The 55,727-nt window shown below is 65.6% G+C and carries 53 protein-coding genes and 1 tRNA gene (2 of these 54 running past the window's edge); 19 read left to right on the top strand and 35 right to left on the bottom strand.

Annotated elements, in window-relative coordinates:
• From ACX12L_RS13255 to ACX12L_RS13235, 5 genes are all read right to left on the bottom strand, one after another.
• A protein-coding gene (locus tag ACX12L_RS13255; RefSeq protein ID WP_459263014.1) for a nitrite/sulfite reductase crosses the window boundary here: on the bottom strand, positions 1–330 show its start. It extends 1,458 nt beyond the left edge of the window; 330 of the gene's 1,788 nt are visible here — the first part of the coding sequence; the start codon lies at positions 328–330; its stop codon lies off the left edge, out of view.
• Between the two features lie 26 nt (positions 331–356).
• Positions 357–1,160, bottom strand: coding sequence for a sulfite exporter TauE/SafE family protein (locus ACX12L_RS13250; protein WP_459263013.1), 804 nt, complete (start codon positions 1,158–1,160; stop codon positions 357–359).
• Between the two features lie 119 nt (positions 1,161–1,279).
• A complete protein-coding gene (gene mnmC / locus ACX12L_RS13245; protein ID WP_459263012.1) occupies positions 1,280–3,148 on the bottom strand; it encodes an FAD-dependent 5-carboxymethylaminomethyl-2-thiouridine(34) oxidoreductase MnmC in 1,869 nt (622 codons plus the stop codon).
• A 12-nt stretch (positions 3,149–3,160) separates the two neighbouring features.
• Positions 3,161–3,826, bottom strand: a complete 666-nt coding sequence (locus tag ACX12L_RS13240; protein ID WP_459263011.1) for a trimeric intracellular cation channel family protein — start codon at positions 3,824–3,826, stop codon at positions 3,161–3,163.
• A 94-nt stretch (positions 3,827–3,920) separates the two neighbouring features.
• Positions 3,921–4,193: an oxidative damage protection protein gene (locus ACX12L_RS13235; RefSeq protein ID WP_013518656.1), complete on the bottom strand. Its 273-nt coding sequence runs from the start codon at positions 4,191–4,193 to the stop codon at positions 3,921–3,923.
• A gap of 125 nt (positions 4,194–4,318) precedes the next feature.
• Between ACX12L_RS13235 and ACX12L_RS13230 the strand changes: the two genes are divergently transcribed.
• The 7 genes from ACX12L_RS13230 (at position 4,319) to ACX12L_RS13200 (ending at position 10,414) form a co-directional block, all read left to right on the top strand.
• Positions 4,319–5,344, top strand: a complete 1,026-nt coding sequence (locus tag ACX12L_RS13230) for a sulfate ABC transporter substrate-binding protein (protein WP_459263010.1) — start codon at positions 4,319–4,321, stop codon at positions 5,342–5,344.
• A gap of 65 nt (positions 5,345–5,409) precedes the next feature.
• Positions 5,410–6,003 carry an NADPH-dependent FMN reductase gene (gene ssuE, locus ACX12L_RS13225; RefSeq protein ID WP_459263009.1) on the top strand — a complete coding sequence of 198 codons (594 nt, stop codon included), beginning with the start codon at positions 5,410–5,412 and terminating at the stop codon, positions 6,001–6,003.
• Between the two features lie 128 nt (positions 6,004–6,131).
• Entirely contained in the window at positions 6,132–7,115 is a 984-nt protein-coding gene (locus ACX12L_RS13220; protein ID WP_459263008.1) for a sulfonate ABC transporter substrate-binding protein, read from the top strand.
• A gap of 145 nt (positions 7,116–7,260) precedes the next feature.
• Positions 7,261–8,412, top strand: a complete 1,152-nt coding sequence (gene ssuD / locus ACX12L_RS13215) for an FMNH2-dependent alkanesulfonate monooxygenase (protein WP_459263007.1) — start codon at positions 7,261–7,263, stop codon at positions 8,410–8,412.
• Positions 8,413–8,424: 12 nt separating this feature from the next.
• Positions 8,425–9,270, top strand: a complete 846-nt coding sequence (ssuC, locus tag ACX12L_RS13210) for an aliphatic sulfonate ABC transporter permease SsuC (RefSeq protein WP_459263006.1) — start codon at positions 8,425–8,427, stop codon at positions 9,268–9,270.
• An 82-nt stretch (positions 9,271–9,352) separates the two neighbouring features.
• The gene (locus ACX12L_RS13205; RefSeq protein WP_459263005.1) at positions 9,353–10,162 is read left to right on the top strand and encodes an ATP-binding cassette domain-containing protein; all 810 of its coding nucleotides are present in this window, start codon (positions 9,353–9,355) and stop codon (positions 10,160–10,162) included.
• A 36-nt stretch (positions 10,163–10,198) separates the two neighbouring features.
• Complete coding sequence (locus ACX12L_RS13200; RefSeq protein WP_094437412.1) at positions 10,199–10,414, top strand: TOBE domain-containing protein; 216 nt, start codon at positions 10,199–10,201, stop codon at positions 10,412–10,414.
• Between the two features lie 152 nt (positions 10,415–10,566).
• Here the strand turns inward: ACX12L_RS13200 and ACX12L_RS13195 are convergent, their stop codons facing one another.
• The gene (locus ACX12L_RS13195) at positions 10,567–11,109 is read right to left on the bottom strand and encodes a low molecular weight protein-tyrosine-phosphatase (protein WP_459263004.1); all 543 of its coding nucleotides are present in this window, start codon (positions 11,107–11,109) and stop codon (positions 10,567–10,569) included.
• A gap of 288 nt (positions 11,110–11,397) precedes the next feature.
• Between ACX12L_RS13195 and ACX12L_RS13190 the strand changes: the two genes are divergently transcribed.
• Positions 11,398–12,039, top strand: coding sequence for an RBBP9/YdeN family alpha/beta hydrolase (locus ACX12L_RS13190; protein WP_459263003.1), 642 nt, complete (start codon positions 11,398–11,400; stop codon positions 12,037–12,039).
• Between the two features lie 380 nt (positions 12,040–12,419).
• Here ACX12L_RS13190 and ACX12L_RS13185 read toward each other — a convergent pair whose 3' ends face one another.
• Positions 12,420–13,328, bottom strand: coding sequence for a lytic transglycosylase domain-containing protein (locus ACX12L_RS13185; RefSeq protein ID WP_459263002.1), 909 nt, complete (start codon positions 13,326–13,328; stop codon positions 12,420–12,422).
• 583 nt (positions 13,329–13,911) lie between these two features.
• Here ACX12L_RS13185 and ACX12L_RS13180 point away from each other — a divergent pair.
• Positions 13,912–14,466, top strand: a complete 555-nt coding sequence (locus ACX12L_RS13180; protein ID WP_168727847.1) for a hypothetical protein — start codon at positions 13,912–13,914, stop codon at positions 14,464–14,466.
• Positions 14,467–14,470: 4 nt separating this feature from the next.
• On the opposite strand, the gene ACX12L_RS13175 is transcribed toward ACX12L_RS13180, so the two are convergent.
• Positions 14,471–14,731: a helix-turn-helix domain-containing protein gene (locus ACX12L_RS13175; protein WP_011805070.1), complete on the bottom strand. Its 261-nt coding sequence runs from the start codon at positions 14,729–14,731 to the stop codon at positions 14,471–14,473.
• A 794-nt stretch (positions 14,732–15,525) separates the two neighbouring features.
• Between ACX12L_RS13175 and ACX12L_RS13170 the strand changes: the two genes are divergently transcribed.
• A complete protein-coding gene (locus ACX12L_RS13170; protein ID WP_168727848.1) occupies positions 15,526–16,665 on the top strand; it encodes a hypothetical protein in 1,140 nt (379 codons plus the stop codon).
• A 1,215-nt stretch (positions 16,666–17,880) separates the two neighbouring features.
• Here ACX12L_RS13170 and ACX12L_RS13165 read toward each other — a convergent pair.
• Positions 17,881–18,462, bottom strand: coding sequence for a recombinase family protein (locus ACX12L_RS13165; RefSeq protein WP_168727849.1), 582 nt, complete (start codon positions 18,460–18,462; stop codon positions 17,881–17,883).
• 607 nt (positions 18,463–19,069) lie between these two features.
• On the opposite strand from ACX12L_RS13165, the gene ACX12L_RS13160 reads away from it, so the two are divergent.
• Positions 19,070–21,832: a DNA methyltransferase gene (locus ACX12L_RS13160; protein ID WP_168727850.1), complete on the top strand. Its 2,763-nt coding sequence runs from the start codon at positions 19,070–19,072 to the stop codon at positions 21,830–21,832.
• A gap of 258 nt (positions 21,833–22,090) precedes the next feature.
• On the opposite strand, the gene ACX12L_RS13155 is transcribed toward ACX12L_RS13160, so the two are convergent.
• The 14 genes from ACX12L_RS13155 to ACX12L_RS13090 form a co-directional block, all read right to left on the bottom strand.
• On the bottom strand, positions 22,091–22,675 hold the full coding sequence (locus ACX12L_RS13155; protein ID WP_168727851.1) for a type II toxin-antitoxin system VapC family toxin: 585 nt from the start codon (positions 22,673–22,675) through the stop codon (positions 22,091–22,093).
• The gene (locus ACX12L_RS13150) at positions 22,675–23,409 is read right to left on the bottom strand and encodes a hypothetical protein (protein ID WP_168727852.1); all 735 of its coding nucleotides are present in this window, start codon (positions 23,407–23,409) and stop codon (positions 22,675–22,677) included. The genes ACX12L_RS13155 and ACX12L_RS13150 overlap by 1 nt, the downstream gene beginning before the upstream one ends.
• A gap of 62 nt (positions 23,410–23,471) precedes the next feature.
• Positions 23,472–25,088: a phage integrase gene (locus ACX12L_RS13145; protein ID WP_459263001.1), complete on the bottom strand. Its 1,617-nt coding sequence runs from the start codon at positions 25,086–25,088 to the stop codon at positions 23,472–23,474.
• A 128-nt stretch (positions 25,089–25,216) separates the two neighbouring features.
• Positions 25,217–25,307 (bottom strand) — tRNA-Ser (locus ACX12L_RS13140).
• 95 nt (positions 25,308–25,402) lie between these two features.
• Positions 25,403–27,085, bottom strand: a complete 1,683-nt coding sequence (locus tag ACX12L_RS13135; protein WP_459263000.1) for a thiamine pyrophosphate-binding protein — start codon at positions 27,083–27,085, stop codon at positions 25,403–25,405.
• Between the two features lie 214 nt (positions 27,086–27,299).
• A complete protein-coding gene (locus ACX12L_RS13130; RefSeq protein ID WP_459262999.1) occupies positions 27,300–28,400 on the bottom strand; it encodes a mandelate racemase/muconate lactonizing enzyme family protein in 1,101 nt (366 codons plus the stop codon).
• A 14-nt stretch (positions 28,401–28,414) separates the two neighbouring features.
• Positions 28,415–29,188: an ABC transporter ATP-binding protein gene (locus tag ACX12L_RS13125; RefSeq protein WP_459262998.1), complete on the bottom strand. Its 774-nt coding sequence runs from the start codon at positions 29,186–29,188 to the stop codon at positions 28,415–28,417.
• Positions 29,189–29,191: 3 nt separating this feature from the next.
• Positions 29,192–30,010: an ABC transporter ATP-binding protein gene (locus tag ACX12L_RS13120; protein WP_459262997.1), complete on the bottom strand. Its 819-nt coding sequence runs from the start codon at positions 30,008–30,010 to the stop codon at positions 29,192–29,194.
• Entirely contained in the window at positions 30,007–31,083 is a 1,077-nt protein-coding gene (locus tag ACX12L_RS13115; RefSeq protein ID WP_459262996.1) for a branched-chain amino acid ABC transporter permease, read from the bottom strand. Before ACX12L_RS13115 ends, ACX12L_RS13120 begins: the two co-directional genes overlap by 4 nt.
• On the bottom strand, positions 31,080–31,940 hold the full coding sequence (locus tag ACX12L_RS13110; protein WP_459262995.1) for a branched-chain amino acid ABC transporter permease: 861 nt from the start codon (positions 31,938–31,940) through the stop codon (positions 31,080–31,082). Before ACX12L_RS13110 ends, ACX12L_RS13115 begins: the two co-directional genes overlap by 4 nt.
• 29 nt (positions 31,941–31,969) lie before the next feature.
• Positions 31,970–33,169 carry an ABC transporter substrate-binding protein gene (locus ACX12L_RS13105; RefSeq protein ID WP_459262994.1) on the bottom strand — a complete coding sequence of 400 codons (1,200 nt, stop codon included), beginning with the start codon at positions 33,167–33,169 and terminating at the stop codon, positions 31,970–31,972.
• A 113-nt stretch (positions 33,170–33,282) separates the two neighbouring features.
• A complete protein-coding gene (locus ACX12L_RS13100) occupies positions 33,283–33,507 on the bottom strand; it encodes a 2-hydroxymuconate tautomerase (protein ID WP_459262993.1) in 225 nt (74 codons plus the stop codon).
• Positions 33,508–33,523: 16 nt separating this feature from the next.
• A complete protein-coding gene (locus ACX12L_RS13095; RefSeq protein WP_459262992.1) occupies positions 33,524–34,630 on the bottom strand; it encodes a mandelate racemase/muconate lactonizing enzyme family protein in 1,107 nt (368 codons plus the stop codon).
• Positions 34,627–34,899 carry a hypothetical protein gene (locus tag ACX12L_RS13090; protein ID WP_459262991.1) on the bottom strand — a complete coding sequence of 91 codons (273 nt, stop codon included), beginning with the start codon at positions 34,897–34,899 and terminating at the stop codon, positions 34,627–34,629. The genes ACX12L_RS13095 and ACX12L_RS13090 overlap by 4 nt, the downstream gene beginning before the upstream one ends.
• Before the next feature lie 217 nt (positions 34,900–35,116).
• On the opposite strand from ACX12L_RS13090, the gene ACX12L_RS13085 reads away from it, so the two are divergent.
• A complete protein-coding gene (locus tag ACX12L_RS13085; protein ID WP_459262990.1) occupies positions 35,117–36,025 on the top strand; it encodes a LysR family transcriptional regulator in 909 nt (302 codons plus the stop codon).
• Here the strand turns inward: ACX12L_RS13085 and ACX12L_RS13080 are convergent.
• Together ACX12L_RS13080 and ACX12L_RS13075 are read right to left on the bottom strand one after the other, a co-directional pair.
• The gene (locus tag ACX12L_RS13080) at positions 36,022–36,939 is read right to left on the bottom strand and encodes an SPFH domain-containing protein (RefSeq protein ID WP_013519510.1); all 918 of its coding nucleotides are present in this window, start codon (positions 36,937–36,939) and stop codon (positions 36,022–36,024) included. The genes ACX12L_RS13085 and ACX12L_RS13080 overlap by 4 nt on opposite strands.
• Positions 36,940–37,010: 71 nt before the next feature.
• Positions 37,011–37,442 carry an NfeD family protein gene (locus ACX12L_RS13075; protein ID WP_459262989.1) on the bottom strand — a complete coding sequence of 144 codons (432 nt, stop codon included), beginning with the start codon at positions 37,440–37,442 and terminating at the stop codon, positions 37,011–37,013.
• Between the two features lie 148 nt (positions 37,443–37,590).
• Here ACX12L_RS13075 and ACX12L_RS13070 point away from each other — a divergent pair, with 148 nt between their 5' ends.
• The gene (locus ACX12L_RS13070) at positions 37,591–39,951 is read left to right on the top strand and encodes an Orn/Lys/Arg family decarboxylase (RefSeq protein WP_459262988.1); all 2,361 of its coding nucleotides are present in this window, start codon (positions 37,591–37,593) and stop codon (positions 39,949–39,951) included.
• Positions 39,952–40,011: 60 nt separating this feature from the next.
• Here ACX12L_RS13070 and ACX12L_RS13065 read toward each other — a convergent pair whose 3' ends face one another.
• Positions 40,012–40,761 carry a TerC family protein gene (locus ACX12L_RS13065; RefSeq protein ID WP_459262987.1) on the bottom strand — a complete coding sequence of 250 codons (750 nt, stop codon included), beginning with the start codon at positions 40,759–40,761 and terminating at the stop codon, positions 40,012–40,014.
• Between the two features lie 614 nt (positions 40,762–41,375).
• Here ACX12L_RS13065 and ACX12L_RS13060 point away from each other — a divergent pair.
• Entirely contained in the window at positions 41,376–41,600 is a 225-nt protein-coding gene (locus ACX12L_RS13060) for a YdcH family protein (RefSeq protein WP_459263032.1), read from the top strand.
• A gap of 56 nt (positions 41,601–41,656) precedes the next feature.
• Here the strand turns inward: ACX12L_RS13060 and yddG are convergent, their stop codons facing one another.
• Both yddG and fabI read right to left on the bottom strand, forming a co-directional pair.
• Positions 41,657–42,553, bottom strand: coding sequence for an aromatic amino acid DMT transporter YddG (yddG, locus tag ACX12L_RS13055; RefSeq protein ID WP_459262986.1), 897 nt, complete (start codon positions 42,551–42,553; stop codon positions 41,657–41,659).
• A gap of 96 nt (positions 42,554–42,649) precedes the next feature.
• Positions 42,650–43,450, bottom strand: a complete 801-nt coding sequence (fabI, locus tag ACX12L_RS13050) for an enoyl-ACP reductase FabI (protein WP_459262985.1) — start codon at positions 43,448–43,450, stop codon at positions 42,650–42,652.
• Between the two features lie 45 nt (positions 43,451–43,495).
• Here fabI and ACX12L_RS13045 point away from each other — a divergent pair, with 45 nt between their 5' ends.
• From ACX12L_RS13045 to ACX12L_RS13025, 5 genes are read left to right on the top strand one after another with little or no spacing between them, the layout of a single operon-like run.
• Complete coding sequence (locus tag ACX12L_RS13045; protein ID WP_459262984.1) at positions 43,496–45,319, top strand: extracellular solute-binding protein; 1,824 nt, start codon at positions 43,496–43,498, stop codon at positions 45,317–45,319.
• Positions 45,320–45,364: 45 nt separating this feature from the next.
• Positions 45,365–45,826, top strand: coding sequence for a methyltransferase family protein (locus tag ACX12L_RS13040; protein ID WP_459262983.1), 462 nt, complete (start codon positions 45,365–45,367; stop codon positions 45,824–45,826).
• Between the two features lie 17 nt (positions 45,827–45,843).
• Complete coding sequence (locus ACX12L_RS13035) at positions 45,844–46,881, top strand: microcin C ABC transporter permease YejB (protein WP_459262982.1); 1,038 nt, start codon at positions 45,844–45,846, stop codon at positions 46,879–46,881.
• Complete coding sequence (locus tag ACX12L_RS13030; protein ID WP_459262981.1) at positions 46,847–47,905, top strand: ABC transporter permease; 1,059 nt, start codon at positions 46,847–46,849, stop codon at positions 47,903–47,905. Before ACX12L_RS13035 ends, ACX12L_RS13030 begins: the two co-directional genes overlap by 35 nt.
• A 1-nt stretch (position 47,906) precedes the next feature.
• Positions 47,907–49,544, top strand: coding sequence for an ABC transporter ATP-binding protein (locus ACX12L_RS13025; protein WP_459262980.1), 1,638 nt, complete (start codon positions 47,907–47,909; stop codon positions 49,542–49,544).
• Here ACX12L_RS13025 and ACX12L_RS13020 read toward each other — a convergent pair whose 3' ends face one another.
• The 7 genes from ACX12L_RS13020 to ACX12L_RS12990 form a co-directional block, all read right to left on the bottom strand.
• The gene (locus ACX12L_RS13020; protein WP_459262979.1) at positions 49,545–50,651 is read right to left on the bottom strand and encodes a YeeE/YedE family protein; all 1,107 of its coding nucleotides are present in this window, start codon (positions 50,649–50,651) and stop codon (positions 49,545–49,547) included. It lies immediately after the preceding gene.
• Between the two features lie 113 nt (positions 50,652–50,764).
• Positions 50,765–52,492 (bottom strand): thiosulfohydrolase SoxB, encoded by a 1,728-nt coding sequence (soxB, locus tag ACX12L_RS13015; RefSeq protein WP_459262978.1) that lies wholly within the window; start codon positions 52,490–52,492, stop codon positions 50,765–50,767.
• Positions 52,493–52,509: 17 nt separating this feature from the next.
• The gene (soxX, locus tag ACX12L_RS13010) at positions 52,510–53,190 is read right to left on the bottom strand and encodes a sulfur oxidation c-type cytochrome SoxX (RefSeq protein WP_459262977.1); all 681 of its coding nucleotides are present in this window, start codon (positions 53,188–53,190) and stop codon (positions 52,510–52,512) included.
• Between the two features lie 17 nt (positions 53,191–53,207).
• Positions 53,208–54,011, bottom strand: coding sequence for a sulfur oxidation c-type cytochrome SoxA (gene soxA, locus ACX12L_RS13005; RefSeq protein ID WP_459262976.1), 804 nt, complete (start codon positions 54,009–54,011; stop codon positions 53,208–53,210).
• Between the two features lie 67 nt (positions 54,012–54,078).
• Positions 54,079–54,390: a thiosulfate oxidation carrier complex protein SoxZ gene (gene soxZ / locus ACX12L_RS13000; protein WP_459262975.1), complete on the bottom strand. Its 312-nt coding sequence runs from the start codon at positions 54,388–54,390 to the stop codon at positions 54,079–54,081.
• A 30-nt stretch (positions 54,391–54,420) separates the two neighbouring features.
• The gene (gene soxY / locus ACX12L_RS12995) at positions 54,421–54,888 is read right to left on the bottom strand and encodes a thiosulfate oxidation carrier protein SoxY (RefSeq protein WP_459262974.1); all 468 of its coding nucleotides are present in this window, start codon (positions 54,886–54,888) and stop codon (positions 54,421–54,423) included.
• A 46-nt stretch (positions 54,889–54,934) separates the two neighbouring features.
• Positions 54,935–55,727: the 3' portion of a c-type cytochrome gene (locus ACX12L_RS12990; protein WP_459262973.1), read on the bottom strand. The gene runs 275 nt beyond the window's last position; the window shows 793 of its 1,068 coding nt (coding positions 276–1,068); its start codon lies beyond the right edge, outside the window; the stop codon is at positions 54,935–54,937.

Raw genomic sequence — 55,727 nt, 5'->3', positions numbered from 1 at the left:
GAGCGGCGGCGCGGGCAGGGTCTGGCCGGGCTGCGAGGCTTCGAGCTGGTCCTGCGTGGCCTGGGCGTGGGCCAGCAGCTCGGGGTCGGGCTTGTCGTACTCGCGGGCGATGCGGCCCAGCGTGCGCAGCTGCAGGCTGCTGATCTCGCCATAGGGCACGGCGATGCGCGCCATGGGCGCGTAGCGCTGGATGTACCAGCCGTTCTGCAGGCGCAGGGGCAGGAGCTGCTCGTCGGTCAGCTCGCCGCGCTGCCAGCGCTCCAGCTGGTCGCGGAACTGCTGCGCGCGCAGCTTCACGAATTGGCGGTCGAAGTCGGTGTATTGGTACATGGCGTGGGGAGAGAAAAATCAGGGATTCAGATCAAAACCAGCTTGGCCCCGGCCCAGGCCAGCAGCACGGACAGGACGGAGCGGATCAGGCGCTCGGGCGTGCGCGCGACCAGGCGCGAGCCCAGCCAGATGCCCGGCAGCGAGCCGGCGAGCAGCAGGCCCAGGAGCGGCCAGTTCACCGAGCCCAGCGAGGCATGGCCCAGCCCCGCCACCAGCGTCAGCGGCACGGCGTAGGCGATGTCGGCGGCGATGATGCGCGGCAGCGGCAGGTGCGGGAACACCAGCAGCAGCACCGACACGCCGATGGCGCCCGCGCCCACCGAGGTGAAGGTGACCAGGACGCCGATCACCGCGCCCAGCAGCACCGGCAGGCTCCAGTGGCGCGGCCGGGTGGCGTCGGCGGACTGGGCGCGGCGGCGTGCCGCCTCGGCGGCGGCGCGCTCGGGCGAGAACACCAGCACCTTGTAGAAGGTGGCGGCCGCCGTGAGCAGCAGGGCCGCGCCCAGCGTGGTGGTCATGAGGCGCTGGGCGGCGGCGCTGTCCGGCCCCAGGTGGCGCAGCGCCCACAGCGCCAGCAGGGCGGCGGGGATGCTGCCCGCGCACAGCTGGGCCACCACGCGCCAGGGCACCAGGCGCTGGTGTGCCAGGCCGAGCGTGCCGCCCAGCTTGGTGAAGGCGGCGAACAGCAGGTCCGTGCCTACGGCCAGGTTGGGCTTGACGCCGAAGACGAAGATCAGCACCGGCGTCATCAGCGAGCCGCCGCCCACGCCGGTCAGGCCCACGATGAGGCCGACGGCGAAACCAGCGAGGATGAACGCGAAATCAGGCATGGCCGCGACTGTAGAAGCACGGCTTATGGGCTCAAACTACTGTTTTGTGCTTCCCTTATGCGGATAAGCTTATGCGCCAGTGGCGGCGCGGCCCGGCGCGATCCGGCGATGGCTGCCGGCTACAGCCGTTCGCAGCCCATGGCCTGGGCCAGCCGGGCCTCCACCGGCAGGGGCTCGCCCATCAGGCGGGCGGCCAGCAGCTCGGCGCACAGCACGGCGCGCGTCAGGCCGCGCGCGCCCATGGCGGTGCTGACCCACAGGCCCGGCAGGGCGGCGGGCGCCACCGGGCCGACGATGGGCATGCGGTCGTGCGCCGTGCAGCGCACGCCGGCCCAGGCGCGCAGGCCCTGGCCGTCCTCGAAGGCCGCGCGCAGCGCTGGTACCGCCGCCGGCACCAGCGCCTGCAGGCGCCGCCAGTTGCTGGCGTGGGCGGCGGCCTGTTCCTCGGCGGTCATCGGCAGGCGGTCCACGTCGCGCTCGAAGGTGGCGCCCATGTGCCAAGCCGGGCCGCCGCCGCAGGGCACGTGGGCGGCCAGTGCGCCGCCGCCGTTGACGGCGAAGGGCGGCAGGCCCTGCGCCTGCGCGGGCTGCGGGCCCCAGGACATCAGGCCGCGCACCGGCTGCAGCGGCAGCGGCGGTGCCTGCAGCGGCGCCAGCAGGGTGTTGCAGGCCGGGCCGGCGGCCAGCAGCAGCAGCTCGGCCTCGGCCAGCGGGTTGCCGGCATCGTCCAGCGCCTGCCAGGTGCCGGTGCCGCGCGCCAGGCGGGCCACGGCGCTGCGCGGCCGCCAGGCGATGCCGGGCTGCTCCAGCAGCCGCGCGACGAAGCGCGATGGGCGCACCCAGCCGGCGCGCGCGTGCCAGCAGGCGCTGGCGTCCGGCGGCAGGCCGGCCGCGGCCAGCCGCCCGGCGTCGGCCGTGTGGCTCCAGTCGGCGCCGGGGCCGTCGTGCCAGCCGGCGGGCAGGCCCGGCTGGCCCGCGGGGCGGCGCTCCAGCACGCCGGCCGGGCTCCAGTCGATGCCCGCCTGCAAAAGCGCCTGCGACTGCTGCAGCATGGCGCGCACGCCGGCGCGCGAGAGGCGGGCGAACAGGTTGTCGTCGGGCGAGAGGTGGGGCGCGAACAGCCCCGCCGGCAGGCCCGAGGCGCCGGCGGCGGGCGCGTCCCCCGCGTCCAGCACCGTCACCCGCCAGCCGCGGCGCGCCAGGCTGGCGGCGGCAGTGGCGCCGGCCAGGCCCGCGCCCAGCACCAGGCAGCGCGCGGGCCGTGCGAACGCGGGTGCCTGGCGGCTGGTGCGCGGCTGCCAGTGCGGGTCGAACCGGGCCTGCAGGTTGTCGCGCTTGGGCGGCAGGCCGGGCACCTTGTCGACCACGAAGCCGCATTGCGCGAGCGCCTCGCGCACGCTGCGCGCCACCGTCCAGGTGGCCAGGCGCGTGCCGCGGCGGCAGTGGCGCGCCATGGCCTTGAGGGTCTCCAGGCTCCAGATGTCGGGGTTGCGCTCGGGGCTGAAGCCGTCCAGGTACACGGAATCCACCTCCCACAGCTGCTGGCGCAGCAGCGCCTGGGCGTCGCCCACGCACAGGGTCAGCAGCACGCGCCCGTCCTCGAACCACAGGCGGTGCACGCCGGGCAGCAGGCCCCAGTACTGGGCGTGCAGCTCCCGGGCCAGGGGCAGCAGTTCGGGGTGGCGCCCGGCCGCGCGCAGGAGCGCGTCCGCCGGCACCGGCCAGGCCTCCAGCGAGACGAAGTGCAGCAGCCGCGGGCGGCCGGGGTCGGCGCGCCAGGCGGCCCAGGTGGCCAGGAAGTTCAGCCCGAAGCCGAAGCCCGTCTCCAGGATGCGCCACTGCTGCGCGCCGGCCCAGGCCTGGGGCAGGCCGCAGCCGTGCAGGAACACGTCGCGCGCCTGGGCCAGGCCCTGCTCGCCGTGGTAGCGGTCGCCGAAGCGCGTGCTGAAGGGGGTGCCGTCGGGCAGCCAGGAGAGGGATTCAGGCATGGTGCGGGGCTGTCATTCCCAGCGCTGCTGGTAGGAGAAAACGGGCAGCCGCCAGTGAAAGCGCATGGCCGCCAGCCGCAGCGCCAGGCCGCCGGCGAAGCACACGGCGGTGCCGGTGTCGTGGTCCACGTCCCAGGCGCGCAGCGCCAGGAACAGCAGGCACACCGCCAGGGACACGCTGGCGTAGAGCTCGCGCCGGAACACCACGGGCACCTGGTTGCACAGCACGTCGCGCAGGATGCCGCCGCTGATGCCGGTGATCATGCCGGCCATGACCACCACCACGCCGGGGTAGCCCAGCTCCAGCGCCACGCTGCAGCCGATCAGCGAGAACGCGACCAGCCCCAGGGCGTCGAGCAGCAGGAACACCCGCTTGAGGCGGATCATGTAGCGCGCCACCACGGTGGTCAGCAGGCCGGCCGCGATCACGAGGTACACGTACTCGGGGTGCTGCGTCCAGCCCAGCGGGTAGTGGCCCAGGACCATGTCGCGTAGCGTGCCGCCGCCCAGGGCGGTGACGAAGGCGATCACCGTGACGCCGAAGATGTCCATGTTGCGCCGCCCGGCCGCCAGGGCCCCGGACATGGCCTCGGCCGTGATGGCCAGCAGGTAGATCGCCAGCATGAAGCTCATCTGCGAGGCCTGGAACGACTCCAGCAGGGAGACCGATGGGAGCACGGGAAACCTCCGGGAAGGATCGGGCGCACGCCGTCCGGGGGGCACGCGCCATGGCGCCGCCCCGCGCCGGCGGTGCGTGGATGGGCGTGGGCGGTCAGGCGCTGGGCGGCACGTAGCCCGCCGCGGCGTCCGCGCCGCCGCCGAAGAAATGGTTTTCCATCTGGCGCGCCAGGTACTGGCGGGCGCGGGCGTCGGCCAGGTTCAGGCGGTTCTCGTTGACCAGCATCGTCTGGTGCTTGAGCCAGTCGGCCCAGGCCTGCTTGCTCACGTTCTCGTAGATGCGCTTGCCCAGCTCGCCGGGGTAGGGCGGGAAGTCGAGGCCCTCGGCTTCCTTGCCGAGCTTGATGCAGTGGACGGTGCGTGCCATGTCAGGGGTTCCTTGGGGAGTTTCAGATGTTTTGGATATAACAAACTGAAATCTTATTAGTTCCAGTTTTGAAGAGTGACTTCCAGAATGCGTTGCATCGACATTCACCGCAACGAAGGCACTCCATGAAAAATCGCCGCCACTTTATCAAGTTTCCCCTCGCCGCCGTCCTGGCGGCCACGCTCGGGTGGGGCCTTTCCCTGCCGGCGCCCGCGCAGCAGGGCGTGCAGTTCCTCAACGTCTCCTACGACCCGACGCGCGAGCTGTACGCCGAGTACAACCAGGCGTTCGCCAGGCACTGGAAGGCCAGGACGGGCCAGGACGTGCAGCTGCGCCAGTCGCACGGCGGCTCGGGCAAGCAGGCGCGCTCGATCATCGACGGCATCGACGCCGACGTGGCCACGCTGGCCCTGGGCGGCGACGTGGACGCGCTGGCCAGGCACGGCCTGCTGGCCGCCGACTGGCAGAAGCGCCTGCCGCACAACTCGGCGCCCTACACCTCGACCATCGTGTTCCTGGTGAAGAAGGGCAACCCCAAGGGCCTGAAGGACTGGGACGACCTGGCCAGGCCCGGCGTGCAGGTGATCACGCCCAACCCCAGGACCAGCGGCGGCGCGCGCTGGAACTACCTGGCGGCGTGGGAGTTCGCCAAGCGCAGGTACGGCGGCGACGCACAGGCCAGGGACTTCGTGGCCAGGCTCTACAAGAACGTGCCCGTGCTCGACACCGGCGCGCGCGGCTCTACCATCACCTTCGTGCAGCGCGGCGTGGGCGACGTGCTGCTGGCCTGGGAGAACGAGGCGTTCCTGGCGCTCAAGGAGTTCGGCAAGGACAAGTTCGAGATCGTCGTGCCGTCGCTGTCCATCCTGGCCGAGCCCACGGTGGCCGTGGTGGACAAGGTGGTGGACAAGAAGGGCACGCGCGCGCTGGCCGAGGAATACCTGAAATACCTGTACTCCGACGAAGGGCAGGACATCGCGGGCCGCAACTACTACCGCCCCACGAGCGAGAAGGCCAGGGCCAAGTTCGACGCGCAGTTCCCCAAGCTCACGCTCGTGACCATCGACCAGGCGTTCGGCGGCTGGGCCAAGGCGGACAAGGACCACTTCGCCGACGGCGCTAGCTTCGACCAGATCTACACCAAGAAATAACAGTCGAATAGGCCTGCAGCGCTTTCCCAAAAAGCGCTGGCAGCTATGAAAAGGAAAGCAAAACCATGTCCGTCCTGCTGATCGCCGGAAGCCCCTCGCCGCGTTCGCGCTCCGCCGCGCTGCTCGATGCCGTGGGCCTGCGCCTTGCGCGGCGCGCAGCGCCGCCCGAGCACCTGCACATCCGCGACCTGAACCCGCAGGCCCTGCTGCTGGCCGACACCGGCCACCGCAGCGTGGCCCAGGCCGTGCAGCGGGTGCTGGACGCGCGCGTGCTCGTCATCGCCACGCCCGTCTACAAGGCTGCCTACAGCGGCGTGCTCAAGGTCTTCCTGGACCTGCTGCCGCAGACGGCGCTCAAGGGCAAGACGGTGCTGCCACTGGCCACGGGCGGCAGCCCGCACCACATGCTGGCGCTCGATTACGCGCTGCGGCCCGTGCTGCAGTCGCTGGGCGCACGGCACATCCTGCCGGGCATCTACGCGACCGACGCGCAGGTGGTGCTCACGCCCGAGGGCTCGCACGAGGTGGCCGGCGACGTGGCCGGCCGCATCGACGACGCGGTGCACCTGCTCGTCACCGAGACGCTGCGGCCCGCAGCGCCCGCGCCGGCCACGCAGTTCGCGCCGGTGCCTTTCTCGCAGGTGCGATGTAGCGTCTGACGGCGGGGGCCGCCGCCGCCCGCCCTTGTCCTTACCCCTCCAACGCTTGCCGCTCCCGCGCGCCTCGCCGGCGCATGGGCGGGATGGCTGTCGTCCCTTCATCGCCGGATTTCCCAAGGAATGCATCCATGACACACACACCATCGTTTTCCACTGCGCGCCGCCGCCTGCTGCTGCAGGGTGCGGCCTCGGCCGCCGCGCTGGCCGGCGCGGGCACGGGCCTGGCGCAGACCGCCGCCGCGCCGCGGCGCCTGCGCATAGGCCGCCAGAAAGGCCTGCTCACGCTGCTGCAAAGCCGCGGCACCCTGGAGCGGCGCCTGGCGCCGCTGGGCGTGCAGGTGAGCTGGACCGAGTTCACCGCCGGGCCCGTGCAGCTGGAGGCGCTGAACGTCGGCTCCATCGACTTCGGCGACGTGGGCGAGGCGCCGCCCATCTTCGCGCAGGCCGCCGGCGCGCCGCTGGCCTACGTGGCGGCCACCGTGCAGCGCCCGCGCGCCGAAGGGGTGCTGGTGCCGCAGGGCTCGCCCATACGCAGCGTGGCGCATCTCAAGGGCCGCAAGGTCGCGCTCAACAAGGGCAGCAACGTGCACTACTTCCTGGTGAAGCTGCTGGAGAAGCACGGCCTGCGCTACGCCGACGTGAACGTGGCCTTCCTGCCGCCGGCCGACGCGCGCGCGGCGTTCGAGAAAGGCTCGGTGGACGCCTGGGTGGTCTGGGACCCCTTCCTCGCCTCGGCCGAGAAGGCGCTGGGCGCCACCGTGCTGGCCGACGCCACGGGCGTGGTGGGCAACCGGGGGTACTTCTTCTCGTCGCTGCCCTACGCCGAGCGCAACGCGGACGTGCTGCGCATCGCCGTCGAGGAGATCGACAAGGTGGATGTCTGGGCCCGGGCCAACCGCGGCCTGCTGGCGGCCGAGCTGGCGCCGCTGTACGGCATACCTCGGCCCGTGGTGGAGCTGGCCGTGGGGCGCGCGGAGTACGGCACGGGCCCCGTCACGCCCGCGATCCTGGCCGAGCAGCAGCACATCGCCGACACGTTCTTCGACCTGAAGCTCATCCCGCGCCGCATCCAGGTGCGCGACGTGGCGCGCTCGCCCTGGGCGGCCGCCTGAAGGGGGGCCCGCCATGACCCGCCGCTCCGCCATCGACCAGCAGCGCCAGCGCGTGCTGCGCACCACCGCCATCGCCTGGGGCCTGGCCGCCGCCTGCTGACCCCGCAACCCCTTGCAGACACACCGTAGAGAAAGAGACCACGCCATGCAAATCTTCTGGTTCATCCCCACCCACGGCGACAGCCGCTACCTGGGCACCGCGCGCGGTGCCCGCCCGCTGGACCACGACTACGTCCAGCAGATCGCCATCGCCGCCGACAGCCTGGGCTACGAGGGCGTGCTGATCCCCACGGGCCGCTCGTGCGAGGACCCGTGGGTGGTGGCCTCCAGCCTGATCGCCGTGACGCGGCGCCTGAAGTTCCTCGTGGCCGTGCGCCCCGGCCTGCATCAGCCGAGCCTGGCCGCGCGCATGGCGGCCACGTTCGACCGGCTCTCGGGCGGGCGGCTGCTCATCAACCTCGTGACCGGCGGCGACCGCGCCGAGCTGGAGGGCGACGGCGTGTTCCTGGACCACGCGGCGCGCTACGGGCAGTCGGCCGAGTTCATCCGCGTGTGGCGCGAGATCCTCGCGCGCAGCCACGACGGGCAGCCTTTCGACTACGAGGGCGAGCACCTCCAGGTGAAGGGCGCCAGGCTGCTCTTTCCGCCGCTGCAGCGGCCCCACCCGCCGGTGTACTTCGGCGGCTCGTCCGAGGCCGCGCACGAGCTGGCCGCCGAACAGGTGGATGCCTACCTCACCTGGGGCGAGCCGCCCGCCGAGGTGGCCCGCAAGATCGCCGACGTGCGCGGGCGCGCCGCGCGGCATGGGCGCACGGTGCGCTTCGGCATCCGGCTGCACGCGATCGTGCGCGAGACGGACGAGGCCGCCTGGGCCGCAGCCGAGGAGCTCATCGGCCACGTGAGGGACGAGACCGTGGTGCAGGCCCAGGCCGCCTTTGCGCGCATGGATTCCGAGGGCCAGCGCCGCATGGCCGCGCTGCACGCCGGCGGCGCCAGGCGCACGCGCGCCGAGCTGGAGATCAGCCCCAACCTCTGGGCCGGCGTGGGCCTGGTGCGCGGCGGCGCGGGCACGGCGCTGGTGGGCGATCCGCAGACGGTGGCCGCGCGCATCGAGGAGTACGCGGCCCTGGGGATCGACACCTTCGTGCTCTCGGGCTACCCGCACCTGGAGGAGGCCTACCGCTTCGCGGAGCTGGTGTTCCCGCTGCTGCCGCTGGACGTGCGCCGCCGCCTGGGCCCGCAGCCCGCAGGCGAGGCGGTGGCCAACCTGTACGTGCCGCGCGCGGCGCAGAGCTGAAGGGGGCAGGGAATGACACAGGCCATCCGTGAACTCGATGCCGGCGCGGCCGCCGCCGCTACGCCCCGGGAGCCGGGCGCCCTAGCGTCCTTCGCCGCCGGCGTGGGCCGGCGCCTCGTGCCGTGGCTCGTGCCGCTGGCGCTCATCGCCGCGTGGCAGGCCGCCTCGTCGCTGGGGTGGCTCTCCACGCGTGTGCTGCCCGCGCCGCTGGCCGTGGTGCGCGCCGCGTGGGAGCTCGCCGCCTCGGGCGAGCTGTGGACGCACGTGAAGGTGAGCGCGGGCCGGGCCCTGGCGGGCTTGGGCGTGGGCGGCGGCCTGGGGCTGCTGCTGGGCCTGCTCACCGGCTCGCTGCGCTGGGCCGAGACGCTGCTGGACTCCACCATCCAGATGGTGCGCAACATCCCGGCGCTGGCGCTGATCCCGCTGGTGATCCTGTGGTTCGGCATCGACGAATCGGCCAAGCTGTTCCTCATCAGCGTGTCGGTGTTCTTCCCGATCTACCTGAACACCTTCCACGGCATCCGCAGCGTGGACCCGGCGCTCATCGAGATGGGGCGCACCTACGGCCTCGCGCGCTGGCAGCTGTACCGCGACATCATCCTGCCCGGCGCGCTCTCGTCCATCCTCGTGGGCCTGCGCTTCTCTCTGGGCCTGATGTGGGTGATCCTGATCGTGGCCGAGACCATCTCCGCGCAGTCGGGCATCGGCTACCTGACCATGAACGCGCGCGAATTCCTGCAGACCGACATCGTGCTCGTGGGCATCCTGCTCTACGCGCTGCTGGGCAAGCTGGCCGACGTGTTCGCGCGCGCCCTCGAGCAATGGTGGCTGCGCTGGCACCCCGGCTACCAGGCATGAAGCGATCACCTGATCGGCCGTGCCCAATGAATTCCTGTTTTGATAGCTGCTTGCGCTTGATGCGAAAGCGTTGGAGCCTGATTTGACTGATAAACCCACCGAATCCCCCCCGGGCGGCGTGCGCCTGGACATCCGCGGCCTGACCAAGCGCTACGGCGCGCGCGAGGTGCTGCGCCGCGCGCGGCTTTCCATCGAGCCTGGCGAATTCATCGCCATCGTGGGCCGCAGCGGCTGCGGCAAGAGCACGCTGCTGCGCCTCGTCGCGGGCCTGGAGGCGGCGAGCGAGGGCAGCCTCGCCGTCGATGGCCGGCCCGTGCACGGCCTGCACGGCGGCACGCGCATCATGTTCCAGGACGCGCGCCTGCTGCCCTGGCGCCGCGTGCTGGACAACGTGACGCTCGGCCTGCCCCCGGAGCGGCGCGCGCGTGGCCTGGAGGTGCTGGCCCAGGTGGGCCTGGCCGACCGCGCGCAGGAATGGCCCGCGCGCCTGTCGGGCGGCCAGCGCCAGCGCGTGGCCCTGGCGCGCGCGCTGGTGCACCGGCCGCGCCTCTTGCTGCTCGACGAACCGCTGGGCGCGCTCGATGCCCTCACGCGCATCGAGATGCACCGCCTTGTCGAAGGGCTGTGGCAGCGCCACCGCTTCACGGCGCTGCTGGTCACGCACGACGTGCAGGAGGCCGTGGCCCTGGCCGACCGCGTGGTGCTCATCGAGGACGGGCGCATCGCGCTGGACGAGCGCATCGCCCTGGCGCGCCCGCGCTCGCAGGGCGACCCGGCGTTCGCCGCCCTCGAAAAACGCATCCTCGACCGCGTGCTGCAAAAGCCCGGCGCCGAAGAGGCAGCCGGCGACTGGCCCGGCGTTCCGGCCCACGGCCTGCGCTGGGCGATCTGATTTCCCTCACCCCCGGACTTTTTCAAGGAGAAAACCATGTCCATCCAAGCCATCAACGTGCGCAACCAGTTCAAGGGCAAGGTGCGCGAAATCATCCGCGGCGACGTCGTCTCCGAGGTCGACGTGGAGACGCCCTGGGGCATCGTCACCTCGGTCATCACCACGCGCTCGGTGGACGACCTGGGCCTCGCCGTGGGCTCGGACGTCGTGGCGCTCGTCAAGTCCACGGAAGTGTCGATCGCCAAGCTCTGACAGCCACCGAATGCATGGCCGATGCGCCATGAACTTCCAGCCGCTGCGGTCGGTGCGCGAGGCCGGGCGCAGCCGGAGAACGGCTTCGTATGCCGCTCCGCGCCGGGTGCCTCCCAGCCCTTCGCGCGCATTGGCGGACGGGCAGAGCATCCTTAGTGCGCAGCGGCTTTCCCCATTGATGCCTGCGCGATGCAGTCCAGCAGCCCCGCGCAGGCATCCTCCACGAGATCCAGCACCTGCTCGAAGCCCTGCGCGCCGCCGTAGTACGGGTCGGGCACCTCGCTTGCCGCATGCGTGCGGCAGAAGTCCGTCAGGCGCCGCAGGCGGTGGCGCTCGGCGGGCGGGCACAGCGCGCTGGCGGCGGCCTCGTTGGCCTCATCCATTACCAGCACGAGGTCGAACGCGGCGAAGTCCTGCACGCGCAGGTGGCGCGCGCGCTGCGCCGACAGGTCGTAACCCCGCCGCGCGGCATGGGCCTGGGCGCGCGCGTCGGGCGGCTCGCCCACGTGGTAGCCGTGGGTGCCCGCAGAATCCACGGCGACGACGCGGGCCGCGCCGGCGGCCATGCGTGCCAGCACGCCATGCGCCGTGGGGCTGCGGCAGATGTTGCCCATGCAGACCATGAGCACGCGCACGGGCTCGTGCGGCGCCTTGCCGGCCAGATGGGGCAGGGTGGAAAAAGTGCGTTTACTCATCTTTTAATAGCTAATTACGCTTTACTAGAAGGCGCTGGAAGCCGATTTGATTATGAATTTGCGGGACGCTGTGCGAAGTCCTGCCAGAAGGCGACGCGTCTTCCTTCACTGGCGCGGCGCGGCTGCGTGCCGATCATGCCTGCAAGCCGCACATGGCATATATATCTCGCGGCGGAGGCTGTCGTCGGCGGTGCGCGACGCCTTGCCTCTACATAGATGATTTGCCTATAAATTCAAAACGATATATTCGTTTGGGTTTGAAGGTCTGGCTCGCACAATCCGCCCATCATGCAAGCAAGCGATGGCGTGGCGGCAGCCCAGGACAGCACGGACACCGGCGGCGACGGCGCGCGCTGCTCCGTCGTCATCGTGCCCGGCTGGCGCGACTCCGGGCCGGCCCACTGGCAGAGCCTCTGGGCCCAGCGCCTGCCCGGCGTGGTGCGCGTCGTGCAGGACGACTGGGAATCGCCCTCGCGCGTGGCCTGGGTGGGCACGCTGGAAGCCACCGTGCTCGCCGCGCCGCACCCGGTGGTGATCGCCGCGCACAGCCTGGGCTGCATCGCCACCGCGCACCTGGGTGCCCAGGCGGCGGCGTGCATCCGGGGGGCGCTGCTGGTGGCGCCCGCCGACCCGGAGCGCCGCGCCGTGCTCAGCGACTTCGCGCCCGTGCCCCATGCGCGGCTGCCCTACCGCAGCGTGCTCGTGGCCAGCGGCAACGACCCCTTCTGCCCAATCCGCCTGGCGGGCGCCTATGCCCGGGCCTGGGGCAGCGAGTTCGTGCGCCTGCAGCAGGCGGGCCACATCAACGTGGACTCGGGCCACGGCGAGTGGCCGCTGGGCTGGGCGCTGCTGCACTCGCTGCTGGGCGACGCGGAGCCCGCGCCCGTCGCGGGCGGGCGCTCCAAGGCGCCCCGGCTCGCGCTGGCCTGATCCGCTTTTGCTCTTTTGTTCATAGCTGCTTGCGGTTTATGGATAAGCGGCAGATGCCGTTTGGGCTTGAAATCCCCTTCGGCCCCTTTTCGCCGCCCCGGTCCTGACCGCAGGCGCCCAGGCATCGGGTCAACACCCCGCCGGGATCGTCGCGCCCTCGTTGCCCATACTGGCAGAGCCTATGGTGACCGTGATGGACAAGTTGACCTGCACATCCGCGATCTGCCCCCCAGGCCCTGCTGCTGGCCGACACCGGCCACCGTAGCGTGGCCCGGGCCGTGCAGCGGATGCTGGATGCGCGCGTGGACGAGACAGTGCGGGCCGAGCAGCAGCGCGTTTTCGCCCCCGCCGCTTGAAATGAAGATTCCAGGGACGGCCAATCAGTTGCCGGCGCGCAGCGTCAGCCGGATGCGTTCGAGCACCGGCGAGGGCTGCGTCACGGTGCGGTCGAACGGATGCACGCCAGCGCCGACGGCCTTCAGGATGCGCTGCACGTAGGCGCGCGTTTCCAGGTAGGGCGGCACGCCGCGGTAGCGTTCGACCTTGCCCTCCCCGGCGTTGTAGGCGGCGGCCACCAGCGCCACGTCGCCCTCGAAGTAGGCCAGCAGCCAGCGCAGATAGGACAGGCCGCCGCGGATGTTCTGCGCCGGGTCGTAGGGGTTCCTGACCCGGAAGCGCTCGCTGGTTTCGGGAATCAGCTGCATCAGGCCCTGCGCGTTCTTGGGCGACAGCGCCTGGGGGTTGAAGTTGGACTCGGCGGCAATGATGGCCAGCGCCAGTTGCGGCTCGACCTGGTACTGCGGCGCCATCTTCTGCACCAGTTGCACGATCTTGGGTGGCGCTATCGCCTCGTAGTCCACGCCCGGCTGGGCCGCTGCCGCTGCTGCCGGCGCGGGTGGCGGGCGCATGCATTCGGGCACCTTGCCGATGTTGCCGCCGACGACCTGCAGCATGCGCACGGCCACGGCCAGTCCCTGCTCCGCCGCGGCCTGGAAGAAGAAGGCCGCCGTCTCATCGTCGCGCGCCACGCCGCGCCCATTGGCGTACATCCATCCCAGGTTGTACTGCGCCACCATGTCCCCAAGCCGCGCGCTGGCGCAGTACAGCGCCGCGGCCCGCTGCGTATCGCGCGCCACGCCCTCGGCATGCTCGTAGGCGATGGCCTGCTCGCGCAGGCTCGCCGCCAGCGCGCTGTCGTTTCCCTCCGGCTGCGCCCACACCGTGCCCCCGGCGAAGGCGCTGGACAACGCCACCGACAGCGGCGCAAGAAGCGACAGGTTCGGACGCATGGGTTTGAGTATGCGCGACTTCGCGGCGCCCGTCATGTCTCCGCGCAGGTCACGCGGATGAACGCGTGCCTTGCCAAATGCAATTGTCAGCAGCGCGGGTCGTTCAAGCGCCGGCACCAATAAACGCACCGCTTCATCCCCGCATCGGCTTGCAATCAAGCGCAGGTCTTCCGAAGCTCTGCCGCGCGAACTCCAGGCGGACGATCGTGTGCCCATGAAAAAAGCCCTTGACGAATCAAGGGCTTAGCTCATTTTGGCGGAGAGGGCGGGACAGCCCGAAATCCACCAATCTCCAGAGGAGAAACCCCGAACTTACAGTGCAGTGTTACACGGTCGAGTTCACGGAGTTGAGATGGGTGGATGGTAGCAGAGGATGGCCTGATCGCCACCATACACAGCCGCCGCACTGCTAGCAGGCTCTCGCAGCCTATGCAATCCCCTGTGTAGTTTTCACTCGACGTTCCCCGTTGACCACTGCAAGCGAAATTGCGAACCTGAGCGCTCGTTGATCGCACCCTCCGTCCCGGTTTTGGCTGGGTACGCGGTGCGATCTTTCTTTTGGTGAATCGAAAGGCAGCGCAAGATGATTGAACATCTAGAAGACGAGGTACGCGACGAACTGGCATCCAGCAAGCACGGCCAAACGCGGGCTGTCGCCGTCATGCACGTTAACGGGGACCGGCTGGAAGTGCTGGGGCGCATCGGCCCAGGTGGAACCATCCGGCTGGGCTACAGCTATTGCGGCGTCAGGATGGAACGCAAGACGCTGCTGACGCTGGTCTGTCCAGAGCAATCCTGCCCTTGCCGGGTGGCATCGCGGGCGAACTGGCATCGGCATCAGGGAATAGTCATCCCTGCCACGCCCCCGCGCTTTCAGCCCGTGGCCCGCCCGCTGATTGAAGAAGTGGAAATCCGCGCCAATGGCCGCTGCTGCCAAGCCCGCCCGGCATTGTTCCGGTGCCTTACGCCGTGCCCGCATGCTGTCCATTCTGCGATCCCCATGCAAAAGACGGGCTGGGACTTGTTCGAGGCCGGGCGCTGCATCGCCGGGGGCGTGCTCAAAAATCCCGAAACCGGCCTATGGGTGCCGCTACTGCCCACGCTGGAAGCGGCCCAAACATGGCTTGCTGCGCAGTAGCCGCCTACGGTTGCTGACGCTTATCCAGCGGGCGAAGTAGCGCGGATACCTCCATGTCCAGCGCATACGCCAGCCGAACGATGTTGTGCAGCGACAGATTGCGCTCCCCGCGCTCCACCGAACTGACGTAGTTCGTATGCAGGTCGGCCCTCTCTGCCAGGGCCTCCTGCGTCAATGCCTGAGCCTCACGAAAGCCGCGCAGCGTGGCCCCAAAGACCACCTGCGCTTTTTCCTTGGAGGGGGCCTTGGGGTGGCGGCTGGGCATGCCGGGAGTCTTCCGGCTCTCACACTATGAGTACACACACTATAAGTTTGATACGTGGCAAAATTGAGTGACTGAAGCTGCACCGAAAAAGGCAACGAACCCACCTATGGGGCATCGCTTCCTACTTTTCAACTATCTTGATGGATACCGTTGCCAATGAAATACCAAGAGCTAATGACTGAAGTCGAAATCACTACCGAAGAGGGCATCTTGGTTGTTTGTAGATTTAGGAATCTATGTGATAAAAAATGGGGAGATTTAAGAGAAATCGCAGGGGAGAGGCAAGTGCGCTACTGCAATGAATGTATGCAGCCAGTCTTCTTATGCCGCACGCGTGATGAACTAACCAAGCATGCAAGGGCATCGCATTGCATTAGCATCCATTGCGACTCATCTGATGGAGTCACTACTGGATTTATCGTAGTTTAGGTCTTGGCGCTATGGCCGTTTTTGGATTTTTTGCGGTTATCGCATTTGGCATTGCTCAATTTATCGCCGCCTACGCAGGGATTGCGGAGCACCTTAGCATCTTTTGGGTGGTAGGTATTCTGGTGGCATCGCTGCTCTTTAGGTTTACATTTCCATAATTATAGGAGCCTTCTTTGGAAAAATGGATGTTTGGGGGTTTCATTGGACTGTCGTCTCGTTATTGAAGTCGGCAAAGTAATAAGGAGCAACATGTCTACTCTTGCAATCCTGGCAGCTATGAGTATAAATATATTAGCTGTACATGGTCAAGGAATAATAATTGCAACACCTATGCCGGTGTCAATGAGGAGTTAAGTATGGGTCTAATGAATTGGTTCCTTCCCTCCCGTCGATTCCTCGCACGCGCACATATTGAAGGAGGGCTGCAAGCTTGGAAGAGGCGCGGCCTCTTTGATGGAGATCCAGCTGCAAGCGCGAAAGCAGTCGAGAATTTTTCTGCCCCCCGACTGCCAAAAGCCATGATGGACAGCATAAATCCCTCGTTGCTGGCAGGCATCTGGTTGGTGTCGTTTATCAGTGGCTCCCGTGCGGAACGAGATCAACTTCTGCCATTTGCTAATGTGGGATTGGTTCTCCTGCGTATGGCGACTACGCCAGACTCGAAGCTCACCCCCTGGGAAGAGAGTACCATTCAGCGAGCTACAGAAGAGCTAATAGATTTCATCGATTCTAGCCCAATCAATCTTAATCCTCCTGCGAGCAGTTCGCAGCGCGAGGTTGTTCCTATTGATGGGCCTAGTTCGATGTTCTGCATCATCGCAGAGCGTAATTACCTAGACGCTAGATATGGAGTGGGAGGCTGGCAGTTGGTCAGTCAAGCGTCTATCGAGGAAGACGGGCGCTTTTATGACAAACTCACCATTACCCTCATGCAAGGAAAGGAGGCAGTTGTCTGGTTTGATCTGACAGAGTCGAGGAAACAATGGACGACTGAGGGCAACTTGCAAGCCTTGCAGGGTTTTCAGCAAATGGCATCCGAGACAATTGGTAAACACAAGCTTGATACTGCAAAACAGGTCATCACAGAATGCCTGAACAACTTAAAATACCGAGAAGTGCATCGTGAGCTTACTTCCTATCTCCCTATTGAGGAAACCGTGGCACGGCTCAATGACCATGCAGTTAAAGAAAAACTGAATGCAGAGGAGTTGGCCTTGTTGCTGGTGGATGCCGGAATGGCAGATCGCAGTGCTGCCACAGCCAGCGCCACAGGTATGTTTAGCACGACATTCCATCCAGCGCTGGGGGAGGGCTCCAAGGATATGGCCCAATCTCTGGCGGCTGCTGGATTGGCCCGCCATGATCGACTACTGACAGAAGTTTTCAAACGTGCTGCCGAGAAGGGAACGCTCCTTGTTCCTCAATATGGATCAGCCGGAACTGCCATGAAGAATACACTTGGAGCGCTGATAGAGCCGTCTATCTCGCCTGAGAAGAAAGTCTAATGGCGAGACACCAAGAGATCGTGATAGTGCAATGATCGAGTTTATCAATAGAATGAAGTTTTAAAACCTATAGAGAGCTATTAAGCTCTACAAAAGCACAATGGCATTGTATGGCTCAAGTGCTGCCGATATATTGCCAGTAGGAAACATGAATTCTTATAGTTCTTATGGCTAATTTGTACTTATTGACCATAGAATTATAGGATATTTCTTATGGCTCTCCTCGCCCTCGCTTCGCTCGGGCTCGGATAGGACGTTTCTATCCTATGGCGAGCAAGCCAGCGGCGTGCAAGGAATAAGCCGATGAAAGTTTGTGAGCAAACTAGCGATCATTCGGTTTAGTGGCCGGGTTCCTACGCCCTTAGCCTACAATCAAAGCCTAAGCAGCTACGCTTAAGCTCTGGCCCATGCTATCCGGTAAATCCTTGCACCATAGCCGCAAACTTCGCAGGGCATATGACCCTATAGGTGAGTGTGATTTATCTACGTGAAACGCGGACTAACCATCGTGCTATCCTAGCCCGAAAGGCTTAAGAATAGGGGATGTGGCGGCCGCTTGCTTTGCATGAACATAACCGATGATGCCCTATAGGTTGGCCGGTGAAGGCTTGCCGATAGTTCATTATTCTCTGTGGTGACAAGAAGGGGCATTCGGCAATGCGAGTGCTCACCGAAATCAGGCGCAGATTGTCGGCGTTTCGCAATCCCCAGCAAGCCCCTCAAATGCCCCAGAAAGGCCGCCAAAAGATTGAGCCAAGGGATGGGTGTTGGCGAGCTTTTTAATGCCCGCAAGAGCCCTTTATTCCAATCTGCGTAAAAACCACCCGCCTTGCAAGCCCATGTTGGAGGCTGTGCAAGCTGGTTTGCTATGGCCCATGCCTTGGTTGAATTGATTAGGTATTAAGCCTAGGAAGTACAGCCCCTATCCTCACCCGGCTCAAGCTCATCGCGCCTTCCTATATCAAGTAGGATTGTTAATCCTTGATATGAGGTTGTCGAAGTATGCTTTTCACGGTATGACTGCTTGCGCAGAAGCTATTTAGATGCTCACCTATTCGGGTGGGGCTAGTTCCTAGTCGTACCTTCCAAGCCTCGTGAGAGGGAAGTGTCGTTCACAGGGTAAGCATCGACAGGGTGGCCCGGTCAGTCAGTAGAACATGAGTAAGCTGGCAACTCATTATTCTACGTGGTGACAGGAAGGTAGTCCGTCCAAGTCTAGGTTGTAACTTTGTCCCGCACACGCATCACGGTTTGTCGACTCGTTTTGAAATCCCTCGCCAAAGCAGCCACGGAATAGCCTTCTGAGAGCTTTTCGCGGAGGATGGCTACCTGCCCCTTGTCGAGACTTTGGGGCCGCCCTATGGCCTTTCCTGATGCCTTGGCGAGGGCCAATCCAGCCTGCGTCCGCTCGATCAGCAAATCCCGCTCGAATTCGGCTACTGCCGCAATGACGCTCATCGTCATTTTTCCTGCTGGGCTTGTCAGGTCAACTCCGCCCAGTGCGAGGCAATGGACACGGATTCCAGACTGCGCCAACTTCTCAACCGTGGCGCGAACGTCCATGGCATTGCGCCCTAGACGATCTAGCTTAGTAACGACTAGAACATCATCGGGTTCCAGCTTGTCCAATAGGCGCTGAAAGCCGGGGCGTTGCTCTGCAGGTATGGAACCAGAGATAGTCTCCTCAACAATCCTGCGCTCGTTGAGTGCGAAGCCTGCGGCAGTGATTTCAAGGACTTGATTCTCAGTGGTCTGATCGGTAGTGCTAACGCGGCAGTAGGCAAAGACTCGGCTCATGTTGTCATCCTATGTACGAAATGGATGTACGAATTATGCCGTGTGTCCAAAAATCCGTCAAGCTAGGTTTTGGACATGCCGCCAGTAGGTGTCCGTAACCGGTCGGTTTTGAACACAATGAGGGTCAGCAGGCACACCTGAAACGCAGCGCAAGCCCCGCCCATGGACTGTGGCAACGATGCGGAATAACCATGCAGTTGCGACGCTGGCCGCAGCGAAGACGATGTCGCAAACAGGGCAGAGGGCAAGCCCGATAGACAGGCAGAACGCGGGGAGCCTCCTGGAAAGCATCACCGTTGAAGAAGAGCAACGCGCCCATACGGGGGGCATGCTGCTTCCCGTGTTGGAACTGCCACCTTCGCAAGGGCAATTCAAATTTGACTTCCCCTAAGACTATGAAGAGCCTTTGCTTAAGGGAAATGTCTAGTGAAGCCCTATTGTGCGCGCCATCGATGCGGAATTCAGGCCTCAAGCGACGGGCGTGATACCTTCTACGCTGCAGCAGCGCAACAAATACCGTGCAGCCAACCAACACGGCCGGCCCCGCCTAGGATTAGACTTCGTGGGCATACGAAATTGCGCCTATACACAAGATCGGGAGGGTTAATTGCCGCTTAGCTGGAACGAAATTCGCACGCGTGCCACGGCCTTCGCCAAGGAATGGTCCAATGCGACGGACGAAGACGCCGATGCCAAGAGCTTTTGGGACAGTCTTTTTCAGGTCTACGGAGTTCCTCGACGTAGGTTTGCAACGTTCGAGAAGCGGGTTACTCGTGGCGATGGCAGCAAGGGCTTCATCGACCTGCTGTGGAGGAAGGTGGTCTTAGTCGAGCACAAATCGCGCGGCAGAGATCTGGACCGGGCGCACGCGCAGGCAAAGGATTACTTTCCCGGCATCCGTGATCACGAGCTTCCTCGGTACATCGTTGTCTGCGACTTCGACAAGTTCCGAGTGACGGACCTGGAGAAGGATAAGGTCACCGAGTTCCGTCTGAAGGACCTACCGAACCGAGTGCAGTCGCTCGGCTTCATTGCTGGCTACGAGGCTCGGACCTTCAAGGATCAGGATCCTGTCAACATCAAGGCCGTGCTTAAGCTTGGCGCCTTACACGACGAGCTGAAAGCGGTGGGCTACGATGGGCACGAGCTTGAGGTTTACCTTGTCCGACTGTTGTTCTGCCTGTTCGCTGACGACACCGGCATCTTCGTGCCTCGGGACATTTTCCAAGACTACATTCAGACCCGTACGAACGAGGACGGAAGTGACCTTGGGCCAAGGCTGCAGGAGCTCTTCGAGACACTGAACCGGCCTGTCGAACGTAGATACAAAACGCTGGATGAGTCGCTGCAGCAATTCCCATACGTCAACGGACAGCTATTTAGCGAGTCGATCCCGGTGGCGCCGTTCACAAGCAACACGCGCAAAGCGCTGCTGGAGTGCTGTGATGTGGACTGGGGACAAATTAGTCCAGCCATCTTTGGTAGTCTGTTCCAGTCCATTAAAACAGTCGAGCAGCGGCGCGACTTAGGCGAGCATTACACCAGCGAGAAGAACATCCTCAAGGCTGTCCAGGCCCTGTTTCTGGAGTCTCTGCGGGCGGAGTTCGAAGCGATAAAAACGCAGGCGGCGAAGCTACGTGCATTCCACGACAAGCTAGCATCACTCAAGTTTCTGGACCCGGCCTGCGGCTGCGGCAACTTCCTGGTGATCGCCTATCGGGAATTGCGCCTACTGGAGCTAGACGTGATCCGGGCGCTGTACGGGCGAGAGATGCAGCAACTGTCACTTGACGCCATTAAGGATTACGTCAAGGTGGATGTGGACCAGTTCCACGGCATTGAGATTGAAGAGTGGCCAGCACAAATCGCGCGCGTCGCGATGTGGCTCATGGACCACCAACTTAATGTAGTGGTCAGCCAGGAGTTCGGGAATGCGCTGGTTCGGGTTCCGCTCGTTAAGATGGCTAATATCGTCCACGCCGACGCGCTCACCTACGACTGGGAGGCAGTACTACCGTCAGCCAAATGCAGCTACGTGCTCGGCAACCCGCCGTTTCGTGGTGCAAGAGTCCAGTCTGCTACACAGAAGGCCTCGCTCGCTGTGGCGATGGTTGGCGTACCAGACTCAAAGAATCTCGATTTAGTTTCGGGCTGGTACGTCAAGACAGCGCGATACTTGTCGGCCACAGCTAAGGCGGCGCTTGTCTCGACCAATAGCATTACACAAGGCGAGCAGGTTGGTCCTCTTTGGAGCTGGATGCTTTCGCAAGGCATCCAAATCCACTTCGCTCACCGCACCTTTAAGTGGCAGAACGAGGCCAGCGGGCAGGCTGCAGTGCACTGCATAATCATCGGCTTCGCTTTGCACGCACCCGAGCGTCGGCGCCTATTCGACTACGACACTGTTACCTCGGACCCGCACGAGGTTGCTGCGACCAACATCAACCCCTACCTAGTTGATGCGGAAAATATCCTGCTAACCAAACGCACCAAGCCAATTAGTCCAGGCGTGTCGAAGATGGACTTCGGATCGATGGCTAACGACGACGGAGCACTTCTGATCGACACGAGGGAGCAGCTTCGAGAAGTCCTGGCTGGCGGCAAAGGAGCGAGGGCATTCATCCGCCCATTCTTACAAGTAGAAGAATTTCTATACAACAACAAGCGCTGGTGTATCTGGCTGGATGGTGTGGAGCCGTCCGCCTATCGGCATATTGCTACGATCATGAAGCGCATCATGCATTGCCGTGAACATCGGCGCAAAAGCACCCGAGCTGCGACCAACAAGTTGGCTGAGACGCCTGGTTTGTTCGGCGAGATTCGGCAACCCCAGACTCGGTATCTTTTAGTTCCTCGACACACGGGAGAGAGCAGACGCTACATCCCGATGGGATTTATGAAACCAAGGATGGTCTGTGGCGACGCCAACCTAGCTGTGCCCAACTGCACGCTGTTTGAATTCGGTGTAATGTCGTCGCTGATGCACAATGCTTGGGTAGCCGGTGTTTGCGGCCGAATCAAGAGCGACTTCCGCTACTCGGTCAAGATCGTCTACAACAACTTTCCCTGGCCGAAGGATGTGAGCGAGAAGCATCGCGCTGCCGTTGAGGCGGCTGCGAAGGCCGTTCTCGACACACGCAATGCGTACGCATCACAGAGCCTTGCCGACCTATATGACCCGCTGGCTATGCCTGGGCCTCTGCTACAGGCGCACCGTGCGTTGGACCGAGCCGTGGATGCCGCGTACACCAAACGAAGGTTCGCGTCCGACGCAGAGCGAGTCGCTTACCTTTTGGTGCTTTACAAAGAGCTGAACGACTCACTGCAACTGGTAGCAGCGGCAAAAAAGGTACCAAGAAAAAGGGCGTAGGCAGAACGCAGGAATGCGTTCCGAAAGCATCCCCGTGACGAGCAACGGGCCCATACGGGGGGCATGCTGCTTCCCGTGTTGGAACTGTCACCTTCGGAAGGGCAATTCAAATTTGACTTCCCATATGGGGTACGACGCCCCTGCCTTGCCAGCAACCTCTTTCAAGTCGGTCTATTCCAGAAATGGTGAGACTCGGCAAGCACGGCGCGGGTTTCCGGCTAGGTGCTAGCAACTAGCGAACTCCGGGCTACCGGCGTCCTACTCTGAAGCCGAGGGTTGGTTCCTGGCTGCGAGCCCAAGCCGCCGGGCGCCCAGTTGAATTGGGATAGTCGGAGTGGAAAGAACCTCATCGATATGGACTTGAGCCGCCCATGCGGGCAGTGGCAAATCTTCAACCGCAATGCACTGCATCCCTACCAATTTAGCGATCTTTGGAATGTCCCCATCGGTCGAGATGATCCGATCGACCTTCGCCACTCTGGCAATCGCGACGATCTGGCGATCGACCTTGACCTTTTGCCAACTGACGTCTCGGGTGAGTGGTGCCCGCTTATGCCCGCCGGATGCGATGGCGGTCTTGTCCATCATCGCGCATTCAACGGCTGCCACATGGTCGAAACTCGCGACCTTGATCCGGCGATTACTCAAGAGCTTTGCCAGCAATTCCTGTCCTGCTTGATCTGCGCCACTGGTGTACTCACCGACTACCTGAACCGGGATGATCAATTGCCCATTGGTGCTATCAATGTCTTCCAGTAGCCCTTTGAGCCGGGCAGAGACTTCGGGTGCGATTCGAGGGTCCAGCAGCTTGATCAGCGCATTCGTGTCGATCAGCACCTTCATCAGTGATCCCCTCGGTACTTCTTTTCCCACTCGCTGATCGGATCTTCCAACCGATGCCAGAGGTTGTTCGGCACGCGCCTAAGAGTCTCGAAGAGGTCCACCAACGACGAACTGTCAGTCTCTTCGAATGAGAGCACCTCCATAGCGCTGCAAGTCCATTGCCCCTCTTCGTCTCGGGTCCATGTTGCATTCCCATTGACCTTGATATCTGCACCGAACAGATGCTGGGCCAGCTTTCTCGCTTCGTCCCGCCCCTTAACGTTCACATCAACGAAAGCGCCATCCGGCGTCTTGAGCGTCATGGGTACGGTGTCGTCCCTGCCTCCAATCTTGATCACTTGACCGATTAGGGAATCAGGCTGGTAGACAGTTTGAACTTGTTCCGGCTTCTTTTGGGGTGTGCCCGGGAAGGCGATGACTATGCCGCCCTCTGTATTCTTGAGCTCGCCCCGCCACCCTTTCGACCCAAGGTAGTCGTTCAGCTTGGCGATCTTAGCGGAGGGAGCCCCAAGCCGCATCTTTGCAAGTTGCACGAAAACATCCTGGCGGGCGGATTGATCCACCTTTGCCAAGATCCGGGCACTGCCATCTTTCAGGGCGCCGAAATGGACACGCTCATGCTCGCCAAGTAAATCAGCGAACCTCTTCGCCAAATCGGCGAACTCGTCCAACGACAGCGTCTTCTTCGACGTGCCGAGGACGTGCAGTTCGTATTGCCAGTCGAGCGGTTTCATGATGTTTCAGCAATAGATTCTGCCATCAGATTCTGCCATCTTAAGTTTGATGCCCAAACCTGTCATGCGTCACCGCAGTACGCAGGAATCCGCTTGGTCGGAAACTCCAGCAGTTCAATAACACGCCGAAGCCGCTCGGCCTCACGCCTGATCGTTGCTGCATAGACCTGTCGTCCCACCCCGTTGCCAGCATGCCCTGTGATGGCGTCAGCCTGCGCATCGGTGGCGCCTGCCAGTCGTAGCTCTGAGGCGACAAGGTGCCGGAAGGAGTGAAACGACTTGGCCGGGGACGTGAAGCCCTTGGCGCTTTTGAAGGTTCCGAACCACTTGCCAAATTGGCCGCCTGCACCGTTCTTGCCCTCTTTGGGCAGATGCGGGAAAAGTTCGCCTTTCGGGAGGGAATTCACATAGTCGCAGAGGCCTAGCCGGATCAACTCCGAGTGCATGGGGACTGCCCGCCAAGAGCCCGTGTTTTTAAGCTGCTGGCCGCGTTGCGCATTGGCCCTGAACTCAAAGGCCTCCTTTCCCGACTCGGTGGCTACATCATCCGTCCATAGCTGTGCGATTTCTGTCAGACGTGCCCCGGTGTAGCAGGCGATTAACGGTATCCAGTAGGCCGCCTCTTTGCCCGCTTTCTTGTCGGTGGGGATTGCATGTTGCGTCCATAGCGGATCGCTGAAGATCAGGCCCAGCTCGTCCTTTGTCCATGGCTCGCGCCCTTCGGATTCCTTGCCGCCGATTTCAACACTCAGGCGCTCCAAGGGATTGCTTGTCAGCCAGCCTTTGTCCCGCGCAACATTGAACAGGGCGCGTAGGCTTACGAGGATGTTGTCCGCCGTGGTTGCCGTCTTGCCGTTCTCGATGGCCCAAGCTTGCAGCTTGTCGCGGAATTCAATGCCCATGGTACGGGTGACGGTATGTAGGGGTGGGTCGCCCATCAGGCTGACGAACTGATCGGCATGGCGCTTGTAGGACTGCTGTGTTCTTGCTGGCTTCTGCCGGATAGCGACCCATGCGTCGTAGGCATCGCTGATCTTTTTGCCGTTGGCGAGCGTGGCGGGCTGCTGCTGTGGTGCCTGCGGCTGGGGGAGCGCGTGCGGCGCTGCGTTCAGCTCCATCAAATCGCGGCGCTGCTGGGTGTACCGCACGCGCAGCGGGAAGGTTCGCCGCTCGTTAGTCAAGGCCTCGTGCATGACCTCCAAGAGCATTAGTTGATGGCCCCCATACTCGGTCACGATTTCCGGTGCTGTGGCGTCCCCGTACTTCTTCGCGCCGTCTTCCAACCACTCGGGCAAAACGCCCTTGGCTAGGCATTGCCGCAGTTCGTCAATTTGGCATTGCAAGCCATGCGCCCGTGTTTCCCGGTCTTTGCCGGGGACACGGCTGTACGTGTCATCGAGGCGGGCGACGGCGCGCTCCCATTGCGCAAACAGACGGCGCCGCAAATCAGGCATGTCTATCGGGCGCGGCTTGCCTGCGCGAAGGGCCTCAAAACGGGCATCCCACTCGGCATGCAGCACTTTTGCTTTGGCATTGGCCTCCTTGAGGTCAGAGGTCTTGAGCGAGGCACGGATCGCCCACCCACTGGGGAAGTGGACGAGGAGGTCTTGCGGGGCACGGAGGCCGAATTGGTAGATGACGGAATCGGGGCGGCGATGTACGCCGGGGAATCGGGTCACGGTAGCTTGGTTCACACGTAAACCTTACACGGTTTGCCGGGGAGCTACCTCTGGCACGGGCCTCGTTTTCAGAGGAGCCGCAAGAAGAAAGGGTTAGCAAGCGAGTGCCTGCTAACCCTTCTTTTGACTGGCGGAGAGGGCGGGATTCGAACCCGCGGTGGGCTATTAACCCACACACGCTTTCCAGGCGTGCGACTTAAACCGCTCATCCACCTCTCCGAAGCCCGCCATTATAGCTATGGTTGCAGGGCTTTTTTGCCTACCAGTCAGGGGCGGGCAAAAAAGCCCTGCGGTTTTTTGTGCCTGCCCTCGCATCAGCCCCTGGCCAGCGCCGCCGTGCGGATGCCGTCGAGCGTCCCCGTGGGCGTGATGGCCTGCGGGTCGATGAGGCAGTGCAGCAGCGCGGGCAGGCCGCTGGCGCGTGCACGGGCCAGGGCGGGGGCGAAGTCTTCGGTGCGCTCCACGCGCTCGCCGTGGCCGCCGAAGGCCTGGGCGTAGGCCTTGAAGTCGGGGTTTTTGAGTTCGGTGGCGCTGATGCGGCCGGGGTATTCGCGCTCCTGGTGCATGCGGATGGTGCCGTACATGGCGTTGTCCAGCAGCACCACGATGAGGGGCAGGCCGTACTGCACGGCGGTGGCGAATTCCTGGCCGTGCATGAGGAAGTCGCCGTCGCCCGCGAACACCACCACCTCGCGTTCGGGCCACAGGCGCTTGGCGCCCACGCCGGCCGGCAGGCCGTAGCCCATGGAGCCGCTGGTGGGGGCGAGCTGGCTCGCGTAGTGGGTGAAGGGCCAGAAGCGGTGCACCCAGGTGGCGAAGTTGCCCGCGCCGTTGCAGAAGATGGTGTCGGCGGGCAGCGCCTCCTTGAGGTGCTGCATCACCCCGCCCATCTGCAGGCTGCCGGGGATGCGGATGGGCGCGGGGTCGCTCCAGGCCAGGTATTCGGCGCGCGCGGCCTGGGTGTGGGCGCTCCAGCGCGGGGCGGCCGCGGGCAGCAGGCGCGCCAGCGCCGCGGCCATGGCCTGGGGCGTGGCGTGTATGGCCTGCGCGGGGCGGTACAGGCTGCCGAGTTCGTCGGCGTCGGCATGCACGTGCACCATGGGCTGCGCGGGGTTGGGAATGGCGAACAGCTCGTAGCCCTGAGAGGGGATTTCCGACAGGCGCCCGCCCAGCACCAGCACCAGGTCGCTGGCGCGGATGCGCGCGAGCAGCCTGGGGTTCACGCCCAGGCCCAGGTCGCCTGCATAGCTGGCGTGGCTGGCCGGGAACAGCATCTGGCGGCGGAACGAACAGCACACGGGCAGCTGCCAGGCCTCGGCGAACGTGCTCACATCGCGCACGGCCTGTTCGGACCAGCGGCTGCCGCCCAGGATGACCACGGGCCGCTTGGCCGCCTGCAGGCGCTCGCCCAGCTCCTGCAGCGCGGGGGCGCCGGGGTGGGTCTCGGCCACCTGGTAGGGCAGGGCGTCGGCCACGCTGGCGGTGGCCGTCAGCATGTCCTCGGGCAGCGCCACGACCACGGGGCCGGGGCGGCCCGAGGTGGCGACGTGGAATGCGCGCGAGACCAGCTCGGGCAGGCGGGCCGGGTCGTCGATGTCCACCACCCATTTGGCCATGGTGCCGAACACGGCGCGGTAGTCGAGCTCCTGGAAAGCCTCGCGCCCCTTGGCGCCGCGCGCCACCTGGCCCACGAACAGGATCAGGGGCGTGGAGTCCTGGTGCGCGATGTGCACGCCGGCCGACGCGTTGGTGGCCCCGGGGCCGCGCGTCACGAAGCAGATGCCCGGCCGGCCCGTGAGCTTGCCCTGCGCCTCGGCCATCATGGCGGCGCCGCCTTCCTGGCGGCACACGGTGACGGCGATGTCGGCATCGTGCAGCGCGTCGAGCACGGCCAGGTAGCTTTCGCCGGGCACGCAGAACAGCTGCTTCACGCCGTGGGTAATGAGCTGACGCACCAGGATCTGGCCGCCAGTGCGCGGAGTGGGGGAATGATGCATTTTGGGGTTTCGATTTTTATGACTGTTGGTAACTTTCCAGCGGCTTGTCGTTGGGGTGAGAGAAGAGTTCGCGCAGGGTGTTTCCCAGGGGTAAATTCAGACTGATGCTTTTCGGGGGAATGGGGCTGACAAGCCACTTGTCTTTTCCATTCGCTCGATTGCATCAGACGCTTGATGACGCCATCGACAGCGGCCTTGAAAGCTGGAACACGGGTTAGCTCAAGCGATAACGTTCCACCAGGACCGGATCGGGGTCGCAGCCCAATCCCGGGCCAGGCGGAACCATGAGGCTCCCGTCGGCTTGCGGCACGCCGTATTCACCGAAGAGCGAAGCTTCCAGCCGAACGCCGAAGCATTCGACGCCACCGGTAAGCGCCGGATAGCGCGCCGCCAATTGCAGGGTGGCCAACAACCCGGGACCGAAATACGGCGAATGCGGCGCGAGCCGCTTGCCGGCGTGTTCTGCCAGCGTGGCAACCTGCGCGAATTCAGAGATGCCGCCCACCTTGGTCACGCTGGGCTGCATATAAGTCACGGCAGCGCACTCGGCTACTTGGCGAAACTGCCAAGCGTTGGCCACGTTCTCACCAACCGACAGCGGCACATCGGTCGCCGCGGCAATGCGCGACAGGCCCGCCAAGTCTTCAGGAGGCCAAACGGGCTCCTCGAGCCACTTGAGTCGAAAAGGCTGCATCCGACGCGCCATCTCCACAGCCTCTGTGGCGGGCCATGCGCAGTTCACGTCGACCATCAGATCCATTTCATACCCGGTGGCCTTGCGCGCGGCGGCCACGGCCTCCACCGTCACTTCGTGTAGCTTGATGCGCTGGAAGCCGCGCTCCATGCTGATACCGCAGGCGCGCGCGACGGTCTCCGGATCGTTCAGCCTCATCAGGCTGTTGTAGGCCATGATCCGGTCACGCGATGCGCCACCAAGCAATGCAGCGACCGACATGCCGGCGCGCTTGCCGGCAAGATCCCAGAGCGCGATATCGAGGCCGCTTAGCGCGTATTGCACGGGGCCGCTCCGACCGAAGAGGTGCAGGGGCTTCTTTAGCGCATCCATCAACCCCGCGATATCACTCGAGTCGCGGCCCAGCGCCAGCGGCCGAACGTTGTTGAGCAGTGCAGCGACAGTCGCAGGAATGATGTTGTAGCCGAATGCCTCGCCCCATCCCTCCAGCCCGTCGTCGGTGCTTACCTTGACGAGCAGATAGTTCATCTTGTGCCAGGTTGCCCCGCCAAAGCCAGTGGGCGGCCCATCATGCTCGAAGGGAATGGCGACAGGAATGGCCTCGATAGCGGTGATTTGCATGCGCGGACCGCCGTTCAACTGCCCAGGTAGATGCGCTTGATCAACTCACCGGCCTGGACCACGGCAGGAGTTCCGTGGCCGCCGACCCTGCCAGTTTCGATGAGGTAGCTGTAGTCGGCGTACTTGAGCGCCTCCTTCACGAGCTGTTCCACCAGTAGGATCGAGATGCCCGTATCACACAGGTCGCGCGCGACAGCCAAGATGCGCTCAATCACGATCGGTGCGAGACCGCCCGAGGGCTCGTCGAGGATCAGCAGCAGCGGCTCGGCAATGATGCCCTGGGCCACCGCAAGGATCTGCTGCTGGCCGCCGCTCAAGCGCGAGGCGAGCTGATGGCGGCGCTCCGCCATTTCGGGGAATAGCTCGTAAATACGCCCAAGCCGGGAACGATCTCCTCCGGACTTGTGAGCGTAGGTGCCGATTAGCAGGTTGTCCTCAACGCTCAACTGCGTGAAGACGCGGTGGCCTTCCAGCACGTTGACAATCCCGGCGCGCACGATTGCGCGCGGCTCTAGTTGCGTGATGTCGTGGCCATCGAAAGTGACGCGGCCTGCCTTCTTGGGAATCAAGCCGCAGAGCGCGTGCAGCATCGTACTCTTGCCGGCGCCGTTGCGCCCCAGCAGCACGACAAACTCGCCGCGGCGCACCTCGAAGTCAACACCGTGGACGACCTCGGCCTTACCGTAGGCGACCTGCAGACCACGAATCTGCAGCAGTGCGGGCCTTTCAATTCGGATGCTGTCGGCTCGTTGTGCGGAGATCTGTTCGGAGGTAGCAGACGTATCCATCTCTCAGGCCCCCAGATAGACCCGAATGACTTCCGGGTCGTTGCGAACTTCGTCGGGCGTACCGTGCTTGATCATTTTTCCAAGATTCAAGGTGGTCACCCTATTGCAGATGCGGAACACGAAATCAGTGTGGTGCTCAACGATGAGCACGCCGATGCCGGTGTCGCGCATGGTGAGCACGATGCGGGCGAGTTGCTCGATTTCGTGCTCGGTCAAGCCTCCGGCCGGCTCATCCAGCAGGATGAAGTTGGGCCGCATGGTGAGGCCGCGCGCGATCTCCAAAAACCGTTGCTCAGCGTGATCAAGCAGATTGGCGCGGCGGTTCATGAGATGGCCGAGACCGACGCCATGAAGGATCTCCGCCGCGCGCTCGCGCGTGATGCGGTCTTCGCGACGTGCCTTGGGCAGCGCGAGTGCGCTTGAAATGAAACCTGCGCTCCTGTGCTCCCAGCCACCGAGCATGGCGTTGTCCAGCACACTCAACGTGCCCAGCAAGCGTGGCTTCTGGAAGGTGCGCGCGATGCCGTAGAGCGGGCGGCATTGCGGCGCAGCGCCGGTCAGGTCTTCGCCGTCGATGGTGATAGTGCCCTGATCGACCTTGTAGAACCCGGTTAGCAGGTTCAGGCAACTCGTCTTGCCGCTTCCGTTGGGACCGATCAGGCCGTGCACTTCTGCGCTGCGAAGCGACAGCGACACCGAATCCACGGCGCGAACGCTGCCGAAGCTGCGGCTGATCTCATGCGCGTGCAGTTCGTGCGCGCTGCGGCTGCGTGCCGTTCCGTCCTTCCGGGATACAAGCCGCGCGTTAACAGCTGTGTTCATGCTTCGTTGTCTCTCTGGATGGCGGCGCTCAAGCGCTTAAGATCAGGCGTGATGACCTGCTTGGTCACGCGTGTCGGATGTAGTTTTTCCCTCAGCACGGCCACCACACTGCCAATACCTTCCGGCACCAGCAGCACCACCGCGAGCAACAATGCGCCGTAGAAGAACTGTCCGAGCTTGGCCAACGGGGCTACCACTTCGGGGAGCGCCGTGAGAATGATCGTGCCGACCAGCGGCCCGAGGATCGCGCCGCGACCACCGATCACAATGCAGATGAAGAAGAACATCCCCAGCTCGAAGTGAAAAGTGTCGGGCGTGATGTAACTTTGCAGCGAGCCGAACAGCGCCCCACCCAGCGCTGCCGTCGCGCCGCTGAAGGTGTAGACCGTGAGCTTGATAGTAAAGGCTGGTACACCGACCGAAGACGCCGCGATCTCGCTATCGCGTAGCGCTACCATGGCCTTTCCCCACATCAGACGAGTTACGTTCCAGGTCAGCAGTGTGATCACCAGGGCGATGCCTGCGACCAGCCAGTAGAAGCTGCGCAGCGAATCAAACGGCGCGGGCAGCGAAGGCACCGGCAGGCCTGCACCGCCGCCAGTGAGGCCGTCCTGCGCCAGCAGGAATTCGCCGACGATCATGGAGAAAGCCATGGTTGCCATCGCGAAGTAGAAGCCAGGCAACCGCAGCGAAGGCAAACCAAGCACGAAACCGCAGAGCGCGCCGATAGAGGTCGCAGCGCCCATTGCCAGAAAGGGCGGCACACTGTAGGTGTTTGACAGGATCGCGAAGCCATAGGCGCCGATGGCCAGCAGCGCCACGTGGCCCAGCGACAGCAGCCCGGTGTAGCCGACGACAAGGTTCAGGCCCGCGACCAGGATCCAGAAGGTCGCGATCAATGCTGCGACATGCAGATGATATTCATCGCTGGACCAGAACGGGAGCGTGGCGATGGCTAGGACAGCGATGGCGACGCCGGCCTTGCGCCGCAAGGCCGAATTTGCCGTGGCGAACACTGCGCCGGGCTCGCGTTGCAAGGCGCCGTTCGAAAGGGGTTTGGTGTTCGCGGTCATACGAGACGGGTTTTCCGATTGCCAAGGAGTCCCTCGGGCTTGAGCAGAAGGAATGTCATCAGCAGGCCAACCGCGATGGTTTGCTGGTAGGCGCCGCCAAAGTAGTACGTAGCGATGCTGGTCAGCAGGCCCAGCAGCATGCCGCCGACCAGGGCGCCGGCGTTGCTGCCCAGCCCGCCCACGGCAAGCGCGATGAACCCGTTGAGCGTGAGCGCCAGACCCAGCGCGAAATAGGCGTAGGTGAGCTGCCCCGCCGCAAAGCCCGCGATGCCGCCCAGCAGGCCGGAAATCGCATAAGAGGCCGCGCGGATGCGGTCGGTAGCGATGCCTCGTGCGCGCGCAGCGAATGGATCCTCGGATACAGCCACAAAGATCTTGCCGAAAAGCGTGCGGCGGTAGAACAGCTCCAGGGCAATCGCGATGGCGATCACGGCCCCAATCGGCAACCAGTATTTCTGGTCCCACGGTCCGGCGGTGAAGTCTTGCGGAATTAGCCTCGGGAAGGGACGCGGCTCGGTGCCCCACCACAGGCCAACCCCTTGCTGCACGATGGTTGCGAGCGCCAAGGTGCTCAGCAGCCACAGATGCTCGTCGGAACGGGCGAGCACGCGGCGGATGGCCACGAGCTCGGTGATCAGCCCGAAGACCACCGCCGCCGCGATTGAGCCCAGCAGCCCGACGATCCAATGCAGCTTGAGATCGCCGATCAGGAAAGCACCGGCGATGCCACTAACCATAAAAATATGGCCGGTGGTCACGCTCAGCACCTTCGAAGTTGAGTACATCACGTTGTAGGCCAGAGCGGCGGCGGCATACAGCGCTCCCATGGCCAGACCGGTGACGAGGACGGTTAGCATCGCATCACACTCCTTCCGCAGGATCGCTTTTACTGTGCTGCGCGCTCGAAGCTGCCGTCCTTGAACGTGCTAGCGCGGTTGATGACGATGCCGGCGTCGGGGAAGCCGTTGCGCTCCTTGGGGCCAAAGCTGTAGTACGGGCTATAGACACCCTTAAGGTTCTGGGTTTTCTCCAGTGCCTCCTGAAGCGCCTTCGGATCGGTCAAGCCTGCGGTGCGGATGGCGTGCTCGATTACCTTGACGGCGTCATAGCCCATGGCGACCCACCAGAAGGTGAAGTCGATCTTGCCACCGAGCTGCGGCTTGATCGCATCCATCAACTTCTGTGTGGGCTCTGGTAGCTTGCCATTCGCGTCATATGTAGTGCTCGCGTAACCCACGGAGTAAGTGTTTTCCCAATAACTGGGCGAGTTGAGAAGCGCCTTGATGGGCGTTCCCATGATGGCTGGATGGCCGACGACCGGTACGTTCCACTGCATATCGCCGCGAGCATTGAGCACGCGGGCGAGCAGGCCGGTGGCCGCCGTCCAGGGCATGATGACGTCGGCGCCCGCTTCGCGCGCCTTGGTGATCTCGTCTGTCAGACTGGTCTTGTTCACGTCCACCACCACGGAGTAGACCGGTTTGATACCCTGCGCCTCGAGTAGCGCCACTGCTTTCTTGGAGGTCGCCACGCCGTAGCCGGTGTTGTCACCGATGATCGCGACCTTGCCCTTCTTGAGCGTCTTGGTCGCATACTCATTTGCATTGCGGATCCATTGCTCGTTGGTGCTGATGACGCGGAAGGCGCGCGGATACTTCACGGGATCGGTCAGCTCGTCGACCGTGCTGATGACGATGTTGGGCACGCCGGCGCGCGCGACCACCGGCACGGTGGCCAGCGATTCGCCCGAGTTCACCGGACCGATGATGAAGGCTACCTTGTCGCTGTGCACAAGCTGATTGGCCAAGTTTACCGCCTTGGTCGGATCGCCGGCCGTGTCCCGCGTCAGCAATTCGAGTTGGCGGCCATTGATACCGCCGGTCTTGTTGATCTGGTCGATAGCGAACTGGACGCCCTGATTCTCGGCAATGGCCGCCGACGACAGCGCGCCGGTCAGCGAAGACAGCCAGCCGATCTTGATCGTTTCGGCCGCGTGGACTGACAGCGGTGCTGCATAAATGCACGCCGCCGCAGCGGCGCTGGAGAGTACACGGGCGAGAATGGTTTGGCGATGCATGATGTGCATGATGGGGGCTTTGTCTTTGATGAAAGAAGAAGAGCACTCTGGCCAAGCACGGCCGGTGACGGACCTCGCGATGCGAGCAATTACGCGAAGAGGGCTGCGTAGATACCTAGTACCTAGGAAGACGGTCCAGACTTGGCCACGCCCGCCGTCGCGAAGTGCAGCGGCGGTACCTCGTTGACCATGATGCGAATGCTTTCCATTGGCGCGCCAAGGGTGCTATGGACCGCTTCTGTCACAGCCTGGTACATGGCACGTTTCTGAGCGTCGGTCCGGCCGACGATCATGGTGATCTGGATGATGGGCATAGGCCTGTCCTTGGTTGGGTGATGCCGGGCCATACCGGCGGGATGAAATTCAAACTGCGATGCGCCAGCGGTCGACGGCATCCCAGTTGAAAGTGAAGCCGACCCCCGCGTCCCGAGGCAAGTCGACCAGCCCATCCGTGCCCAGCACCATGCGCTCGCTGAACATGGGTTCGAACCACGGCATGTGCTCAGCGTAGATAGCATTTGGCGACGCGGCGACGAGATGGAGGCTGTGCTCGGTGAAGATGTGCGGCGCCACCGGGATGTCGTGTGCGGCGAGGTAGCCCATGGCCTTGCGCGCCTCGGTGTAGCCGCCCATGCGTTGCAGGTCGGGCATCATGATGTCGGCTGCCCCAGCCTCCACCATTGCCCGGACTCCGTAGCGCGTGTATTCCGTTTCGCCGTTGGCGATTGGCGTGTCCAGCGCCCTGGCTAGCTCAGCTGTTTCCTTGTGACACCAAGTCGGCAGGGGCTCCTCGAACCAGGTCAGCCCGCTCGATTCGAGTGCCCGACCCAGTCGCAGCGCGGTCGCGGCGGACAGGCTTTGGTTGGCGTCGGCCATTAGCGCGAAGTCCGGACCAACGACCTCGCGCACCGCTTCCACGCGGACGATGTCGTCTTGCCAGCGCGGCGATCCTAGCCGCAGCTTCATTGCCTTGAAACCCTGCCGCATGAAGTCTCGCGCCTCCTGTTGTAACTCGTCCAGGCTCGAGGAGAGCCACAGCCCGGCGCTCGCATAGACGGGAACGCGGTCGCGGCATGCGCCGAAAAGCTGATACAGTGGCCGATCCGCCGCCTTGCCGATGAGGTCCCAGCAGGCGATGTCCAACGGACTCATCGCGAGCACCGCAATGCCTGCTTGCCCATAGAAATTGAGCGACCGCAGCAGATCGGCCCAGATCGCCTCGACGTGATGAGGGTCACGATCAATAAGCTTCGGCTTGAGGCTACCGACGAACTCGGCAATGGCACGCAGCTTGTTCGGATCGAAACAGAAGCAGTAGCCTTCCCCCACCAGGCCCGCATCGGTATCCACACTGACCATCAACGTCGCGACCGAGCGGATTTCATGGATGGCGGTGCGCAGCGGTTTTTGCAGCGGCAACTCGATGGCAGCAACGCGCACATCAGTGATACGAAGTTCAGGCCGCGTCATTTCGCAGGCTCCTCGTCGGCACGGAAAGCCCCCTGCTTGTTTGAGTCATTGCTAGAAAATCCAAAAATAATCACAAATGAATTTTCATTGGCGCCCAGCGCATAGGCCATGGGCGGCGAGGCTTCGCGCACGCCCAGCATCACCTTGCCGGACGTCTTGATCTTGTCCAGCGTGATCGATGGCGGCTGGGCCAGCGCGGCGGGTAGGGTGGCGCACCACAGGGCCAGGGTGGCAACGGCCGCAGCCGCCTTTTTGTACGAACTTGCCATGTCTTGTCTCTTTGAAAAAATTGTGCTGGCGAACGACACACAGCAAATATCCACGCTTGCGGGCCCGATGCATAGCGAAAGATTGGAACGACTTGATGTAGATTTGGAATGAAGTGCTTGGAGTTTCTCCGGTCTGTGCCCCGGGCTGATATCGCTAGTGAGCTGCTGGCACCATGGCAGGCATCCTGGTTTGGGCTTTCAAACATTTCATCGTTGCATGACCCTATTGCGCAAGACCTTTTTGCCGCCGATCGCCGATCTGCTGGCCTTTGAAGCCGCAGCGCGGCACGCCAGCATCTCGCGCGCGGCCCAGGAACTGCACCTCACGCAGAGCGCCGTGTCGCGCCAGATCCGGCAACTGGAGCAGCGGCTGGGCATGGCGCTGTTCCACCGCGTGCGCCAGCGCATCGTGCTCACCGACGCGGGCCGTGTCTATGCCGCCGACGTGCATGCCGCGCTGCAGCAGTTGTCGGCCGACACGCAAAAGGCCATGGCGCTTTCACACGCGGGCGGCCTGCTCAACCTGGCCGTGCTACCCACGCTGGGCACGCGCTGGCTGATTCCTCGCCTGGGGCACTTCACGGCCCGGCACTCGAGCGTGACTGTGAATTTCGCCGCCCGCACCGAGCCTTTCGACTTCGCTGGCACGCCGTTTGACGCAGCCATTCACTTCGGCGCCCCCACCTGGGCCGGGGCCGTGTGCGAGTTCCTGATGCGCGAGGAGGTCGTGCCCGTGGCCAGCCCGGGGTTTCGCCAGCGGCACGGCATTCGCACGCCGCAGGACCTGGCGCGCGGGGTGCTGCTGCAGCAAAGCACGCGCCCGACGCAATGGGCCGACTGGTTCGAGCAGGTCGGCGCGCCCACCACGGTGGCCCTGCGCGGCCCGCGCCTGGAGCATTTCGCCATGATCGCCCAGGCGGCGGTGTGCAGCCAGGGTACGGCCTTGTTGCCACGCTTCCTGATCGAGCAGGAACTGGCCGACGGCAGCCTGGTGCAGTTGTTCGATGACGCCGTGATCAGCGCCGACGCCTACTACCTCGTCTACCCCGAGGCTAGGGCGCAGACGCCGCTGGTGAAGGCGTTCCGGGACTGGCTCGTGGCGGAGTGCGCGGGCAGCGCCGGCTAGCCGCGCTGCTGGCCGGTCTGGATCATCTTCATGGCCGAGGACACCAGGGCGGAGACCTCGGTCATGTTGCTGGGCACGATGAGGGTGGTGGTGGCGTCCGCGGCCACCTTGCTGTAGGCGTCGACGGCCTTTTCGGCCACCTTGAGCTGCACGGCCTGGTCGCCGCTGGGCTGGCTGATGGCGGCGGCGATGCGCTCGATGGCGGTGGCCGTGGCCTCGGCCACGGCGGTGATGGCCGCGGCCTCGCCCTGGGCGTTGTTGATGGCGGCCTGCTTCTCGCCCTCGGAGCGGGCGATGAAGGCCTCGCGCTCGCCGGTGGCGATGTTGATCTGCTCCTGGCGCCGGCCCTCGGACGCGGCGATCAGCGCGCGCTTCTCGCGCTCGGCGGTGATCTGCGCCTGCATGGCGCGCAGGATCTCGGCCGGCGGCGTCAGGTCCTTGATCTCGTAGCGCAGCACCTTCACGCCCCAGTTCAGGGCCGCCTCGTCGATCGCGGCCACCACCTGGGCGTTGATCATGTCGCGCTCCTCGAAGGTCTTGTCCAGCTCCAGCCGGCCGATGACCGAGCGCAGCGAGGTCTGCGCCAGCTGCGTCACGGCCGTGATGTAGTTCGACGAGCCGTAGCTGGCGCGCATGGGGTCGGTCACCTGGAAGTACAGGATGCCGTCCACCTGCAGCTGCGTGTTGTCCTTGGTGATGCAGATCTGGCTGGGCACGTCCAGCGGGATCTCCTTGAGGCTGTGCTTGTAGGCGATGCGGTCGACGAAGGGGATGATGAACTTGGGGCCGGGCGAGAGCGTGCCCGCGTACTTGCCCAGGCGCTCCTTCACCCAGGCGTGCTGCTGGGGCACGATCTTGACGGCGCGCGCGATGAAGATGACGGCGATGACGAAGAGGACGATGGCGACTTCCATGGGTTCTTGGCTTTCTGCGCCGCCAGGGGCGGCTGGGGTGAAGGGGGAGGCCGGATGGTAGGCGGCGCGGGCTACAGCGGATCGACCAGCAGGCGGTTGCCCACCAGCTCGGCCACGCGGTGCGGGCCGGTGGCGGGCGTGATGCCGGGGCGGTGGATGGCGGTCCAGCTCGCGCCGCGGTATTTCACGATGGCGGTGCCGTCGGCCTGCCAGGCGTCGATGTAGATGGTCTCGCCCACGTCGAGGTTGACGCTGCGCTCGGCGCGCGCGGAGGGCTCGCCCGGGCGGCTTCTGCGCGAGAGGTAGGCGCCCAGCACCGTGCTGGCGCCCACCACGGCGCTCACCAGGATCTGCGCCGTGGTGCCCAGGCCCGCGTGGGCCGCCACGGCGCCCGCGGCCAGGCCGATGGCCAGCATCAGCAGGTAGAAGGTGCCGGTCAGGAGCTCGGTCGCCACGGCGACGCCCGCCATGAGCCACCAGAGGGTGGATGCATCCAGGTTCACAGGCAGGGCTCCTTCACGCGTGTTGCGGCTTGTTGTTTTGACACCAAGCGATTCTGGGCGAAATGCGCGGGCGTTCATAGGGTAGATACGTATTTTCCTTACACTTCGCGCCTATTTCGTTTTTTGGCCCGGTTGCCGGAGGCAGCGCATGAAATTCCGCTTTCCCATCGTCATCATCGACGAGGACTATCGTTCGGAGAACACCTCCGGCCTGGGCATCCGTGCGCTGGCGCAGGCCATCGAGGCCGAGGGCTTCGAGGTGCTGGGCGTGACCAGCTACGGCGACCTGTCGCAGTTCGCCCAGCAGCAAAGCCGCGCCAGCGCCTTCATCCTGTCGATCGACGACGAGGAGTTCACGCTGGGCACGGGGCAGGACCCCATCATCCACAGCCTGCGCCACTTCATCACCGAGGTGCGGCGCAAGAACGCCGAGGTGCCGATCTACGTGCACGGCGAGACCAAGACCGCGCGCCACCTGCCCAACGACATCCTGCGCGAGCTGCACGGGTTCATCCACATGTTCGAGGACACGCCCGAGTTCGTGGCCAAGCACATCATCCGCGAGGCCAAGAGCTACCTGGAGGGCGTGCAGCCGCCGTTCTTCAAGGCGCTGCTGGACTACGCCGAGGACGGCTCGTACAGCTGGCACTGCCCGGGCCACTCGGGCGGCGTGGCGTTCCTCAAGAGCCCCGTGGGCCAGATGTACCACCAGTTCTACGGCGAGAACATGCTGCGCGCCGACGTGTGCAACGCGGTGGAGGAGCTGGGCCAGCTGCTGGACCACAACGGCGCCATCGGCGAGAGCGAGCGCAACGCGGCGCGCATCTTCAACGCCGATCATTGCTTCTTCGTCACCAACGGCACCAGTACGTCCAACAAAATGGTCTGGCACCACACGGTGGCGCCGGGCGACGTGGTGGTGGTGGACCGCAACTGCCACAAGTCCATCCTGCACAGCATTATCATGACCGGGGCCATCCCCGTGTTCCTCAAGCCCACGCGCAACCACTTCGGCATCATCGGCCCGATCCCTCAAGCTGAGTTCGAGCCCGCCACCATCCAGGCCAAGATCCGCGCCAATCCGCTGCTCGAGGGCGTGGACGCCAAGACCGTCAAGCCGCGCGTGCTGACCCTCACGCAATCGACCTACGACGGCGTGCTCTACAACACCGAGACCATCAAGGGCATGCTCGACGGCTACGTGGACAACCTGCACTTCGACGAGGCCTGGCTGCCGCACGCGGCCTTCCACCCGTTCTACGGCAGCTTCCACGCCATGGGCAAGAAGCGCGCGCGGCCCAGGCATTCGGTGGTCTACGCCACGCAGTCCATCCACAAGCTGCTGGCCGGCATCAGCCAGGCGTCGCACGTGCTGGTGCAGGACTCGCAGACCACCAAGCTCGACCGCCACCTCTTCAACGAGGCCTACCTGATGCACACCAGCACCAGCCCGCAGTACAGCATCATCGCCAGCTGCGACGTGGCCGCTGCGATGATGGAGCCGCCCGGCGGCACGGCGCTGGTGGAGGAAAGCCTGGTGGAGGCGCTGGACTTCCGCCGCGCCATGCGCCAGGTGGAGGACGAGTTCGGCAAGGATGACTGGTGGTTCAAGGTCTGGGGGCCGGACGCGCTGGTCGAGGAAGGCCTGGGAACGGCCGAGAGCTGGATCTTCCGCAACAAGGGCAAGAAGAAGAACGGCGCGGCCCGGTGGCACGGTTTCGGCGACCTGGCCGACGGCTTCAACATGCTGGACCCGATCAAGTCGACCATCGTCACGCCCGGCCTGAACCTGGACGGCAAGTTCGACAAGACCGGCATCCCGGCCAGCATCGTCACCAAGTACCTGGCCGAGCACGGCGTGGTGGTGGAGAAGACGGGCCTGTACAGCTTCTTCATCATGTTCACCATCGGCATCACCAAGGGCCGCTGGAACACGCTGCTGGCCGCGCTGCAGCAGTTCAAGGACGACTACGAGAAGAACCAGCCCATGTGGCGCATCCTTCCCGAGTTCTGCCAGCAGCACAAGCGCTACGAGCGCATGGGCCTCAAGGACCTGTGCCAGCACGTGCACCAGCTCTACGCCAAGTACGACATCGCGCGCCTGACGACCGAGATGTACCTCTCGGACCTGACGCCCGCCATGAAGCCCAGCGACGCCTACGCCCACATCGCCCAGCGCAGGACCGAGCGCGTGGCCATCGACCAGCTGGAAGGCCGCATCACCACGAGCCTGATCACGCCGTACCCGCCGGGCATCCCGCTCCTGATCCCGGGCGAGGTGTTCAACAAGAAGATCGTGGACTACCTGAAGTTCGCGCGCGAGTTCGCCAAGCTCTGCCCGGGCTTCGAGACTGACATCCACGGCCTGGTGGAGATCGAGGACGACCACGGCAACGTGAGCTACTACGCGGACTGCGTGGCCGAGACGGGCCGCGCGGCCAACACCCCCAGGCCCAAGGGCAAGCTGGTGCAGGTGGGGGACGACGGGCCTTTCGGGCGCACGCTCTGATGCTACTTTATTGAGAGCTGCTAGCGCTTGTCCATCAAGCGCTGGAGGCTGAAAAGATGCTCAATGGGCAAGCGCTCCCTTCTGGCGGGAGGCGAGCAGCTTGCCCAGGGCCAGCACGAGCAGCGCCCCGGCGACGTGCGCCGTCCAGTACAGGGCGGCGGGGATCGCGGCCTCGCCCTGCGCATCGGTGACGGCCGGCTTGGGCATCCAGGTCCACTGGTCGGGGTCCATGAAGGCGGGGTCCGTGACCAGCATGCCGCCCGCGATCCAGCCCAGCAGCATGCCGCCGGCCGTGACGATGAGGGGGAAGCGCTCCATCAGCCTGATCACCAGCTGGCTGCCCAGCACGATGATCGGAATCGAGAACAGCAGGCCCAGGGCCACGAGCAGCAGCGAATGCTCGCCGGCGTTCTGGGCCGCGCCGGCGATGGCGATCACGTTGTCCATGCTCATCAGCAGGTCGGCCATGACGATGGTCTTGATGGCCGACAGCAGCTTGTCGCTGCCCTGGATGTCGCCATGGCCGTCCTCGCCGGGGGCCAGCAGCTTCACGCCGATCCACACCAGCAGCAGGGCCCCGACGAGTTTCAGGAAGGGGATGTCCAGCAGCGCCATCGCGAAGGCGATGAGGATCACGCGCAGCACGATCGCGCCTGCCGTGCCGAAGACGATGCCCCTGGTGCGCTGCGCCGGGGGCAGCCTGCGGCAGGCCAGCGCGATGACCACGGCGTTGTCGCCGCCCAGAAGAATGTCGATGACGATGACCTGGCCCAGGGCCACCCAGAATTCGGTGGATGTCAGGAAGTCCATGGGATTGCTCTTGCCTCCCCGTTGCTTGTTGTGGCGAGCATGAGGCTGGCGGCGGGGCCCGGGCGGGCGGCCTCCGGCTGCGAAGGCCTTGAGTATGGTTCTGATGGCGGCCTTCGGTACCTGCGCGGCCGCATGCCAAGGCCGGCGGCAGTGGTATCCGCCTGAGATGCGCCCTGGCCGCGTGGCTCGTCCGCGCGCACGCGCCAGAACAGAAGCGCGCGAAGCGCGGCAGCCCGCTCGTGTGCGTGCCGTTGAAGCGGTAGGTCATCACCGTGCCCGGCCCAGGGCTCGCCGTCCAGCGGCTCGGCGGGCCAGCCCGCGGTGAACCCAGGCGGGTGCGCGTATCGGCAGATCGAGAACTATCAAAATCCATAGCTGCCAACGCAGGATAGATGAGCGCTTCAGGCGAAAAACGCACCAGGGAGCGTGGCCGCCTTCAAGCGGGCCTGGGTGGGTGGGGCGCATGGCTTGTCCTGGGCCGATGGGCGGGCGGGGTGCTCGCCATGGCAGTGCTCGCCGCTTGCCATAAGTCAATCGACCGTGCAGCCGCCGTGGTGGCGGGCGGGGGGTAAACCCGTAAACTGTACATGTCAACCACCACCCAAGGAGCACCGATGTTTCCCGAGTACCGCGACCTGATTACCAAGATCAAGGGCCAGGACCTGCACTTCACCCGGCTGTTTGACAAACACAACGACCTCGACCAGCGCATCAAGAACATGGAGGCGCGCATCGTCGCGGCCACGATGCATGAGATCGACACGCTGAAGAAGGAAAAGCTGCTGCTCAAGGACCAGATCTACGCCCATCTGCGCCGCGTGGAGGGCGCGCAGGCCTGATTCCTGGCCCGCCAGCCAGCCAGCGAGCCGGGAAGCCCCCGGCTTTTTTCATCTGTTCAGCGGTTCGGGCCTGCTTCGCGCGTGGCCAGCCAGCACAGGATCGCGCCGCCGCACACCATGGCCGCGCCCTGCCAGAAGGCCAGGGGCAGCGGCGTGCGCAGCAGCAGCATGGAGAGGGCCGCGGAGAAGACCGGGATGAAGTACGAGGCGCCGGCCAGGATGGTCACGTTGCCGTGCAGGATGCCCACGTTCCAGGCCCCGTAGCCAAAGCCCATGGCCGCGGCGGCCAGCACCAGGTAGACGACGGCCTCGAAGCCGAACACCATGGCCCCGCCGCCTTCGAGCAGGTACTTGGCCCACAGCGCCACGGACACCAGCACGAAGAACAGCGTGACGCCGTTCTTGCCGCACGCGATCCTGGCCGTCACCGTGCAATAGGCTGCCCAGATCAGCGCGCCCGCGAAGGCCAGGCCGTAGCTCAGCGGGTTGTCCTGCACGTTGTCCATCATGCCGGGCAGGTCGAACCCCTGCTCGCCGCCCAGCACCCGGCCGATGCCAATGATGGACAGCACGAACCCGGGCACGATCAGGAAGTTGGCCCTCTGCCGGTTGAACAGGATGGCCGCGACGATGGTGAAGGTGGGCCACAGGTAGTTGACCATGCCCACTTCGATGGCCTGGCGGCTGGTGTTGGCATAGCCGATGGACAGGGACAGGCACAGCTCGTAGGCCACGAACAGCAGGCTGCCCCAGGCCAGGTAGCGCCGGGGAAACGCGCGCAGCCCGACCCAGCCCACGGACAGCAGCAGGAACACCGAGGCCACGCTGTACATCATGGCTGCCCCGCCCGTCGGCCCGAGGTGGTCGCTGACGCTGCGGATCAGGCCGACGATGGCGCTCCACAAAAAGATGGCGACCAGCCCGATCAGGGTGGCCTTGTTCCGGTTTTTCATTCTTTCGGGGGCGGCGGCGATGGATGGGAGAGCCCTTGCAGGCGTAGAAAAGCCCCGCTGGCCGCGAAACCAGCGGGGCTTTCCTGCGGGTGTGCCTTACACCTGGTCGGCGCTCAGCCCCGCCGTCTGGCTGAAGCCGCCGTCCACGTAGGTGATCTCGGCCGTCACGCCGCTGGCCAGGTCGGACAGCAGGAAGGCCGCCACGTTGCCCACGTCCTCGATGGTCACGTTGCGGCGCAGCGGGGCGGCGTCGGCCACGCGGCCGAGCAGCTTGCCGAAGTCCTTGATGCCGCTGGCGGCCAGGGTCTTGATGGGGCCGGCGCTGATGCCGTTGGCGCGGATGGCGCGGCCATCCTGCGTGCGGCCCACGGCCTCGGCCAGGTAGCGCACGCTGGCTTCCAGGCTGGCCTTGGCCAGGCCCATGGTGTTGTAGTTGGGGATGGAGCGCAGCGCGCCCAGGTAGCTCAGCGTGAGCAGCGACGACTTGTCGTTGAGGTAGGGCAGGGCGGCCTTGGCCATGGCCGGAAAGCTGTAGGCGCTGATGTCGTGCGCGATGCGGAAGCCCTCGCGCGAGAGGCCCTCCAGGAAGTTGCCGGCGATCGCCTCGCGCGGTGCGAAGCCGATGCTGTGCACGAAGCCGTCGAACCTGCCCCAGGCGGCGGCGAGGCCCTCGAACATCTTCTCGATCTGCGCGTCGTCGGCCACGTCGCAGTCGAAGACGAGCTTGGAGCCGAATTCGGCGGCGAACTCGCTGATGCGGTCCTTGAAGCGCTCGCCCACGTAGCTGAAGGCCAGTTCGGCCCCCTGCTGGTGGCAGGCGCGGGCGATGCCGTAGGCGATGGAGCGGTTGGACAGCACGCCCGTGATGAGCAGTTTCTTGCCGGCAAGGAAACCCATTGTTGTTCTCCTGAGGATGCGGTGTGTGTAATGCAGAATTGTCGCATGCGGTATCGGCTGATCTGTTCACTGTCCTTCCTGTGCCTGGCCCTGTACTCCGGCTCGCCCGCGCGTGCGGTGCATGCCTATGCCATGTGGGGCGAGCCGGCGCTGCCGGCCGGCTTCGACCACCTGCCCTACGTGAACCCCGGCGCGCCCAAGGGGGGCGAGCTGCGCCTGGTGAGCAACCTGCGCGCCTCCACGTTCGACAAGTACAACCCCTTCACCATCCGCGGCAACGCGCCGGCCTACCTGTCCGCGCTGATGTTCGACACGCTGCTCAGCGGATCGCTGGACGAGACCGCCACGGGCTACGGCCTGCTGGCCGAGGACGTGGCGGTGGCGCCGGACGGCCTGTCGGCCACCTTCCGCCTGCGGCCCGAGGCGCGCTTTCACAACGGCAAGCCGGTGCTTGCCATGGACGTCAAGCACAGCTTCGACACGCTGGTGGGCCCGTACACCTCGCCCGCGTACAAGACCATGCTCATCGAGGTGGCCGGCGTGGACGTGCTGGACGAGCGCACGGTGCGCTACCGCTTCCACAAGCCCAACCGCGAGCTGCCGCTCACCGTGGGCGGCCTGCCCGTGTTCAGCCGCGACTGGGGCCTGGGCGAGGATGGCCGCCCCAAGCCCTTCGACCAGGTGGTGATGGACGTTCCCATCGGCAGCGGGCCGTACCGCATCGGCCCGGTCAACTTCGGCAAGGACATCACCTACGTGCGCGACCCGCAGTACTGGGCGCGCGACCTGCCCGTGCGCCGCGGCACGGCCAACTTCGACCGCGTGCTGATCAAGATCTACAAGGACAACACGGCGCGCCTGGAGGCGCTGAAGGCCGGCGAGTTCGACCTGATGCGTTTCTTCAGCGCGGGCGACTGGGCGCGGCGCGTGAACGGCAAGAAGTTCGACACGGGCGAGCTGGTCAAGGCCGAGTTCCCGAACAAGCTGCCCACGGGCTTCCAGAGCTACGTGCTCAACACGCGCCGCCCGCTGCTGGCGGACCGGCGCGTGCGCGAGGCGCTGGGCCTGGCGTTCGACTTCGAATGGATGAGCCGCCAGCTGTTCTACGGCGCCTACCAGCGCGTGCGCGGCATCTTCGGCAACACCCTGTGCGAGACGCACGGCAGCCCCACGCCCGCGGAGCTGGCCTTGTTAGACCCCTGGCGCAAGGAACTGCCGCCCGAGGTGTTCGGCCCCATGTACGAGCCTCCGGTCACCCAGGACGCGATGGCGCTGCGCGGGCACCTGCGCCGCGCCCTGGCGCTGCTCAAGGAGGCCGGCTGGGAGGTGAGGGACGGGGTGCTGCGCAACGCCCGGGGCGAGCCCTTCGTGCTGGAGTACATGGACAGCAGCGAGGGCGGCGTGCGCACGCTCTCGTCCTGGCAGCGCAACCTGGCCAAGCTGGGCATCACGCTCAGGTTCCGCTCGGTGGACTTCGCGCTGTACCAGCAGCGGCTGCAGAAGTTCGACTTCGACATCACCACCATCGCCTACCAGGGCACGAACAACCCGGGCCAGGAGTTCGCGGACCTGTTCGGCAGCAAGGCGGCGGACCAGGAGGATTCGGGCAACTTCCCCGGCGTGAGGAACCCGGCCGTGGATGCCGCGATCCGCGCCATGGTGTCGGCCAGGACGCTCGATCAGATGCTGCCCGCCTGCCACGCGCTGGACCGCATCATCGCCCACGAGCATTACCTGATACCCCAATGGTCGGCGCCCACGCACCGCATGGTCTACAACGCCTGGCGCCTGGCGCGCCCGCAGGTGGTGCCGCCGTACTCGCCGGGCGAGATGTGGGTGGTGGATACCTGGTGGGCGCAAAAACCATAGCTGGTGGCGCTCGACTGGCAAGGATTTCGCACTGTTTTGACCCAAATGTTCAACCTAGAGCACAAGATCCCCCCGCCGGTCGTAGGCCTGGCCTGCGCCGGCCTGGCATGGTGGCTGGCCCGCGCCGTGCCCGCACTTGCGCTGCAGGTGCCGGGGCGGCTGGCGCTGGTGGCCGTGCTGGCGTCCGCGGGGCTGGCCCTGGAGCTGTGGGGGTTGTGGACGTTCCGCCGGCACGGCACCACGCTCAACCCGCTGGCGCCCGGGCGCGCCAGCACCGTGGTGCAGTCCGGGCCGTACCGCTTCACGCGCAACCCCATGTACCTGGGCATGGCCGTGCAGCTGCTGGCCTGGTGCGCGTACCTGGGCAACCCGCTGTCGCTGCTGGCGCTGGCGGTGTTCGTGGCCTACATCACGCGCTTCCAGATCCTGCCGGAGGAGCGGGCGCTGGCGCGGCGCTTCGGGGAGCCGTACCTGCAGTTCATGCGCAGGGTGCGGCGCTGGATCTGAACCCATAATCGGCCGCCATGTTCGCCTACATCCTCAAGCGCATCCTGCTCATGCTGCCCACGCTGCTGGGCGTGCTGCTGCTGACCTTCGTGGTGATCCAGTTCGTGCCCGGCGGCCCGGTGGAGCAGTACCTGGCCGAGGCCAAGGCCGGCGCGGCCGGCATGGGCGGCGGCGGCGAGGGCGGCGGCATGGCCTACCGCGGCGCGCAGGGCGTGGACCCCAAGCGCCTCGCGCAGATCAAGCAGCTCTACGGCTTCGACAAGCCCGCGCACGAGCGCTTCGTCCAGATGCTGGGCCAGTTCGCGCGCTTCGACCTGGGGCGTAGCTTCTTCCAGAACAAGGACGTGTGGCAGCTGGTCAAGGAGAAGCTGCCCGTCTCCATCAGCCTGGGGCTGTGGACCTTCTTCATCAGCTACCTGGTGGCCGTGCCGCTGGGCGTGGCCAAGGCGGTGCGCGCGGGCTCGCGCTTCGACCTCGTCACCACGCTCATCATCCTCGTGGGCTATGCCATTCCCGGCTTCGTGCTGGGCGTGGCGCTGCTGGTGGTGTTCGGCGGGCAGCTGCAGTGGTTCCCGCTGCGCGGGCTGACGTCGGCCAACTGGGAGGAGCTGGGCCTGTGGGCCAAGGTGACGGACTACCTCTGGCACATCACGCTGCCCGTCACGGCCATGGTGGCGGGCAGCTTCGCGGTGACGGCCATGCTGACCAAGAACGCGTTCCTCGAAGAGATCCGCAAGCAATACGTGCTCACGGCGCGCGCCAAGGGGCTGGGCGAGCGGCAGGTGCTGTACAGGCATGTGTTCCGCAACGCGCTGATCCCCATCATCACGGGCTTTCCGTCGGCCTTCATCGGCGCGTTCTTCGCGGGCTCGCTGCTCATCGAGACGCTGTTCTCGCTCGACGGCCTGGGCCTGCTGAGCTACGAGAGCGTGATCCGGCGCGACTATCCCGTGGTGCTGGGCACGCTGTACCTGTTCACGCTGATCGGGCTCGTCACCAAGCTCATCAGCGACCTTTGCTATGTCTGGGTGGACCCGCGTGTCAAGTTCGACTGATTCGGTTTCCCTGTCGCCCGCGCGCCGCGCCTGGCTGCGTTTCAAGCGCAACCGCCTGGGTTTCTGGAGCCTGGTGGTGTTCTGCACCCTGGTCGTCCTGAGCCTTGCGGCCGAGCTGGTCAGCAATGACCGGCCGCTCATCGTGCGCTACGAGGGGCAGACCTACTTCCCCATGCTCAAGGACTACCCCGAGACCACTTTCGGCGGCGACTTCCAGACGCCCACCGACTATCTCGACCCTTTCGTGCGCCAGCGGCTGAGCGCGGGCGGCAACTGGGCGCTGTACACGCTCAACCCCTATGGGCCGCAGACCCTGAACTACTTCGCCAAGGAGCCCAACCCCTCGGGCCCCTCGCGCGAGAACTGGCTGGGCACCGACGACCGCGGGCGCGACCTGCTCGCGCAGCTGATCTACGGCTTTCGCGTCAGCGTGCTGTTCGGCATCGCCCTCACCGTGGTGGGCGTGCTGCTCGGCGTGGCGGCCGGGGCCGTGCAGGGCTTCTTCGGCGGCAAGACCGACCTGGCCTTCCAGCGCTTCATAGAGATCTGGGGCTCCATGCCCGAGCTGTACCTGCTCATCATCTTCAGCGCCGTGTTCGCGCCCAGCATCGCGCTGCTGCTGGTACTGCTGTCGCTCTTCGGCTGGATGGGGCTGTCGGACTACGTGCGCGCCGAATTCCTGCGCAACCGCCAGCTCGACTACGTGAAGGCCGCGCGCGCACTGGGCGTGAAGAGCGGCCAGATCATCTGGCGCCACATCCTGCCCAACAGCATGACGCCGGTGGTCACCTTCCTGCCGTTCCGCATGGGCGCGGCCATCCTGGCGCTCACCTCGCTCGACTTCCTGGGCCTGGGCGTGCCGCCGGGCACGCCCAGCCTGGGCGAGCTGCTCTCGCAGGGCAAGAACAACATCGACGCCTGGTGGATCTCCATCTTCACCTTCGCCGTGCTGGTCAGCACGCTGCTGCTGCTGACCTTCATGGGCGACGCGCTGCGCGACGCGCTCGATCCACGGAAGAACTGACATGCGCGCCACCGCCCCGATGAACCCCCAGTCGCCACCGCTGCTGCAGGTGCGCGACCTGCGCGTGCGCTTCGGCGCCAAGGAGGTGGTGCATGGCGTGAGCTTCGACATCGCCCCCGGCGAAAAGCTCGCGCTGGTGGGCGAATCGGGCTCGGGCAAGACGGTGACGGCGCTGGCGCTGCTGCGCCTGGCGGGCGACGCGCAGCTCGAAGGCCGCGCGCTGATGCAGGGGCGCGACCTGCTGCAGCTGCCCGAGCGCGAGCTGCGCGGCGTGCGCGGCGGCGACATCGCCATGGTGTTCCAGGAGCCCATGACGGCGCTGAATCCGCTCATGCCCGTGGGCGAGCAGGTGGCCGAGGTCTTGATGCTGAAACAGGCCCTGACGCAATCCCAGAGCGCGCAAGCAGCTATCGAACTGCTAGCTAGTACGGGCATTCCCGAGCCCGCGCGGCGCGCCGGAAGCTTCCCGCACCAGCTCTCGGGCGGGCAGCGCCAGCGCGCCATGATCGCCATGGCGCTGGCCAGCCGCCCCCGGCTGCTGCTGGCCGACGAGCCCACCACGGCGCTGGACGTGACGCTGCGCGGGCAGATCCTGAACCTGCTGTCCGACCTGCAGCGCCAGACCGGCATGGCCGTGCTGCTCATCACGCACGACCTGCTGCTGGTGCGCCGCTTCGCCGACCGCGTGGCGGTGATGGAGCAGGGCGCGCTGGTCGAGCAGGGCACGGTGGCCCAGGTGTTCGGCGCGCCCCGCCACGACTACACGCGCCGCCTGATCGGCAGCACGCCGCGGCGCGACGTGGTCGAGTCCGAGGTGGCCGAGGGCGCCACGCCCGCCGCCCAGGCCGGGGCCTTGAGCGTGGCCTATCCCGTGCCCCTGCCGGGCTTTCGCGGCTGGTTTTCCAAGGGCGAGTTCGTGGCCGTGAAGGGCGTGGGCTTTCGCATCCAGCGCGCGCGCACCCTGGGCGTGGTGGGCGAGTCGGGCTCGGGCAAGTCCACGCTGGCCCAGGCCCTGCTGGGCCTGCTGCCCGCGCGCGGCGAGCTGCAGGTGGCGGGCCAATCCTGGCAGCAGCCCGCGCAACACAACAGCGCGCACAACCAGCTGCTGCGCCGGCAGGTGCAGGTGGTGTTCCAGGACCCGTTCTCGTCGCTGTCGCCGCGCATGACCGTGGAGGAGATCGTGGGCGAGGGCCTGCACGTGCATGAACCCCGGCTTCCCATCCCCGAGCGCCGCGCCCGCGTGGCCGCCATGCTGGCAGAGGTGGGGCTCACCGAGGCGCAGTTCCCCGGGCTGCTCTCGCGCTATCCGCACGAATTCTCGGGCGGGCAGCGCCAGCGCCTGGCCATCGCGCGCGCCCTGATCCTGGAGCCGCAGCTGCTGGTGCTGGACGAGCCCACGAGCGCGCTGGACGTGACCATCCAGCAGCAGGTGCTGGCGCTGCTGCAGCGGCTGCAGCGCGAGAGGGCACTGTCATACCTGCTCATCACGCACGACGTGGCCGTGGTGCGCGCCATGGCGCACGAAGTCCTCGTGATGAAGGACGGCGAGGTGGTGGAAAGCGGCAGCGTGCGGCAGGTGCTGGACGCGCCGCGCCACCCCTACACGCAGCGGCTGGTGGAGGCCGCCGGGGAGCGGTAGCTACAGGCGTTCCAGCCGCCAGTTCTGGTAGCGCAGGCCCGCCACCGCGCCGCCCATGATGGCCAGCACCGCCGGAAAGCTCGCCAGGTGCAGCGTGGAGATCGCGCTGACCCCCTGCCCGATGGTGCAGCCCATGGCCGTGACGCCGCCCACGCCCATGAGCGCCGCGCCCGCGAGGTGGTGGGCCAGGTCATGGGTGCCCGCGAAGCCCTGCCAGCGGAACTCGCGCGTCCACAGCGCATGCGCGGCCGCGCCCGCGATGACCCCGAACACCGACGCGATGCCCACGGTCAGCACCTTGTTGCGGTCGCTGAAGAACAGCAGCCAGTCGAGCGTGTGCGCGACGGGCGCGGCGAAGCTCAGCGCCTCGATGCGGCCGGTGTAGGTGGCCGCGTACATGTGCTCCAGCGTCTGCGGGTGTTCCTGCACCTCGGCCCAGTGGCCGCTGAGCCACCACGCCGCCACCACCAGCGCGCCTATGCCCGCGCCGCCCAGCAGGCTGCGCGCATCGCGCTGCCCGCCCAGCGCCCAGGCCACCAGCAGCCCGCCCAGCCCCAGGCCCGCGGCCAGGCGCAGCGCTTGCAGGGGCGCGCCCGACCAGCGCGCCAGCACGTCGGGCACGAAGGCCTGCCCCTGCAGCGGCCACTGCACCGCATCGACGGTGAGCACGCGCAGCACGGCCGTGATGCCCTTGAGCGTGGCGAACGCCGCCAGCCCCATCACCAGGAACACCACCAGCGACTTGAGGCTGCCCCCGCCCAGGCGGATCAGGTTCTTGCTGCCGCAGCCCGAGGCGATCACCATGCCGAAGCCGAACAGCGCCCCGCCCACCAGGGCCGAGAGCCAGGGCACGCTGGTGGATGCATAGAGCGTGTCCGCCGGCTCCACCCAGCCCAGCGCGGCCAGCACCGCGAAGCCGCACATGGCCACGCCCACGGCCATGGCCCACTGGCGCATGCGCGACCAGTCGCCCAGGGCCACCGCGTCGCTGATCGCGCCCATGGTGCAGAAATGCGTGTGGCGCGCCACGGCCCCGAACAGGGCCGAGATCACGAAGGCGATGGCGAGGGTGGAGGTGACGAGGGCCTGGAATTCTGCGGGAGGCATGCCGGGGATTCTAGGAACTGGGCATGCGATCGCGCAGGGGCCGATGCAAAAAACTCAAAAATATAGCTGCCAGCGCTTGCCGGACAAGCGCCGGAGCCATTTTTTGCCTGGATTCAGGCGATTCCCGGATTGGGCATCACGTTCTTCAGCGCGGGCTCGTTGAGTTTGCGCGGCGCGATCACCTTCCGGGACTTGAGCCACGGCTCCACCACGTCCCAGATCGGCTTGAGCCCCGCGCTTTTCGCCTCCTCGGCCACGGGCGCCCAGCCGGCTACCTTGTACACGCGGTCGGCCTGCAGGGGCGCGTCGCCCAGGCGCAGGTTGTCGATGCGCCGCCCCGCGCCCGCCGTGGGGTCGCAGGTGTAGCTCAGGCCCCCCACGCGCACCATGTCGCCGCCCTGCTGGTAGTACGGGTCGGGGTTGAAGAGGTTGTCGCACACGTCTTCCAGCACGGTCTTGATGGTGGCGCCGGTCATCTCGGTCACGGTGGCGTAGGAGTACGTGGTGGCCGTCATGTCCATGAGCCACTCGCGCGTGATGTCCTGGCCCGGCAGCAGCGTGGTGCCCCAGCGGAAGCCCGGCGAGAACGCGATCTGCGCGCCCTGTACTTCCATCATGGCGTCCAGCAGGAGCTGGTCGCCCGTGCCGTTGAAGTTGCCGCGCCGGTACAGCGTGCCGTCGGTGCGCGCCAGCACTTCGGCCAGCCTGGCCTCGTAGGGCGCGCGGATGCGCGTGATGAGCGCGTCCATGGCCTTGTCGGCCGGCAGCAGGTTGGCGAACACGGGCAGCAGGCGGTAGCGGAAGTCGCGCACCTGGCCGCCCTGCACGTCGAAGTCGAGCACGCCCAGGAACTTGCCGTTGGAGCCTGCGTTGGTCACGATGGTCTTGCCACCCGCGTTCTCGACCAGGGTGGGCACGGGCATGCCGTCGTGCGTGTGGCCGCCCAGGATGGCGTCGACGCCGCGCACGCGGCTGGCCATCTTGAGGTCCACGTCCATGCCGTTGTGCGAGAGCACCACGACCACCTTGGCGCCCTTGGCGCGGGCCTCGTCCACCATCTTCTGCAGGTTGTCGTCCTGGATGCCGAAGCTCCAGTCCGCCACCATGTAGCGCGGGTTGGCGATGGGCGTGTAGGGGAATGCCTGGCCGATGATGGCGCAGGGCACGCCGTTGATCTCGCGGATCACGTAGGGCTTGAACACCGGGTCGCCGAAGTCGGCGGTCTTGACGTTCTGCGCGACGAAGTCCACCTTGCCCGCGAAGTCCTTCTCCACGATCTCCTGCACGCGCTCCATGCCGTAGGTGAACTCCCAGTGGCCGGTCATCACGTCCACGCCGAGCAGCTTGCAGGCGTCCACCATGTCCTGCGCGTTGGTCCACAGCGACGTGGCCGAGCCCTGCCAGGTGTCGCCGCCGTCCAGCAGCAGCGCGCCCTTGCGGCTGGCCTTCATGCGCTGCACCAGCGTCGAGAGGTGCGCGAAGCCGCCCACGCGGCCGTAGCGGCGCGCGGCCTGCTCGAAGTCGAGGTAGGTGAAGGCGTGCGCGCCGGGCGTGCCGGGGCGCACGTTGACGGATTTCAGCAGCGCCTCGCCCACGAGGTGCGGGCGCTGCCCCTTCATCGCGCCGATGCCGATGTTGACGTTGGGCTCGCGGAAGTGCACGGGCCGCAGTTGCGCGTGGCAGTCGGTCATGTGCAGGAAGGAGACGTTGCCGAAGGCCGGCACGTCGTACAGGGCCTCGCCCGCCGTGGCGGCGTCGGCCCGGGCATGGCGCGAGAGGGCCATGCCGGCCGCGCCGGCGGCGCCCAGCACCTGCAGGAAGTCACGCTTGGAAAGGTTCATGGCACGCCGCGGCGGATTCAGCGGTTGACGGGGGATTTCGGGTCGAGCAGCAGGGCCACGATGTGGCGCACCTGGTTCTCGTCGAGGATGCCGGCATGGCCTGCGCGCGGCATGTTGGAGCAGGCGTTGTAGGCCTTGCTGTTCCAGATCTTGCCCCAGGTGTACTTGACGACCTCTCGCGCCTGCGGGCTATCCGGATCGGTCACGCCGCGGATCCTGCCGTAGTGGTACAGGCTCGGGCCGATGGTGCCGAAGGAGATTTCCTCCTTGGTGATCTGGTGGCAGTTGTAGCAGTTGCCGCCGTTGGCCGCGCCGGCCTTGTCGGTCCAGGTGCGGCCGCGGCCGCTCTGGGCGATCTTCTCGCCTTCCTTCCAGTCGCCCAGGTACTTGCCGTCGGAGGGCCACTTCACGGCCTTCATGTTGAGTTCCTCCAGCGCCCTGGCGCGCTCGGCGGGCAGGGGCTTGCCGGCCACGTCGGCCGCGTCGCAGGCCCGGGTGGTGGGGTCGTCGGCGAAGGCCAGGCTGACCTTGACGATGCCCTTGTCGCGGAACGACTCGCGGACGATCTTCTGCGTCAGCGCGTCCAGCTCAGCGTCCGTCATGCCGCTGCCCTGCGGCATGCTGCCGGCGCAGCCGGCCAGCAGCAGTGCGGCCGAGGCCAGGCCCAGGGAGAAGCGGAAGGGGGTGGTGCGTGTCATCGTGTACTCCCTGTGTCTCAGCGCTTGATGGCCGGAACGGCGGATTTCGTGCCCTTGGCGTTCACCCCGAGGTAGACGCCGAGCGCGATGGTCACGTCGCTCGCGTAGATGGGCTCGGGAAAGCGCTGCTGGCGGTAGCAGTCGTTCAGGCGGTGCTGCATGCTCCACATCTCGCCGCTGGAGACGCGGTAGGCCGGCCAGGCCGCGAAGCCCACGCCGTCGCCCACCTTGCCGCTCAGGTGCGGCAGCTCCTGCAGGCGGATGCGCTTGCCCTCTTCGCCATGGCACGAGGCGCAGGAGAAGTCGTGCGAACCGCCGCGCTGGAAGAACAGGCGCTTGCCCACCTCGTAGAACACGCGCTCCTGCGGCTGCGATTGGGGCAGGTTGAACTTCATGTCCTTGGACTGCGAGCCGACCCAGGTGGCCAGTGCGGTGACGTTGGCGCGCTCGCCCTTGCCCCATGCGCCGTCGATGACCTCCTTCGGGTCGATGCCCTGCAACTGGCTCATACAGGTGACCAGGCGCGACTCCAGGTCCTGCACCCGGCCGGTGTCGGCGAAGTAGCGCGGCAGCTCCACGAAGGCGCCCTTGACCACGCCGGGGCCAAGCCCCAAGTCGCAGCGTTCGAGCGATGCCTTTTGGGGGCCGCGCTTTTGCTTCCACAGGTCCTCGCCCTTGGCTTCGAAGAGTTCGGCGGGGTTGCCGTCCTGCAGCATCTCGCGGTACTCGGCGATGCCGTCGGACGCGGACTTCTGCGCCCACGCGTGGGGCGCGGACGCGGCGAGCGCCAGCACGGCGCACAGTGTTGTCTTTCTTCTCATGGGGCCACCTTTCCTCGTTCTTGTCGTGCGTGCTTGCGCGAAAACCGCCGCCGGCGTTCACACGTTCTCAACTCACCGTGGCTTCGTCGGTGCGCGTGTCGCCCCGGTTGTCCTTCCAGGACACGCTGACCTTGTCGCCGGCCTTGGCGCCCTTGAGCGTGAACTGCATGAAGGGGTTCTTCGACACGGCCGGCCCCCACTCGGCGGTGAGCACGGGCTTGCCGTTGAGGGAGGCGGTGACCTCCTGGATGTACCAGGCGGGGATTGTCTTGCCGGCCGCGTCCTTGCGCTGGCCGGTTTCCATTTCGTGGGCCATGAGCACGCGCACGGTGGCGTTGCCGCCGGAGGCTTGGGCGCGGATGCGCATCGGATCTGCCATGTTCTTCTCCTGTGCAAAGGGGTGGTGGGATCAGCCGCCGCAGCCGCCGAGGGTGACTTTCACTTCCTTCTTGGCGTAGAAGGCCTTGCCGTCGTTCGTGATGGCCACGGCGTACACGTCGGACGACTGGCCGAGCTTGGCGCGCGTGAGGAAGTTGGGCTCCACCGCGTCGGTCACGTTGAAGGCCGCCACCAGGGTGTTGGGGTTCTTCTCCACGAGCAGGAGCAGCTGCTTCACGCCGGCCAGCGTGGTCGCGGCGCCCAGGGGCACCACGGCGCCGTTCTCGGCGATGTCGGGGCCGGTGATGGTCACGTCCTTGCTCTCGGCGGGCGCGCCCGCGCCCAGGGCCTTCAGCACATCGGCCACGCTCTTGGCGTCGAAGGCGTCCTTGTTGTAGGCGAAGGCCGTGCGCGGCAGCACGCCCGCGGCCATCAGCATGCCCGCGACGGCCAGGCCCTGCTGGAGGGCCTGCCTGCGGGAGGTCGTGCGAGAGGTCATCGTTGTCTCCTGTTGCAATGAATCCAAAAACGAAAAAGGGATGCGATCAAGGCTTGGCCATGGCGGCCAGCCAGCGCGCGATGGACTGCACCTCGTCGTCGCCGAGCGCCTGCGGCGGCATGGGCACGTTGCCCCATACGCCGCTGCTGCCCGCGCGGATGCGGCCCGCGATGTAGTCTGCCTTGCCGTGGTATTTCCTGCCGATGTCGGCGAAGGAGGGGCCCACGAGCTTGCCGTTCACCGCATGGCAGGCGGTGCAGGCGTTCTTGTCGAGCAGGGCGATGGGGACCGCGGGCCCCGCGTCCGCGGCCGGCTTCGCGGGGGCCTCGGCCGGGTCGGCCGTCTGCACGCCGCGCTGCGCGCCCACGGGCCGGTTCTGGTCCGCGAGGTTGCCGTGGTTGTTGCGCGCGAAATCGGGCAGGCGCGACGCCACCTTGGGCTCCACGGGGCAGTCGCGCATGCAGGCCTTGGCGGCCGTGTCGGGCTTGAGGCCCTTGCCGAACTCGGGGCCGGGCCACAGGGCATGCTGGGTGGTCACGCCGTTGCGGTTGGGCATGCGCGCCTGCACCTCGCCGATGTTCCTGTCCGAGAGCGTGAAGTCGTCGGGCACGATGCCGCCGAGGTTGAGCAGGTAGGCCGTGACGGCGTAGACCTCCTCGGTGTTCAGCGACTTGGGCTGGTTCCAGGGCATGGCGCGGTGGATGTAGTCCCACAGCGTGGAGACGGTGGGCACCTTCATCAGCGTGGTGCGGCCCGGGAAGCCCGTGTCGCGCAGGCGGGCCACGCGGCCGGTCTGGATGTCCTCGGGCGTGGTGCCGCCCACCAGGGGGCTGAACACC

This window comes from Alicycliphilus sp. T452 (assembly GCF_054512775.1).
Note: the sequence above shows the minus strand (reverse complement) of the source record. Positions and strands in the feature narration are given on the sequence as shown.

What these genes read in the sequence shown, in the direction of transcription:
- ACX12L_RS13135 (WP_459263000.1), bottom strand. Translation starts at nt 27,085, where the DNA reads ATGCATCATTCCCCCACTCCGCGCACTGGCGGCCAGATCCTGGTGCGT.
- ACX12L_RS13155 (WP_168727851.1), bottom strand. Translation starts at nt 22,675, where the DNA reads ATGAAGGTGCTGATCGACACGAATGCGCTGATCAAGCTGCTGGACCCT.
- ACX12L_RS13100 (WP_459262993.1), bottom strand. Translation starts at nt 33,507, where the DNA reads ATGGCCCGGCATCACCCAACCAAGGACAGGCCTATGCCCATCATCCAG.
- ACX12L_RS13030 (WP_459262981.1), top strand. Translation starts at nt 46,847, where the DNA reads ATGTCTGGGTGGACCCGCGTGTCAAGTTCGACTGATTCGGTTTCCCTG.
- ACX12L_RS13025 (WP_459262980.1), top strand. Translation starts at nt 47,907, where the DNA reads ATGCGCGCCACCGCCCCGATGAACCCCCAGTCGCCACCGCTGCTGCAG.
- soxB (WP_459262978.1), bottom strand. Translation starts at nt 52,492, where the DNA reads ATGAACCTTTCCAAGCGTGACTTCCTGCAGGTGCTGGGCGCCGCCGGC.
- ACX12L_RS13200 (WP_094437412.1), top strand. Translation starts at nt 10,199, where the DNA reads ATGTCCATCCAAGCCATCAACGTGCGCAACCAGTTCAAGGGCAAGGTG.
- ACX12L_RS13235 (WP_013518656.1), bottom strand. Translation starts at nt 4,193, where the DNA reads ATGGCACGCACCGTCCACTGCATCAAGCTCGGCAAGGAAGCCGAGGGC.
- yddG (WP_459262986.1), bottom strand. Translation starts at nt 42,553, where the DNA reads ATGAAAAACCGGAACAAGGCCACCCTGATCGGGCTGGTCGCCATCTTT.
- ACX12L_RS13070 (WP_459262988.1), top strand. Translation starts at nt 37,591, where the DNA reads ATGAAATTCCGCTTTCCCATCGTCATCATCGACGAGGACTATCGTTCG.
- ACX12L_RS13115 (WP_459262996.1), bottom strand. Translation starts at nt 31,083, where the DNA reads ATGACCGCGAACACCAAACCCCTTTCGAACGGCGCCTTGCAACGCGAG.
- ACX12L_RS13080 (WP_013519510.1), bottom strand. Translation starts at nt 36,939, where the DNA reads ATGGAAGTCGCCATCGTCCTCTTCGTCATCGCCGTCATCTTCATCGCG.
- ssuD (WP_459263007.1), top strand. Translation starts at nt 7,261, where the DNA reads ATGCAAATCTTCTGGTTCATCCCCACCCACGGCGACAGCCGCTACCTG.
- ACX12L_RS13175 (WP_011805070.1), bottom strand. Translation starts at nt 14,731, where the DNA reads ATGCCCAGCCGCCACCCCAAGGCCCCCTCCAAGGAAAAAGCGCAGGTG.
- ACX12L_RS13105 (WP_459262994.1), bottom strand. Translation starts at nt 33,169, where the DNA reads ATGCACATCATGCATCGCCAAACCATTCTCGCCCGTGTACTCTCCAGC.
- ssuE (WP_459263009.1), top strand. Translation starts at nt 5,410, where the DNA reads ATGTCCGTCCTGCTGATCGCCGGAAGCCCCTCGCCGCGTTCGCGCTCC.
- ACX12L_RS13185 (WP_459263002.1), bottom strand. Translation starts at nt 13,328, where the DNA reads ATGCGTCCGAACCTGTCGCTTCTTGCGCCGCTGTCGGTGGCGTTGTCC.
- ACX12L_RS13190 (WP_459263003.1), top strand. Translation starts at nt 11,398, where the DNA reads ATGCAAGCAAGCGATGGCGTGGCGGCAGCCCAGGACAGCACGGACACC.
- ACX12L_RS13230 (WP_459263010.1), top strand. Translation starts at nt 4,319, where the DNA reads ATGAAAAATCGCCGCCACTTTATCAAGTTTCCCCTCGCCGCCGTCCTG.
- soxY (WP_459262974.1), bottom strand. Translation starts at nt 54,888, where the DNA reads ATGACCTCTCGCACGACCTCCCGCAGGCAGGCCCTCCAGCAGGGCCTG.
- ssuC (WP_459263006.1), top strand. Translation starts at nt 8,425, where the DNA reads ATGACACAGGCCATCCGTGAACTCGATGCCGGCGCGGCCGCCGCCGCT.
- soxZ (WP_459262975.1), bottom strand. Translation starts at nt 54,390, where the DNA reads ATGGCAGATCCGATGCGCATCCGCGCCCAAGCCTCCGGCGGCAACGCC.
- ACX12L_RS13040 (WP_459262983.1), top strand. Translation starts at nt 45,365, where the DNA reads ATGTTCAACCTAGAGCACAAGATCCCCCCGCCGGTCGTAGGCCTGGCC.
- soxA (WP_459262976.1), bottom strand. Translation starts at nt 54,011, where the DNA reads ATGAGAAGAAAGACAACACTGTGCGCCGTGCTGGCGCTCGCCGCGTCC.
- ACX12L_RS13090 (WP_459262991.1), bottom strand. Translation starts at nt 34,899, where the DNA reads ATGGCAAGTTCGTACAAAAAGGCGGCTGCGGCCGTTGCCACCCTGGCC.
- ACX12L_RS13095 (WP_459262992.1), bottom strand. Translation starts at nt 34,630, where the DNA reads ATGACGCGGCCTGAACTTCGTATCACTGATGTGCGCGTTGCTGCCATC.
- ACX12L_RS13220 (WP_459263008.1), top strand. Translation starts at nt 6,132, where the DNA reads ATGACACACACACCATCGTTTTCCACTGCGCGCCGCCGCCTGCTGCTG.
- ACX12L_RS13125 (WP_459262998.1), bottom strand. Translation starts at nt 29,188, where the DNA reads ATGGATACGTCTGCTACCTCCGAACAGATCTCCGCACAACGAGCCGAC.
- ACX12L_RS13045 (WP_459262984.1), top strand. Translation starts at nt 43,496, where the DNA reads ATGCGGTATCGGCTGATCTGTTCACTGTCCTTCCTGTGCCTGGCCCTG.
- ACX12L_RS13120 (WP_459262997.1), bottom strand. Translation starts at nt 30,010, where the DNA reads ATGAACACAGCTGTTAACGCGCGGCTTGTATCCCGGAAGGACGGAACG.
- ACX12L_RS13180 (WP_168727847.1), top strand. Translation starts at nt 13,912, where the DNA reads ATGATTGAACATCTAGAAGACGAGGTACGCGACGAACTGGCATCCAGC.
- ACX12L_RS13130 (WP_459262999.1), bottom strand. Translation starts at nt 28,400, where the DNA reads ATGCAAATCACCGCTATCGAGGCCATTCCTGTCGCCATTCCCTTCGAG.
- fabI (WP_459262985.1), bottom strand. Translation starts at nt 43,450, where the DNA reads ATGGGTTTCCTTGCCGGCAAGAAACTGCTCATCACGGGCGTGCTGTCC.
- ACX12L_RS13035 (WP_459262982.1), top strand. Translation starts at nt 45,844, where the DNA reads ATGTTCGCCTACATCCTCAAGCGCATCCTGCTCATGCTGCCCACGCTG.
- soxX (WP_459262977.1), bottom strand. Translation starts at nt 53,190, where the DNA reads ATGACACGCACCACCCCCTTCCGCTTCTCCCTGGGCCTGGCCTCGGCC.
- ACX12L_RS13065 (WP_459262987.1), bottom strand. Translation starts at nt 40,761, where the DNA reads ATGGACTTCCTGACATCCACCGAATTCTGGGTGGCCCTGGGCCAGGTC.
- mnmC (WP_459263012.1), bottom strand. Translation starts at nt 3,148, where the DNA reads ATGCCTGAATCCCTCTCCTGGCTGCCCGACGGCACCCCCTTCAGCACG.
- ACX12L_RS13060 (WP_459263032.1), top strand. Translation starts at nt 41,376, where the DNA reads ATGTTTCCCGAGTACCGCGACCTGATTACCAAGATCAAGGGCCAGGAC.
- ACX12L_RS13170 (WP_168727848.1), top strand. Translation starts at nt 15,526, where the DNA reads ATGAATTGGTTCCTTCCCTCCCGTCGATTCCTCGCACGCGCACATATT.
- ACX12L_RS13020 (WP_459262979.1), bottom strand. Translation starts at nt 50,651, where the DNA reads ATGCCTCCCGCAGAATTCCAGGCCCTCGTCACCTCCACCCTCGCCATC.
- ACX12L_RS13110 (WP_459262995.1), bottom strand. Translation starts at nt 31,940, where the DNA reads ATGCTAACCGTCCTCGTCACCGGTCTGGCCATGGGAGCGCTGTATGCC.
- ACX12L_RS13195 (WP_459263004.1), bottom strand. Translation starts at nt 11,109, where the DNA reads ATGAGTAAACGCACTTTTTCCACCCTGCCCCATCTGGCCGGCAAGGCG.
- ACX12L_RS13250 (WP_459263013.1), bottom strand. Translation starts at nt 1,160, where the DNA reads ATGCCTGATTTCGCGTTCATCCTCGCTGGTTTCGCCGTCGGCCTCATC.
- ACX12L_RS13085 (WP_459262990.1), top strand. Translation starts at nt 35,117, where the DNA reads ATGACCCTATTGCGCAAGACCTTTTTGCCGCCGATCGCCGATCTGCTG.
- ACX12L_RS13165 (WP_168727849.1), bottom strand. Translation starts at nt 18,462, where the DNA reads ATGAGCCGAGTCTTTGCCTACTGCCGCGTTAGCACTACCGATCAGACC.
- ACX12L_RS13150 (WP_168727852.1), bottom strand. Translation starts at nt 23,409, where the DNA reads ATGAAACCGCTCGACTGGCAATACGAACTGCACGTCCTCGGCACGTCG.